We start from the raw sequence: 57207 nt of genomic DNA, 5'->3' as shown, positions 1-57207 counted from the left end.
CGGTGAACGGCGGACGCTCCTACTGGCCGACGCGGCCGTCGATCAGCTCGCGGAGCAGGTCGGCGTGGCCGTTGTGCCGGGCGTACTCCTCGATCATGTGCACCAGCAGCTCCCGCAGCGAGACCTCCCCGCCGCCGTGCCGGCCCGTGACCCCCAGGTCGTCGGACTCGGCGACGAAGCGCTCGGCGAACTCCACCTCCGCCCGCCAGGTGCGCCACGCCTCGGCCACCACCTCCGGGTCGCCGACCGCGCCGTCGAAGTCGCCGTCCGGGTCGGCCTCCGAGCAGTAGAGCTTCGGCGCGTCCTGACCGGCCATCGTCCGCCGGAACCAGCCCCGCTCCACCTCGGCCAGGTGGCGGACCAGGCCGAGCAGCGACAACTTCGATGGCGGTATGGCCCGCCGGGCCAGCGCCTCGGCGTCCAGGTCGGCGCACTTGAGTTCCAGGGTGAGCCGCTGGTCGCGCAGGTACTCGACGAGGATCGTCCGCTCGTCGTAGTGGTTGCCGTCGGAGCGGGGGTCGTCGTCCGGGTGGACGAACATGTTCGACCAGGCGAAGTTCTGCGTGGGGCGGTCGGCGGCGGGGGCAGCGAGGTCAGCAGGGGATTCAGCCATACGAGTGAAACTGACCGACACCGAACCGGAGTCGCAACAGGTTTCCGCCGGCGACGGAACTCACCCTTCGCCGCCTTCTGCACCTAGCGAAGGATCAGCTGCGGGGTCTCCCGCTCGCCGGAGTTCCTCTTCGAACATGACGAAGGTCTTCCTGCGGATTCCCGTGACCAACGCCGCCTCGTGAGGCGTGAGCGGCCGACGCTCCGCGTCCGCCTGCTCCTCAATCGCACTCACCGTCTCGTACAGGGCGAAGATCGGGCCGCTGCCGCGTAGATACCGTCCTCGGTCATGCTCGGTGAATCCGATGAACTCGTCGCGCGACAACTCCTCAATCTCATCACCGCCGACAAAGAGAACTTTGCGGACCAAATCGTCCGCCCGTTCCCAACCTCCGGTCTTCCTTGATAGTCGCCAACCCTGGATCTGGCCCGCCTCATCCGATATGAGCTTGAGGGGGGTCTCGTAGTAACTGAAAAAGGCCGGAAGTCCCCCCGGCGGCCGGGTATTCACCGCTCCATCGCCTCTCGCTCATGGCGTTCCAGAGCAGTTCGGAACGCTTCCTGCTCCCGGACGACAAGCCCGTCCCGTATCGCCAACTCCACAGTCGTCAAAGGACGGTCCTGCAACTCCGCCATCGCGTCGAGGTCTCGGCGTACCTCATAAAGCGCGTGTTCCCACTCCGCAACCTCGTCCAAGGCTAGAAGCTGAAGACGGAGTTCCGCCACATGCCCATTCGACATCCGCAAACTTAGCAGCACGTCCCGGTACCCGCTCAGCTGAGGCTCAAGGAAGCGATCCTTCTTGGCAAGAACCTCGATGCCGGGTTCCTGACCGATCCGCTGCAGTCCCCGATACAGGTCGTCAAGACTTCTGAACTGGATCCTGGCCGCAGCAAGGTCTTTCAGTGACGACACATCGTTCTGGTATTCCACCACCTTGTCAAGGACGCGCCGACGATCTTTGGGCTTATCCCGCCAGCTCGCCACCCCGCCCTCTCCAGCCATTCGCAGCGCCAGTTCGTTCAGTTCCGGCTGAGCCACTGACGCTTCCATGTACAGGCTGTTCAGGTAGTTCAGACGATAGGTCTCGTCGTCCTGCTGAGAGGGATCGAATCCGGGTTGGTAAATCTGACGCTTCCTCGGGTTGACCGAATCACCGAGCGCCCTCTGCGCAGCGCTGATTCCCCCTTGGGGGGGCTTCACCTCACCGGGCGCGACCGCCTCGGCACCGGAGTCCACGAGGTCATCAAGGACGGAGCCGAGGACGACGATCGCCTGTTGGTGAACGGCCAGGTGATGCAGTGTCACCGGACGCGCCGTCAGCGAGTTCGCCAGTTCCGGCGTAGCGAGGATCATCCGTGCCAGGTCAGGCCGTTCCGCCAACTGCCGGACGAGGGTCTCGGCGAGCATCGGCTCGTCCTTCGGTGGCGTCCGCCACGTGTCGTCCAGCATTCGCTGCACGCGTGGCTCCGCGAACAGCCGCGCCACGTCCCGCGCCGCCGGCTCGTCGAGGTTCGGTACGAGTCGCCGGAGGTTCGGCGCATCGAGCCCGGCGGCCACCTCGACCGGGGTCACACCGGCGGCGAACACCCGCTCCAGGTCCGGCTCGTCGGCCAGGACGGCGCTCACGGGTTTGCCGTTCACCACCCGTTCCGCCTGTGCGCGTTCCCGTCCGGCCCGCAGCTCTTCCGGCGGGGCGTCGCCTCGATCGAGTGCCGGTCCCGGCTGTTCGGGCCGGGCTGATGGCAGCCCATCAGACGGGGCGGCCGACCCGGGGTCGTCGAGCAGGTGCATGCGGTTGAGGTACGGCTCGCCGTACCCCTGGTCGGTCTCGGCGGGCGGGTGGTCCGGCAGGTCCGGACGCTCGCTGAACCGGCCGCGCCGCAGCCCGCCGAGCGGCATCGGTCGGGCGTCCGGGCCCAGCACCAGCACCTCGGTGTCGACAGCGTTGTACGGGTGCGGGGTGCCCTGGTGCCGGTACAGCGGCGCGTCCGACACGGCTCCGGTCTGCGGGTCGAGGTAGAGCACCGTGCCGTGCTGGTTGAGGGCGACCCAGATGTGGGAGCCGCCCTGCTCCCAGCTGTTGACGACGAAGGCGAAGCTGCCGTGGCCGCCGATGCGGAGCTGGTAATGGAGGTTGTCGTAGCCGGTGTCGACGGCCCTCCGCCGCTCGGCACCCTGAACGTCCTCCGTCGGCTGGCAGAGGCGCTGGAAACGCCCCCCGGTCACGTCCTCGATCCGCCCCATGCCGCCCAATTCACCGTCGATGGGGCGCGTGACGTCACCGGCCAGGTAGGCGTCGAAGGTGCGGGGCGCGGCCACCCGGGGCCGGCCGTGCATCCAGGTTTCGAACAGCGAGAGTGTGCAGTCGATGCAGTTGATGGCGCGGGTCGGGTCGGCTCGCGGCCCGCCGTCGTTCACCAAGCCGAACCAGCCGCCGTGTCGGGGATCGGCGGTCCGCTTGACGCTCCCGTCGGGCTCGCGGGGGACCTGCCGCTCGATGTCGGTCTGGTGCAGCGCCAGCGGCGGACGCAGACCGCCGGGCTGGCCGTAGTTCCGCGACCGGTCGATCGGCGGCGGGTGGTCGTCCCTCGTCAGCGCCGAGCGGTCCGTGGTCTCCACGGCACCGAGTGCCAGGTCGCCGACATCGTCGTTGATCCCGCGGAAGTCCGTGTCGGTGACGGCGACGACGACCGGGGCGACCGTCCCGGCGAGGACCGCTTCGGCCAGATCCCGCTGCTGGTGACACCAGCGCTCCCGTTCCCGGCTCTCCTGGAAAAAGCGCTCGGAGGTGGCACGGTGCCCGGCCTGCGCCAGCCGACGGCCCTCGCTGACGAGCCACCGGGCTTCGTCATAGCTGCGGTCCGCGGCCTGACGTAGCCGGGCCGCGCTGTCCCGGCGGCGATTCTCCTCGTGGTTCGTCCGCTGGAACTGGAAGTGCCCCCGGTAGCGGCGTCGTTCGAAAGCATCCCGATCCGCGGCCCACCTGGCGGCGTACCACTCGGCGGTACGTGGACGCGGGGCTTGTTCTGCGGCTCCTGGCGGATGCGCCACCCCGTCATGCGCCCGGGTCGCAGGTCCGTCCTCTGGGGCCTGGGGCGGCGACGGCGGGACAAGGATGGGCGCGGTCTGCGCTGCCTGACCGCTCCTAGCCGTGACCTCACCGACCGCCGTCTGCGTGGTGGCAGCGACCGGGTAGCTCTGCGCCGGGATGCCGCCAAGAGGGGAGGCGACCCCGGGATTGTTCGGCGTGGTCCCTCCGACCACCGACGGAGCGGTTGTCGTGGCACTCGGATGCTGCGCGGTCACCCCGGCGCCCGCTGCCTGTTCGGCGACGTTGCCGGGTCCCGCCGACAGCGGCACCGCGGGCGCCGGCGGTGCTTCGGGCATGACCGAGGAGAGCGTCAGATCGAGTGGGGCAGCCGACGCGTCGACACGTGACGTCGGGGACAGCGCGGGCCCGGTGGCCTCGGTCCCCGGCGTGAGCTGGGGACCGTTCCGCGCTTCCGCGAGCGTCGCCTCGGCTGCCGGCGCGACCACGGGAGTGGCGGAAACGGTCTCCGCAGGCGCAGCCGGCAGCCCGGAGGAAGCCGCGCCCTGCTCGGGAAGCCGCACTCCGGGCTCGAACGAACCCGGCCCGGGTGTCGCGCGCGTTTCGGGTGCCGACGTGAGTTCCGCGGCCGGCGGGGCGACGTCGACGGGTGGGCCGGGTCGGGTTGCCGCCGCCTCCGGCGTCGCCAGCGGGTGCCGGGGCACATCCAGGTTTGCCGCCGGGCCTGCCGTGGCGCTTGAGGTCTGTGCCGCAGTCCCGCTGTCCATCGCGGTCAGCGACATGCCGGCCAGGGCGCTCATCTGGCCGTCGAGCCGGGCCTGCAGCGCGGCGTCGGCCTGGGCGGTGGCGGAGCCACGGGCACCGGACACGGCCGCCCGGGCCGCATCCTCCACGGAAGTAAGTCCCTGGCCGGTGGCGAGGCTCGCGGCCTGCTCGGCCATCACCTCGCCGGTCATCTCGCGGCCCAGGTGCTCCCCGATGCGGGCGCCCCGCCCGGTGGCGTGGCGGCCGAGGCCGGCCAGGGGCGCCACCGTTCCGCCGGCCAGGCCGCCGACCGCCGTCGTGCCCAGCTCCGTCATGTCCAGCCCGTGCCGTCGGCCGGTCGAGTTCTGGTACGCCTGCGTGGCGAGGTTGATGCCGCTCTCCTCGGCCGCCTCGGACACCCCACCCAGCGCCGCACGCCGAGCGAGGCCCCGCACGCCGCCCTTGGTGACCTCCTTCGCCGCCCGCTCGCCGGCTTCCTTGAGCCCCTGCTTGAGGGACTTGCGGGCCAGTTGCGCCATCAGCCGCTTGAAGATCTGCTGCACGATCAGCCGGGTGGCGGTGATCGCCGCCCCGGCGGCGGGCGAGGCCGCGCCGGCGGTGAGCACGGTGGCGACCGCCAGCGACAGCAGCTCGATCACCAGGATGCCCAGCTCGATCCAGACCTCGAGCTTGGCGCCCTCGATGTCGCAGCCGCACTCCTCCACCAGCCGGCCCAGCTCGGTGCTGACGGCGAGCAGCACGGGCAGCGGTGCCTCGTCGCCCTCGGCGACCCGGCGCCAGGCGGTGTCGAAGGCGGCGGCGACCGCCCCGACGCCGCCGTACCCGCCGCGCACCTCAGCGGCGGCCGCGACGGCGTCGGCGTGCGGCCCGGCCAGCGCCGCGGCCACCGCGTACCACTGGTCGGCCAGCTCCCAGACCGCCCGCTCGTTCCCCTCCGGCCACTCGACGCCGATCACCCAGTCGAGAGCCTCGTAGACCCAGCCCGGCAGGTCCCAGGGCGAGTAGTCGAGCGGGTGCGGGATGGGGCTCGGCAACAGACTCATCCGGGTCTCCTCCGCGGATCAGCGCTGCTGGTGCCGGTCGCTGGCGCGGTCGAGCCGGCCGGCGCTCGACGCGTCCGTGCGGAGGTTGGCGTCGACGGACCGGACCACGTCGGCGCCGAGGCCCTCCAGGTGCCGCCCCACGCCCTCCCACACGCGCAGCACCAGCTCTTCGAAGCCCCGGTACTTCTGCTCGAAGGCCGCGCCGATGTCGTCCCTGCCCCACGGCCGGGATGCGCTCGCCGCCGCGACGGCCCCGCCGACCTCGCGGCGCCGTGCGCCGACGGCCTCGCCGGCGAGCGAGAGGTCCGTGCCGCCGCGCCGGGCACGCTGCGGGTCGAGCCAGAGCTGCCCGTCCATCACTCGCCCCGGCGCAGGGCCGAGTCCGCCCGGCCCAGCAACGACCCGAAGTCACCCGTACGCAGGAAGTCGACCGCTCCGGAGCTGGCGGGCAGGTAGCCGGCCACCAGTTCCTGGGTGGCGGAGGCGGCGGTCGTGCCGGCCCGGTGGATCGTGGTGGTGATCTTCCGGCTCAACGCCTTCGCGTCCCGGTCGTTGTATACGGAGGGGTGCAGCTCCACCGAGATCAGGTCGCCCCGGGCCCCGACGGTGGCGGTCACCTGCCCGTCGTCGGAGCGCTCCGTCACCCGCAGCCCGGCGAGCCGGGCCTGCAGCTCGTCCAAACCGGACCGAAGTCGCCGGTAGTCCCCGTACACCTCGTCGAACCGCGCCCGCAGCGCGCGATTGGCGTCCCGGTCCACGCTCTCGCCCAACGCCACCCTCCCCGGTCACCGTCGGTAGGGCGAACCATACCGGCCGCCACGATTCCGTGGGGTCCGGTAGTTTCGAGCCCGTGATCGATCGCCAGCAGGCCGAGCAACTCGCCGCCGTGTGGGCCCGCCGCGAGTCGCAGCGCCTGGGACACGAGTGCCGCCCGACAGTCGACGAGTTCGACCTCGGTTACGTGATCACGTCCACTGTGTCCATCGACGCGAGGACGGTGCCGGGCGAGCTGCCGACCACCGTGGTGGACAAGCAGACCGGCGAGGTGACCACCTGGCCGCGCGTGCCGGTGGAGATCGTCGAGCAGATGTACCGCACCAGCCGGGCGGAGGGCCCGGGCGCGCCGCGCACGGTCGATCCGGCGAGCCAACTGCTCCGCGAGATCCGCCGGCTACCCACCCCCGGCGCGGCGGCGCACCTGACCGTGGAGGGCCGGCTGTTCCGCGCGCAGGGGGCCAAGGGCGATGTCGAGCTGCGCCACCACCCGCTGGTCCGGGCCTACCTGGACGAGCTGCCCGCCGGCCACCTGGCGCGCGGCGGCGACCGGCACGCCGAGCTGATCGTCGTCTCGGACGCCCTGCACGACTACGACCACCGCCGCGCCGCCGAGGGCATCGCCCCACTGGGCATGGCCGACGCGGAGACGCTGCTGGGCGGCGCCCGCTTCGAGGTCTTCCGGGTGCGCGAGCCGGGCGACCCGTACGGCGGCAGGGCCGAGCGCGCCTGCGACTCGTGTCTCAACTTCCTGGTGCACTTCAACGTGTTGCCCTGGTCCGAGCTGGCCTTCACCGCCGAATGGCATCCGGAGCCACAGCGCCCGCATCATCCGGACCGCTTTCCATCCGCGGTCGCGGACGCGCTGATGGAGGCCGGCTGGGAGGACAGCGAGTTCAATCCGGCCCTGGCCGCCGGGGCTATCCGCGAGACGTGCGAGGTCACCGGCCAGCGACACCGCCACGAGCCGTTCCCGGCGGCGGAGCGGGCGCTGACCTCCTTCCCCGCCGTCGTGAGCAGTCGCCGGGGCCCCGGCGAGGCGGTGTGGATCAGTCGGTTCACGACCAATCCACTCCGGAGCGCGCACTCGGCCGACACGCTGGCCGATTTCGCCGCTGTCCTCGGGGTGCGACTCTTCCCCATGGGGTCCGAGCACGGTGACAGCATCCTCGCTGTCGACGAGCGGGGTCGGGTGTTCGCGTTGGACCAGGCCGGCGAGTGGTTCCTCGGCGCGGATGTCGACGCCGCGCTGACCACCCTGCTGCTCGGCCGCGCCCCGGCCCGCGTCCGCGACGACGGCACCTGGGACGACGGCACCTGGTGAGCTACAACGCCATTCCGGTCAGCACCATGACGCGCGGGTCGGTGTAGTCCTCCATCGCGCTGCGCAGTCCCTCGCGCCCGACGCCGCTGCCCTTGACCCCGCCGTACGGCATCTGGTCGGCCCGGTACGACGGCACGTCGCCGACGATGACCCCGCCGACCTCCAGGGCGCGATGCGCGGCGAAGGCGACATCCAGGCGATGGGTGAAGACGCCCGCCTGCAACCCGTACGCCGAGTCGTTGACGGCGGCGAACGCGGCCTGGTCGTGCTCGACGGGGGCGACCACCAGCACCGGCCCGAAGACCTCCTCGGCGCAGACCTTGGCGTCCGCCGGCACCCCGGTGAGCACGGTCGGCGGGTAGGTGGCGCCCTCGCGCCGGCCGCCCACCTCGATGGTGGCGCCGGCTGTGGCCGCCTCGTCCACCCACGCCTCGACGCGGCGGGCGGCCTCCTCGGACACCAGCGGGCCCACGTCGGTCAGTTCGTCGGACGGGTCGCCGGTGCGCAGCTCCTGCACGGCCGCGACCAGCCGGGGCAGGAACGCGTCGTAGAGCCATTCGTGCACGTAGACCCGCTGCACGGCGATGCACGACTGCCCGGCCTGGTAGTTGGAGAACGTCGCTATGCGGTGCGCGGCGAAGGTCAGGTCCTCGTCGGTGTTCCAGTCCTCGCAGATCACGGCGGCGGCGTTGCCGCCCAGCTCCAGGGTGACGTGCTTGTCGGGCACGGACCGGCGGATCGCCGCGCCGACCGGCCCGGAGCCGGTGAACGACACCACCGGCAGCCGGGGGTCGGCGACCAGCTCGGCGGCGCGTTCGTTGGGCAGCGGCAGCACCGAGAACATGCCCTCCGGCAGGTCGGTCTCGGCGAGCAGCTCGCCCAGCAGCAGCGCGGACAGCGGGGTGGCGGGGGCGGGCTTGACGACGATCGGGGCACCGACCGCGATGGCCGGGGCGACCTTGTGCGCGACGAGGTTGAGCGGAAAGTTGAACGGCGCGATGCCGAGCACCGGCCCCTTCGGCACCCGCCGGACCAGGGCGATCCGCCCGGTGGCGGCGGGGTCGGTGTCGAGGCGTTGCAGCTCGCCGGAGAACCGTCGGGCCTCTTCGGCCGCCCAGCGGAAGGTGGAGACGGCCCGGCCCACCTCGGCCCGCGCCCACTTGAGCGGCTTGCCGTTCTCGGCGGTGATGAGCCGCGCGATCTCGTCGGCCCGCTCGGCGAGCCGCCGGGACACGTGGTCCAGGGCCGCCGCGCGGGCGTGCGCGGGCAGGGCCGCGGCCGTCGCGGCCACCCCGGCGGCTGCCGCGACGGCCGCTTCGACCTGGGCGGCGGTGGCGAGGGTGGTACGACCGACGGCGCGCCCGTCGTAAGGGTGGTGGACGGTCAGCTCGCCCTCGCCGTCGGCGGGGCGGGAGGCGACATAGAAGGCTGCGGACTCCACGTGGAGCAGCGTAGACGACCAACCCTTCCACGGAAACAGTCGCGTCAACCCTTGTCTGCCGCGAATTCAGTGGCCAAGATGGCAGTCAGATTGCGATAACCGCCGCAGACCGCCCCCTCTGGGAGTGAGCCCGTCATGAGTGACCAGCAGCAGCTGCGCAACTTCGTCAACGGCGACTACGTCGAGCCGACCGACGGCGGCTACGCCGACCTGGTCGACCCGTGCACCGGAGAGGTCTTCGCACAGGCCCCGGTGTCCGGGCCCGGGGACGTGAACAGGGCGATGCGGGCCGCCTCCGACGCCTTCGAGACCTGGCGGGACACGACCCCGGCCGAGCGGCAGAGGGCGCTGCTCCGGCTCGCCGACGCGGTCGAGGCCCGCGCCGCCGAGCTGGTCGACGCCGAGGTACGCAACACCGGCAAGCCGCGTCAGCTCACCGCCGAGGAGGAGCTGCCGCCGGCGGTCGACCAGTTCCGCTTCTTCGCCGGGGCGGCCCGGATGCTGGAGGGGCGCTCGGCCGGCGAGTACATGGCGGGGCACACGTCGTACGTGCGGCGCGAGCCGATCGGCGTCTGCGCGCAGGTCACCCCGTGGAACTACCCGCTGATGATGGCGGTCTGGAAGATCGCCCCGGCCCTGGCCGCCGGCAACACGGTGGTGCTCAAGCCGTCGGACACCACGCCGGTGTCGACGCTGCTGCTGGCCGAGATCGCGTCGGAGTTCTTCCCGCCGGGGGTGTTCAACGTGGTCTGCGGCGACCGGGACACCGGTCGTACGCTCGTGTCGCACCCGACCCCGCAGCTCGTGTCGATCACCGGCTCGACCCGCGCGGGCATGGAGGTCGCCTCCGCCGCGGCCCCCGACCTCAAGCGGACCCACCTGGAGCTGGGCGGCAAGGCCCCGGTGGTGGTCTTCGACGACGCGGACGTGGCGGCGGCGGCCGAGGCGATCGCGGTCGGCGGCTACTTCAACGCCGGGCAGGACTGCACGGCGGCGACGCGGGTGCTCGCCGGCCCCGGCGTCCACGACGACTTCGTGGCGGCGCTGGCCGAGCAGGCCCGCAACACGAAGACCGGCGCGCCGGACGACGCGGACGTGCTCTACGGCCCGCTCAACAACGCCAACCAGCTCTCCCGGGTCAGCGGCTTCGTCGACCGGCTCCCCGACCACGCCGACCTCCGGACCGGCGGCTCGCGCCTCGGCGAGCGCGGCTACTTCTACGCGCCGACCGTCGTCAGCGGGCTGCGCCAGTCCGACGAGATCATCCAGGACGAGGTGTTCGGGCCGGTCATCACGGTGCAGCGGTTCTCCGACGAGGACGAGGCGGTGCGCTGGGCCAACGGCGTCGACTACGGCCTGTCGGCCTCGGTCTGGACGAAGGACCACGGCCGGGCGATGCGGATGACCCGCCGGCTCGACTTCGGCTGCGTCTGGGTGAACACGCACATCCCGTTCGTCTCGGAGATGCCGCACGGCGGCTTCAAGCACTCCGGCCACGGCAAGGACCTCTCGGTCTACAGCCTGGAGGACTACACCCGGATCAAGCACGTCATGCACAACATCGAGGGCTGAGCGCGATGGCCTCCTCGGACGAGTTGCACAAGCGGCGCGGCGCGGCCGTGGCCCGCGGTGTCGGCAGCACCGTCGCGTCCTACGTGGACCACGCGTCGGGCGGCACCATCGTCGACGTCGACGGCCGGGAGTGGATCGACTTCGCGGCCGGCATCGCCGTCACCAACGTCGGCAACTCCGCGCCGCGCGTGGTCGAGGCGGTGCGGGCGCAGGTCGAGCGCTTCACGCACACCTGCTTCATGGTCGCCCCCTACGAGTCGTACGTGGCGGTCTGCGAGCAGCTCAACGCGCTCACCCCGGGCACGTTCGACAAGCGGTCCGCGCTGTTTAACTCGGGCGCCGAGGCGGTGGAGAACGCCGTGAAGATCGCCCGGCACGCCACCGGGCGGCCGGCGGTGGTGGTGTTCGACCACGCGTACCACGGCCGGACCAACCTGACCATGGCGCTGACCGCGAAGAACATGCCGTACAAGCACCGGTTCGGGCCGTTCGCCGGGGAGGTCTACCGGGTGCCGATGTCGTACCCGCTGCGCGACGGCGGGCTGGCCGGGTCGACCGCCGCGGCCCGCGCGATCGAGACGGTCGAGAAGCAGGTCGGCGCGGAGAACGTCGCCGCGCTGCTGATCGAGCCGATCCAGGGCGAGGGCGGGTTCGTCGTACCGGCGCCGGGGTTCCTGCCGGCGCTGCGGGAGTGGGCGACGGCGGCCGGGGTGGTGTTCGTGGCCGACGAGATCCAGACCGGGTTCTGCCGCACCGGCGACTGGTTCGCCTGCCAGCACGAGGGCGTGGAGCCGGACCTGGTCACCCTGGCCAAGGGCATCGCCGGCGGCCTGCCGCTGGCCGCGGTCACCGGCCGGGCCGACCTGATGGACGCGGTGCACGTCGGCGGGCTCGGCGGCACGTACGGCGGGAATCCGATCGCCTGCGCGGCGGCGCTCGCGGCGATCGCGACCATGCACGAGCTGGACCTGGCGGGAGCGGCCCGCCGGATCGGCGCGGCGATGACGGCGCGCCTGCGCGCCGTGGCGGACCGTGATCCCCGCGTCGCCGAGGTACGTGGCCGGGGCGCGATGCTCGCCGTGGAGATCGTCCGGCCCGGCACCCTGACGCCCGACCCGGTCGCCACGGCGGCGGTCTCGGCGGCCTGTCACGCCGCCGGCCTGCTCACCCTGACCTGCGGCACGTACGGCAACGTGCTGCGCTTCCTGCCACCGCTGGTGATCTCCGACACCGAGCTGCGTCGAGGGCTGGACATCCTGGACGAGGCTTTCGGCGCGTAGCGGCGCGGGCGCGGGGCGGCACCGCACCCACCCCTATCTTTGTTTCCCCCGAGTAACCAAACATCGATCGATCTACACATCGCGCCGCGGACGTTCTACGCTCTTGCTCAATTTGATCAATTGCGATCGATGGCGGGACCCGCCGTCGTGGAGCGAGAGGAACACCCGAGGGATGACACCTCCCCACCTTGCCGCGCGCCGCTGGCGTCTCGGCGTGCTGACCACCGCCGTCGCCACCGCCGTGGCGTTCGGCGCACCCGCGACGGCAGCCCCCGCCGAGGGGCAGATCCTCCTGGCAGGCGGCCCCACCGCCGTCGACGGGTCGTACATCGTCGTCTTCAAGGACGCGACCGTGGGGCGGGCCGACGTCACGAAGCGGGCGCGCGACCTCGCCGGCCGGCACGGCGGCGCGGTCAACCGGACGTACCAGAACGCGCTGCGCGGGTTCGAGGCCCGGATGTCCGAGGCCGAGGCCAAGCGGCTCGCCGCCGACCCGTCGATCAGCTACGTCCAGCAGAACCACACCGTACGGATCAGCGGTACGCAGAGCCCCACGCCGTCCTGGGGCCTGGACCGGCTCGACCAGCGCGCGCTGCCGCTGAACAACTCGTTCACCTACCCGAACACCGGCTCGGGCGTGAAGGCGTACATCATCGACACCGGCATCCGGTTCGGCCACGGCGACTTCGGCGGCCGGGCCGTCACCGGGTTCGACTCGATCGACGGCGGCAGCGCCGACGACTGCAACGGGCACGGGACCCACGTGGCCGGCACGGTCGGCGGCAGCGCCCACGGCGTGGCCAAGGGCGTCACCCTCGTCGGCGTCCGGGTGCTCGACTGCCAGGGCAGCGGCACCGACGCCGGCGTCATCCAGGGCGTCGACTGGGTGACCGGCGACCACGCCGCCGGCCAGCTCGCGGTGGCCAACATGAGCCTCGGCGGCGGCTTCAGCCAGGCCCTCAACGACGCGGTGGCCCGCTCCATCGCCGACGGCGTCAGCTACGGCCTCGCGGCCGGGAACGACTACGGGGCCGACGCCTGTGACAGCTCGCCGGCCAGCACCCCCGCCGGGATCACCGTCGGCTCGACCACCAACACCGACGCCCGCTCGTCGTTCTCCAACATCGGCACCTGCCTGGACATCTTCGCCCCCGGCAGCTCGATCACCTCGGCCTGGCACACCAGCAACACCGCCACGAACACCATCAGCGGCACCTCGATGGCGACCCCGCACGTGGTCGGCGCCGCCGCGCTCGTGCTCGCCGCCAACCCGTCGTTCACGCCGCAGCAGGTGCGCGACAAGCTCGTCGCCGACGCCACCAGCAACGTGGTGACCAGCCCCGGCACCGGCTCGCCCAACAAGCTGCTCAACCTCGGCGACGGCGGCACCACGCCCCCGCCGACCACCGGCTGCACCCAGACCAACGGCACCGACGTGACGATCCGGGACAACGCCACGGTGGAGAGCACCATCACCATCGCGGGCTGCACGGGCAACGCCAGCGCCACCAGCACGGTCGCGGTGAACCTGGTGCACACCTACATCGGGGACCTCGTCGTCAGCCTCGTCGCCCCGGACGGCAGCGCCTACACCCTGCACAACCGCAGCGGCGGTTCCACCGACAACATCAACCAGACCTACCCGGTCAACCTGTCGTCGGAGGTCGCCAACGGCACCTGGAAGCTGCGCGTCCAGGACGCCGGCGCCGGCGACACCGGCTACCTGAACAGCTGGACGCTCAACCTGGGCGGCTCCGGCACGCAGGAGTGCACCGGCACCAACGGCACCAACGTGACCGTCGGTGACAACGCGACGGTCACCAGCACCGTCGCGATCAGCGGCTGCACCGGCACCGCCTCGTCCAGCAGCAAGGTCGCGGTGCAGATCGTGCACACCTACATCGGGGACCTGGTCGTCAGCCTCGTCGCCCCCGACGGCAGCGCCTACACCCTGCACAACCGCAGCGGCGGCTCCGCCGACAACATCAACCAGACCTACCCGGTCAACCTCTCCGCGGAGACCCGTAACGGCAACTGGACCCTGCGCGTCCAGGACGCCGCGTCCGGCGACACCGGCTACATCGACACCTGGACCCTGACCCTGTAGGTCTCCGGAACGGACGGCCCCGACGGGCCGCCACCGTCGCAGGGCCCCTCGCCGTCGCGGCGAGGGGCCGTGCACCGGACGACCACCTGGGCCCACAACCAGGCCGCCGCCATCCGCTGACCCTCCCGCCCCAGGTCGACCCACAGCACCAGGGCCCCGCCCGCCTCGCCTACCCGGGTCGGATCGGGAGACGGGCGGTCAGGCGATCTGCCGCAGGTCGTTGCCGTAGTCGAAGATGATGCGGAGCCGAGCGCCCAGGGCTGCGGCGTAGCGGCTCAACGTGGCGACCTCGTTGACATCGAGGTCACCGTTCTCGATCTGACTGACCCGTCCCGGGGTGACGCCCATCAGTTCGGCCACCTGGCGCTGGGTCAGCCCCAGCCGCTTACGCTCCTCGGCCAGGTGGAACGCGCTCACCCACGCTTCGGTACGCGCCCGCTCCCTCTCGTGCTCCGTCTCGTCGTCACGAAGCTCGTCACGGACGTCTTCCCAGTCGTAGAACTCGGTCACGACTCCCCCCTTCGCCTGCTCTCATGGTCGAGCCAAGCCTTGTAAGCGTCCTCCGCCAGTGGAATGTTGTCGTGGTACCAGCGCGTCCAGTTGTGCGCCTTGTTACCTGCCACGAGCAGGACGGCCTGGGACCAGGGATCGAAGACGAACAGCACCCGAACCGCGACGTCCCGCCCTGACCTGGGACGCAACTCTTTGAGATTACTGATGGCGCTACCCCGCAGCGTGTCGACCAGCGGACGCCCCAGCCCGGGCCCGACCTCCGCGAGCATGTCGACGGCCACGCTCACGCTCCGGTACGTGTCCGGATCGGTATGCCGCAGCTCCCGGAGCCACTGCCGGACCTCGCCGGTGACCCGCACGGACCAACGTCCCCCGGTCGCACCGCTCATCACGCAACTATAGCTCGAACTAAACAGCGTCCCTGGCGCCCGAGCGAGGTGATCCCCGATCAGCGGGAGTCGAGGAGGGGCTGGGTCGGGGTCCAGGGCGGGTGGCCGGCGGCGGCGCGGCGGCGGCGGGCGATCGCCGACAGCGCCTCGAGCACCACGCGGTTGCCCAGGTAGGCGGTGATGTCGGCGTGGTCGTACGGCGGGGCGACCTCGACCACGTCGACGCCGACGACCGGCAGCTCGTAGCAGCAGCGCCGCACCGCGTCGAGCAGTTGCCGGGAGGTCAGCCCGCCGGGCTCCGGGGTGCCCGTGCCGGGTGCCATGCCCGGGTCGACCACGTCCACGTCGACGGAGAGGAAGACCCCCTCGCACTCGTCGGTGGCGATGGTGAACGCCTCGGTCAGGCAGTCGTCCAGGCCCCGGGCGACCAGCTCGGTCATCTCGTACGACCGCATCCGCTGCTCGGCCATCCACGCCAGGACCGAGGGGCCGGGCCAGTAGCCGCGCAGGCCGATCTGGAGGAACCGGTCGCCGCGTACGGCGCCGGACTCGATGAGCCGGCGCATCGGCTGGCCGTGCCCGTGCAGGCTGCCGAACTCGATGTCCCCGGTGTCGGCGTGCGCGTCGAAGTGCACCAGCGACACCCGGCCCGGCCCGTGGTGGCGGGCGACGCCGGTCGCGTCGGGCAGCGCGATGGAGTGGTCGCCGCCGAGCACGACGGGGATCACGCCGGCCGAGGCGACCGCGTGCACGGCGGACTCCAGGGCGGCCAGGGACCGCTCGATGTCGCCGGAGAACATCTCGACGTCGCCGGCGTCGTACACCCGCAGGTCGCGCAGCGCGTCGACGCGCAGCGCGAGGGACGGGCGGGAGCCGTCGTGCGGCAGGTAGCAGGCCTGCCGGATGGCGGACGGGCCGAACCGGGTGCCCGGCCGGTGCGAGGTGCCGCCGTCGAAGGGCGCGCCGACGATCACGACGTCGGCGTCGGCGAAGGACGACGGGTCGTCGAGGGCGCAGCGGTCGACGCCGAGGAAGGTGACGTCGGGGCCGAACATCGGGCCGTAGCGGGTCATCGCTCCTGCATTCCCCAGGGTGAGCCGTAGCCGGTGAGCAGATCGAGGAAGGGGCGCGGGGGCAGCGCCTCCGGGCCGATCACCCCCGACCCGGACCACGCGCCGGTGGCGAGCAGTTCCAGGGCGACGACGGGGTTCACGGCGGTCTGCCAGACGACGGCCTGGTGGCCGCACTCCGCCATGGACCACTCGTTGTCGACCACGTGGTAGAGGTAGACCTCGCGCGGCCCGCCGTCGCGCGCCGTGCCCCGCACCCAGGTGCCGGCGCAGGTCTTGCCGCGCATCCGGTCGCCCAGGGTCGCCGGGTCGGGCAGGCACGCCGCCACGACGTCGCGGGGCGCGACCGTCACGCCGCTCACCCGCACCGGGGACGCCGCGTCGAGGCCGAGCTTGTGCAGGGTCCTGAGGACCTCGATGAACTCGTTGCCGAGGCCGTACTTGAAGGTGACCCGCTTCGCCGCGACCCAGCGCGGGATCAGCAGCACCTCCTCGTGCTCGACGTTGACGCACTCGACCGGGCCGATGCCCTCGGGGAAGTCGAACACCTCCGGCTCGGAGAACGGCGGGGTGGTGTACCAGCCGCGGCCGGCCTCCCAGATCACCGGCGGGTTGAGGCACTCCTCGATGGTGGTCCAGATGGAGAACGACGGCGCGAAGTCGTAGCCGTCGACGGTGAGGTTGCCGCCGTCGCGTACCCCGATCTCGTCGATCTCGGCGAACAGCTCGTCGGCGGCGTAGCGGGCGAAGACGTCCGACAGGCCCGGCTCGACGCCGATGCCGCACAGCGCCAGCCGGCCGGCGGCCGACCATCGCTCGGCGGCGGCGAACTGGTCGTCGCCGAGCTTGACCCCGGTCTCGGCGTACGGCCGGTCGGGATGCGGCCGGGACAGCGACATGGCCATGTCGAGGTAGTCCGCGCCGGCCGCGAACGCCCCGTCGAAGATCGGCATGACGAAGCGCGGGTCGACCGCGTTGAGCACGTGGGTGATCCGGTGCTCGCGGCACAGCGCGGCGACCGCGTCCGCCGAGGAGGCGTCGACGGTGGCGGGGACGAACCGGTCGCCGTGGCCGGCCACGGCCCGCGCCGCGCGGGCGGGGTCGCGGTCGGCGACGATCATGGTCTCGAAGAAGGAGCGGCGGGCAGCGATGGCGACGGCGGCGGAGCCGACCCCACCGGCGCCGACGAGCAGGATCCGCATCAGGAATCAAACCCCAAACCAAGACGATCGAGCGTACGGAGCCAGAGGTTGCGCCGTCCCGCTCGCGCGTCGGCCCGGGCCAGGGACCAGCGGGTGAGGTGGATGCCGGTGGCCCGCAACGGCTCCGGCGGGAACGGCAGCGGCTTGCTGCGCACCAGGTCGAGCCGGGTCAGCGGGGTCTGCCCGCCGCCCAGCAGGTCGAGCACCACGCGGGCGCCGAACCGGGTGGCGCCGACGCCGAGGCCGGTGTAGCCGGCCGCGTACGCCAACCGGCCGTCGTACGCGGTGCCGAAGAACGGGCAGAACCGGGTGCAGGTGTCGATGACGCCGCCCCAGCGGTGACTGAAGCGCACGTCGGCGAGCTGCGGGAACGTGGCGAAGAAGTGCTGGGCGAGGGCGGTGAAGGTGGCCGGCCGTTGGGCCAGTTCGGGGGCCATCCGGTTGCCGTAGTGGTAGACGGCGTCGTAGCCGCCGAAGAGGATCCGCCCGTCGCCGGTGATCCGGTAGTAGTGGAACTGGTTGCCGGTGTCGGCGAGCCCCTGCCGGTTGCGCCAGCCGATCGATTCGCGTTGCGCGGCGGTCAACGGCTCGGTCGTGAGCGCGTAGTCGTAGACCGGCACCAGCCAGGCCCGCAGCCGGCGCAGCAGCGGCGGGAACGCGTTGGTGGCGAGGACGACCCGCCGCGCGCGCACCGAGCCGGGGGCGCCGTGGCCGCCCGGTCCCGGGTCGTCGGCCCCGGGCGCGTCGGACGGTCCACCGCGGGTGGTGGCGCGCAGCGCGGCCCCGTCGCGGCGCAGCCCGGTGACCCGGGTGTGCTCGTGGATCCGCACGCCGAGGTCGAGGCAGGCGCGGCGCAGGCCCCAGGCCAGCTTCGCCGGGTCGAGCATCGCCACCCGGTCGCGGTCCCACAGCCCGCCGAGGTACGTCGGCGAGTCCACCTCGGCGCGTACCTCGTCGCGGTCGAGCAGCCGCACGTCGTGGCCGAACCGGCGGGCCAGGTCGACGTCGGCGGCCAGCCCGTCGAGCTGGTGGGGCTCGACCGCCACGGACAGCTCGCCGGTGCGCTCGAACTCGCAGTCGATGCCGTACGCGGCCACGGTGTCGGCGATGGCGTCCAGGTTGTCCCGGCCGAGCCGGTCCAGCACGTCGATCTCGTCGGGGAAGCGTTCGACGCCGTTGCCCAGGCCGTGGGTCAGCGAGGCGGCGCAGAACCCGCCGTTGCGCCCGGACGCCGCCCAGCCGCAGGTGCCCGCCTCCACCAGCAGCACGTCCCGGCCGGGGTCGTCCTGCTTGGCGAGCAGCGCCGCCCAGAGGCCGCTGTAGCCGCCGCCGACGACCAGCAGGTCGGTGTCGGTGCCGCCGTGCAGCGGCGGCAGCGGGTCGGGGCGTTCCGGGCGGTCCAGCCAGTACGGCACGGGCGCCGCGTCGGCGAGCGCCCGGCCGGTGGGCGGGGGCGTCATGGCAGCCGCTTCGCCCGCCGGCCGCGCAGGGTGCTGGCGAGCACCAGCAGCAGCGCGACCACGAACATCGCCGTGCCGATGACGTTGACCTGCGGCGGGATGCCCCGCTGGGCGGCGCCCCAGACGTACATCGGGAACGTGACGGTGGTGCCGGCGTTGAAGTTCGTGACGATGAAGTCGTCGAACGACAGCGAGAACGCCAGCAGCGCGGCGGCCACGATGCCGGGCAGCACCAGCGGCAGGGTGATCCGCCGGAAGGTCTGCCACTCGCTGGCGTAGAGGTCCATCGCGGCCTCCTCCAGTCGGGAGTCCATCCCGGCCAGCCGCGCCTTGACGGTGACCACCACGAACGACACGCAGAACATGACGTGCGCGATGACGATGGTCCAGAAGCCCTGCGGCATCCCGGCGGAGACGAAGAGGGCGAGCAGCGAGGTGCCCATCACCAGCTCCGGGGTGGCCATCGGCAGGAAGATCAGCACGTTGATCCCGGACCGGCCGCGGAACCGGTGCCGCACCAGCGCGAACGCCATCAGGGTGCCGAGCACCGTGGCGACCACGGTGGCGATGAAGCCGATCTGGACGCTGCGCACCACCGCGTCGCACATGTCGGAGGTGGCGCACGGGTTGCGCCAGTTGTCGAGGGTGAACTCGTGGAAGTCGTACGACAGGCGGCTGGACGGGCGGTTGAAGGACAGGGCGGCGACCACGGCGATCGGCAGGAAGAGGTAGCCGAGCACCAGCAGCGCCACGCCCATCACCCAGCGCTCGGCCAGCCAGCGGAGGACCCGGGCGGTCACAGCACCTCCTCCGTGCCGGCCCGGCGCAGGTAGACGAAGACGACCGCGAGGATCGCCGCCATCAGCAGGAAGGACAGCGCCGCGCCCTGCGGGTAGTCCAGCCGGACCAGGAACGCCGAGTCGATGACGTTGCCGATCATGTACTCGTTGGGGGTGCCGAGCAGCTCGGCGTTGATGTAGTCGCCGCTGGCCGGGATGAAGAACAGCAGCGTGCCGGCGACCAGGCCCGGCATGGACAGCGGCAGCGTGACCCGGCGGAACACCCGCAGCGGGCTGGCGTAGAGGTCGCTCGCCGCCTCCAGCAGCCGGTGGTCCAGCCGCTCCAGGCTCGCGTACAGCGGCAGCACCAGGAAGGGCAGGAAGTTGTACGTGAGGCCGAGCACCACCGCGACCGGGGTGGCCAGCAGCCGCCCGTCGGGGGCGAGCAGGTGCACGTCGCGCAGCAGCCCGACGACCCAGCCGTTGTCGGACAGGATCGTCTTCCAGGCCAGCGTGCGCACCAGGAAGCTGGTGAACATCGGCGCGACCACGCAGACCAGCAGCAGGTTCTTCCACCGGCCGGCCTTCTGCGCGATCGCGTACGCCAGCGGGTAGCCCATCAGCAGCGCCAGCACCAGCGCGATGCCGGCGTACACGAAGGACCGGGTGAACTGCGGCCAGTACGCCGCGAGCGCGTCCGGGTAGTTGCCGACCGCCCAGGTCAGCGCGTACCCGGTGGCGAGCGAGCCGGCGGGATCGTAGAGGCTGGCGGCGGCGAGCTGGAACAGCGGCACCGCGAAGAAGAGGAACAGCCACGCCGCGCCGGGCAGCAGGAGGAGGTACGGCAGGAACCGGTGCCGACCGGACCGGCGGGTCGGCGGGGGCCCCGTCGACCGCCCCGAACCGGGCATGTGCGCGAGGGCTGTCACGAGGACGCACCCACCGGCTCGTCCAGGACCGGCGTGGTCCGGTCGTGCTCGCCGGGCGCCCGGGGCAGCAGGAAGGCGTGCCGCGGGTCCCAGTGCGCCACCGCCTCGCTGCCCACCGCCAGCGGGCCGGTCACGCCGCTGTTGGCCACGAAGACCGACAACTCACTGCCCCAGCCGGTGCGCAGCAGGTACTGGGTGCTGACCCCGACGTAGGAGGCGTCGGTGACCACCCCGGTGACGTGCTGGTGCCCGGCGGGGACCTGGTCGACGGAGTCGACCAGGTGCAGCTTCTCCGGGCGTACGCCCAGGTGGACCGGCCCCCGGTCGACCCGGGCCCGGCCGGCGGGCACCGAGAAGCGGTTGCCGTGCGCCGAGACCGCCACCTCGCCGCCGCCCGGGCCGGCGGCCTCGCCGGCGAGCAGGTTGGACTGGCCGAGGAAGTTCGCCACGAACGCGGTGGCCGGGAACTCGTAGATGTCGGCGGGTGAGCCGAGCTGCTCGATCCTCCCGGCGTTCATCACCGCGACCGTGTCGGCCATCGTCATGGCCTCCTCCTGGTCGTGGGTGACGTGCACGAACGTGATGCCGACCTCGGTCTGGATCCGCTTCAGCTCGATCTGCATCTGCCGGCGCAACTTCAGGTCGAGCGCGCCCAGCGGCTCGTCGAGCAGCAGCACCTGCGGGCGGTTGACCAGGGCGCGGGCCAGGGCGACCCGCTGCTGCTGCCCGCCGGAGAGCTGGGCGGGACGACGGTGGCCGTAGTCGTCGAGCTGCACCAGCGCGAGCATGCCCATGACCTGGTCGTCGACCGAGCGGATGCCGCGCCGGCGCAGCCCGAAGGCCACGTTCTCGAAGACGTTCAGGTGCGGGAAGAGCGCGTAGCTCTGGAAGACGGTGTTCACCGGCCGCTTGTACGGGCGCAGCCGGGCGATGTCCCGGTCGCCGAGCAGCACCTGCCCGCTGGTCGGCTCCTCCAGCCCGGCGATCATCCGCAGGGTGGTGGTCTTGCCGCAGCCGGACGCCCCGAGCAGGGCGAAGAACGAGCCCTGCGGGATGGTCAGGCTGAGGTCGTCCACGGCGGTGAAGATGCCGAACCGCTTGGTGAGGCTGGCCAGCCGCAGGTCGCCGGCCGGTGTCTCGCGCCCCACAGTCGCCCCGCCCATGCCGCCCATGCCGCTCACGCCCCGATGACCTGCTGGAACTTGCTCTCGTACTCGCGTTCCTGCTTCTCGTCCAGCGCCATGAAGACCTTGGACTTCGACAGCATGGTGTCGTCGGGGAAGATCAGCGGGTTGGCGGCCAGCTCGGGGTCGATCTTCTCCATCTCGGCCTTGGCGCCCTGGACCGGGCAGATGTAGTTCACGAACGCGGCGAGCTTCGCGGCGACCGCCGGGTCGTAGTAGTAGTTGATGATCTGCTCGGCGTTGCCCTTGTGGGTGGCCTTGTTCGGCACGAGGACGTTGTCCGACCAGAGCATCACGCCCGACTCGGGCACCACGAACTTGACCTTGTCGTCCTCGAAGCCGAGCTGGATGACGTCGCCGGACCAGCCGATGCACGCGGCGATGTCGCCCTTGGCGAGGTCCGGAGCGTAGTCGTTGCCGGTGAACCGGCGGATCTGGCCGGAGTCGACGGCCTTCTTGAGCTTGTTGAGCGCGTCGTCGAACTGCGGGCCGGTGAAGTTCGCCGGGTCGTGGCCGTTCGACTGGAGCAGCAGGCCCATGGTGTCGCGCATCTCGGACAGCGCCGTCACCTTGCCCTTGAGGTCGGGGCGGGTGAGCAGCTCGTCGACCGTCCGGATCTCCTTGGTCACCTTGCCGTTGTAGGCCAGCCCGGCCAGCCCGGACTGCCACGGGATGGCGAGCTGGTTCTCAGCGTCGAAGGACCGGTTGCGCAGCGACGGCAGCAGGTTGGCCTCGACGTTGGGCAGCTTCGACTTGTCGAGCTTCTGGATCCAGCCGAGGCGGATCATCCGCGCCGCCATCCAGTCGGTGAGGACCATGACGTCCCGGCCGGTGCCCTGGCAGCCCGCGAGCTGGTTCTGCACCTTGCCGAAGAACTCGTTGTTGTCGTTGACGTCCTCGGTGTAGGCGACCTGGATGCCGCTCTGGGCGACGAACGCGTCGAGGGTCGGCCGCTTGGACTCGTCCTTCTCGTCCACGTCCATGTACTGCGGCCAGTTGGAGAAGGCCAGTTTCTTCTCGGTGGCGGACAGGTCCTCGCTGACGCAGCCGGCCTCCGTCTGGGTGGCGGCCTTGGTGCCGCAGCCGGCCAGCGAGCCACCGGCGGCGAGCAGTGCGGCCGAGCCGAGGGTGCCGGTCAGGAGTCCACGCCGGGTGAGGGGCCGAAAGGGAGTACGCATGTGACGACTCCTAGGGGTCGTCGTCGGCGGCGGGACGGGGGTGGCGCGCCGACGGGAGGGTCAGGTGCGGTGGACGACTGATCCTGACATGAGGTGACCTTCCTTACAAGGGATTCCGTTGCCGGAATAGCTCTGCACGACGAAATACGCCAGACTGCCCGGGGGACTAGGCTCAGCCCGGGCACGGACATGGGGAGCGGTCGATGACGAACCGGCAGCACGACAACGGCAACGGCGGACGCAGGGTCACCGTCCGCGAGGGTGCCAGCCACGCACTGCTCGACGACGTGGCGAAGCAGATCATCGAGCAGCTCCAGGAGGACGGCCGCCGACCGTACGCGACCATCGGCAAGGCGGTCGGGCTGTCGGAGGCGGCGGTGCGCCAGCGGGTGCAGCGGCTGCTCGACGCCGGGGTGATGCAGATCGTCGCGGTGACCGACCCGCTCCAGCTCGGCTTCCCCCGCCAGGCCATGATCGGCCTGCGTACGAACGGCGACCTGGAGGCCGTGGCCGACCGCCTCGCCGAGCTGGACGAGGTCGACTACGTGGTGATCACGGCGGGCTCGTTCGACCTGCTGACCGAGGTGGTCTGCCGCAACGACGACCACCTGCTGGAGATCCTCCAGCGGCTGCGGGCGGTCGAGGGCGTGCTCGCCACCGAGGCGTTCGTCTATCTCAAGCTGCGCAAGCAGACGTACACCTGGGGCACCGCCTGATCAAGCCGCTCGCCGCCGACCAGCTTCAGGCGCCGGTCGGCCTCAGCCGACACCCCCGCCGCGTCCGACCGACGCGACGAACGCCCGCCAGACGTCGGGCGCGAAGCTGAGGGTGCCGCCGGCACGGTCCTTGCTGTCCCGCACCAGCACCCGGCCCGGAAGGTTGTCGGCCACCTCGACACAGTCGCCGCCGTTGTTGGTGCTGCGGGTGGCGGTGCGCCAGCGGGCGTCGGCCATCTCAGCCCTGCCGCAGCCGACCGACAAAGGTGCGCCACGCCCCGGGCGAGAAGGCGAGGACGCCACCCGCACGGTCCTTGCTGTCCCGCACCAGCACCCGGCCAGGCAGGTTGTCGGCCACCTCGACACAGTTGCCGCCGTTGTTGCTGCTGCGGGTGGCGGTGCGCCAGCGGGCTTCCGTCAGGTCCATGTCTGCGCCACCTCTCGGATCAGTGCGATCGACCGGCGGCAGGGAAGCGCCTCACCGGTGACGCTCTCCCACCTCCGACCCAGGCTAGCAACATCGATGCCGTCGGTCACCATCTGACCACGGAGCTGATTGTCCAGATAGGCCACTTCGACCCCGTCCCGGAGTCGGGCCAGCACGAACGGCCCGGCCAATCCCGTGTGCCACGGTCCCTCGGCCGGGATCACCCGGATCTGCACGTGCTCCCGCTGCGCCATCGCAGCGAGATGGGCCAGTTGCTCGGCCATCACCGCCCGGCCCGCGACCGGCCGGCGAAGCACCACCTCGTCGATCACGACGACGAGCTGCGGAGGTTCCTCACGACAGAGGATTTCTTGGCGCTCCAGCCGGCCGGTCACGATCTGGTCCACCTCGGCCGCCGACAGCAGGCCGCCGGTCCCCAGCACCGCGCGGGCGCACCCCTCGCTCTGCAACAGACCCGGCACCAGCAGTGGCTCATAGGATCGGATCGAGGTCACGTCCTGTTCCAGCTCGGCCCAGGGGCGGAACCAGGGCAGGTCGCGGCGGCGGAACGGCTCGGGCCACAGCTCGGCGGCGTCGCGGTCGAGCACCTCGGCCACCGCCAGCCGGGTCCTGGGGTGCGGGATCCGGCCCGACGTGAGCCACCGGCCCGCCGTCTTCGGGTCGACGCGCACCTTCTCCGCCAGCGACTCGACGGTCTCCCCCTTGGCGGCCATCGCCACCCGCAGCGCCTCGTTGGCCATCGGACCCTCCCTCCGCGCGGGTTCACGCTCCGGCGCACGATAGCCACGCTCGGTGCCGGCGTCCGCCGCCTACCGGCGTGTCGCGGTGGGATGTGTTTCGCGCACCTCAGGTGCGCCGCGAGCGCAACCGAAGTGCCCCGAAGGTGTCCCGAACGCGACGCCTCGACGCGGTCTCACCGCATCCCCCTCGACGCGGTCTCACCGCGACCCGCCCCGACGCGGTCTCACCGACGGGGCAGCTCGACAGCACCCGTCCGACGCGATCCCACCGACCGTTCACGTCACGACCTCGCGATGCGGATTCCGTCGTTCACGCTTTGGCTACTCGCTGATTCCGTTGCCATATCGGCCACACACCACCGATCTCACTTGCTTTTGGCCGCCGGGCTGTGGGATAACCGTGGGCAGAGCGGCCGGTGTCACCCCTGACCGGCCCGAGACCCGATGGGGCTGACATGGCCGACGCCACCGACCACCTCTGGATGCACTTCACCCGGATGGCGAGCTACTCCGCCGGCGAGGTGCCGACCATCGTGCGCGGCGAGGGCGCGTACGTCTGGGATGCCCAGGGCCGCCGCTACCTGGACGGCCTCGCGGGGCTCTTCGTCGTCAACGCCGGCCACGGGCGCACCGAGCTGGCCGAGGCCGCCGCCAAGCAGGCGGGCGAGCTGGCCTACTTCCCACTCTGGTCGTACGCCCACCCGAAGGCCGTCGAGCTGGCCGAGCGGATCGCCACGCTCACCCCCGGAGACCTGAACCGGGTCTTCTTCACCACCGGCGGCTCCGAGGCGGTCGAGGCGGCGTGGAAGCTCGCCCGCGCCTACTTCAAGCGCACCGGCAGACCGAACAAGCACAAGGTGGTCAGCCGCTACATCGCCTACCACGGCACCTCGATGGGCGCACTGTCGATCACCGGCCTGCCCGGCATCAAGAGCGACTTCGAGCCGCTGGTCCCCGGCGGCATCAAGGTGCCGAACACCAACTTCTACCGCGCCCCCGAGCACGGCGACTCCCCCGAGGCGTTCGGCCGCTGGGCCGCCGAGGAGATCGGCCGGGCCATCGAGCGGGAGGGGCCGGACACGGTCGCCGCCGTGTTCCTGGAGCCGGTGCAGAACTCCGGCGGCTGCTTCCCGCCGCCGCCCGGCTACTTCGAGCGGGTCCGGGAGATCTGCGACGCGTACGACGTGCTGCTCGTCTCCGACGAGGTGATCTGCTCCTGGGGCCGGCTCGGCGAATACTTCGGCGCCGTCCGGTACGGCTACCAGCCCGACATCATCACCACCGCCAAGGGCATCACGTCCGGCTACGCCCCCCTCGGCGCGATGATCGCCAGTGACCGGCTGATGGAGCCGTTCCTGACCGAGACCGGCATGTTCGCCCACGGCGTGACCTTCGGCGGCCACCCCGTCTCCTGCGCGGTGGCCCTGGCCAACCTGGAGGTCTTCGCCCGCGAGGACCTGGTCGGGCACGTCCGGGCCAACGAGGCGGCCTTCCGCGCCACCCTGGAGAAGCTGTACGACCTGCCGATCGTCGGCGACGTACGCGGCGACGGCTACTTCTACGGCATCGAGCTGGTCAAGGACAAGACCACCCGGGCGACCTTCGACGAGGCCGAGTCCGAGCGGCTGCTGCGCGGCTTCCTCTCCACCGCGCTGTTCTCCGCCGGGCTCTACTGTCGCGCCGACGACCGGGGCGACCCCGTCGTACAGCTCGCGCCGCCGCTGATCGCCGAGCAGCAGCAGTTCGACGAGATCGAGCAGATCCTGCGCGCCGTGCTCACCGAGGCGTGGGCGCGCCTGTAACCCTCGTCCACCCGGCCGGGCCGGCCGCGCGCCCCGCGGCGTGTGGTCGACCCGGCCGTTTCCGCACCCGGAGCGGCCGATGCGCTACCAGGACCTGTCGTACTGGCTGTCCACCGTGGACGAGCCGCTGACCCCGCGCCCGCCGCTGACCGGCGACGCCGACGCGGACGTGGTGATCGTCGGGGCCGGCTACACCGGGCTCTGGACGGCGTACTACCTCGCCGTCGCCGACCCGGCGCTGCGGATCACCGTGCTGGAGGCACAGGTCGCCGGCTACGGCGCGTCCGGCCGCAACGGGGGCTGGTGCTCGGCACTGTTCCCCACCTCGCTGCCCGCGCTGGCCCGCCGGCACGGGCGGGACGCCGCGATCGCCATGCAGCGCGCCCTGCACGCCACCGTCGCCGAGGTCGGCCGGGTCGTCGCGGCCGAGGGCATCGACTGCGACTGGGCGTACGGCGGGACGGTGATGCTCGCCCGCACCGCCCCCCAGCTCGACCGGGCGCGCGCAGCCGTCGCGGAGGCACGGGCGTACGGGCTCGGGCCGGAGGACCTGGCGCTGCTCGACGCCGACGAGGCCACCGCCCGCTGCGCCGCCGAGGGGGTACGCGGCGGCACGTACACCCCGCACTGCGCGGCGGTGCACCCGGCCCGGCTGGTGCGGGGCCTGGCCCTGGCGGTGGAGCGCCGAGGGGTGACGATCCACGAGGGCACGCGGGTGACCCGGATCCGGCCCGGTGCGGCGGTGACCCCGGCCGGCACGGTGCGCGCGCCGGTGGTGGTACGGGCCACCGAGGGCTACACGCCCGGCCTGCCGGGGCAGCGCCGCACCGTCGCGCCGGTCTACTCGCTGATGGTCGCGACCGCGCCGCTGCCCGCCGCGACCTGGGCGCGGATCGGCCTCGCCGAGCGGGAGACCTTCTCCGACCACCGGCACGTCATCGTCTACGGCCAGCGCACCGCCGACGGCCGACTCGCCTTCGGCGGCCGGGGCGCGCCCTACCACTTCGGTTCCCGGGTCTCCCCCGCCCACGACCGGGAGCCGGCAGTCTTCGCGGCACTGCGCCGTACGCTCGGCGAACTGTTCCCGGTGCTCGGCCCGGACGTGCCGGTGACCCACACCTGGGGCGGCCCGCTCGGGGTGGCCCGGGACTGGGCGGCCTCGGTCGGTCTCGACCGGGCCGACGGGCTGGCCTGGGCCGGCGGCTACGTCGGCGACGGCGTGGGCACCAGCAACCTCGCCGGCCGGACCCTGGCCGACCTGATCCGGGGCGAGCGGACGGACCTGACCGCCCTGCCCTGGGTGAACCACCGCTCCCCGAAATGGGAGCCGGAGCCACTGCGCTGGCTGGCCGTGAACGCGGGCCTGCGGCTGATGTTCTCCGCCGACGCGGCGGAGAACCGCACGAACCGCCCCTCCCGCCGCGCCACCCTCTTCACCCGCCTCCTAACCCACTAACCCACCACCCCACTCGCCCCCCCACCCACCCACGAGCCCGTTGATCATGAGGTTGTTGCCGCGACACGCCGAAGCGCATGCCAACAACTTCATGATCAACGCGCGGAGGCGGGGGCGCGCGGGGGCGGGGGCGCGCGGAGGCGGGGTGGGTGGGGTTAGTGGGTGGGGGGGATGACGCGGAGGTGGCCTCGGCGGCCCGTCTGGGGGGCCGTGTTGAGGCTGTCGTCGTCCTCTGGTGGGCGGGGGGCCACCGGACGGGCGGCCTCGCGGACGGCCTCGGCGAGCGCGACCAGGTCGTCGGTGGTGGGCGGCGGGGGCTCGAACTCGCCCTCGTGCCGGACCACGTCCCAACCGCGGGGCGCGGTCAGGCTGCGGGCGTGCGGCTCGCAGAGGTCGTAGGTGTGCGGCTCGGCGAAGGCGGCCAGCGGCCCCACCACGGCTGTCGACTCGTTGTAGACATAGGTCAGCGTGGCGACCGCTTGCCGGGGGCAGCCGTTACGGGAGCAGCGCCGTGGTGACCTCACGGCGGCAGGGTATCTCCATTACCGGGTCCGGCGCACCGCTTCGCGTTGCGACACGCCCGTCACGGTGATCACAATTCGGCCCGGCGCGACCCGCGCCGCGCCACACCCGCCGCGCTGCCGCAGGCCAGGTCGGTGCGGGAGCTAACCTGTCCCTCATGACGAGCCCGGAACACCGCCGCCCCGGCCCCGGCCGGCGCGCCCACCGTGACCGGCACGGGCGCGGCCTGCGCGGGCGGCTGGTGCCGGCGACGGTGCCGCTGGCGCGGACGAAGGCTGAGATCTTCGACGACCTCGTGCTGGACACCGTCGAGACCCTGGAACGGCGGTTCGCCAAGGAGTTGGCCGGGGTCGAGTTCGCGGTGGAGGACGTCCCGCCGGACCTGAACGTCTACGACTCCGACGTGCTGGAGGACGGCGAGGTGCCGCTCGCCCGGCTGCTGCCCGGCCGGCCCGGCCGGCAGGAGGTGCCCCCACGGATCGTGCTCTACCGCCGGCCGCTGGAGTTCCGCGCCATGGACCGCGAGGATCTCGCTGATCTCGTGCACGACGTGATCATCGAGCAGGTGGCCAACCTGCTCGGGGTCGACCCGGACGAGTTGGCCTGAGCCGCCCCGCGGGATGCCGCCGCGAACGGCGACCGGTTCGACTGCGCCTGAGCCGCCCCGCCGGATGCCGCCACGAACGGCGACCGGTTCGACTGCGCCTGAGCCGGGCGGCCCCCACCGCCCCGGCCCGGCAACGCTCAGGCGGCCCGCCGCTTGAGCTTGCGCCGCTCCCGCTCCGAGAGCCCACCCCAGATCCCGAACCGCTCGTCGTGTCCGAGAGCGTATTCGAGGCATTCCGTCTTGACCTCGCAGCGCGAGCAGATCCGCTTCGCCTCGCGGGTCGAGCCGCCCTTCTCGGGGAAGAACGCCTCCGGATCGGTCTGCGAGCAGAGCGCCCGCTCCTGCCACTCCGGCGCGTTTCCGAGCAGGTCGGCCACCTCAAGCTGGCCGTCCATCAAAAGCCTCCTTGTCGCGCACCGGCGTCATCGCCGCTGCAACCCCCCACGCGAAAGGCGCGCGTGTCCGTCCGGTCCCGATTTGTTGCGTACCGTGCGAACAACCCCATTCAAATTACACGCGTGTAATGCGTGCGCCGTCAAGCCGAACTTGATAATGGAGTCGCCCTCCCGACAACACTCCGGACGACCACCCGGCCGCCCGGCCTCGCAACCTGCCCTATCGATTCAGACCCCGGCCGAGTAACGCCCTCTCCGGCGAGTTGCCCGAGTTTTCTCCCGTGGCGCTTCCCCGCCGGCCCGACCGGACAGGCCGATGGAGACCCCCGAGAGACCACCCACCACATCGTTGATCTTGGTGGGGGACAAGGTTAACCCGAGTTCGCGTCGACCGCCCGCCGAGCCGGAAACGACCGACCGCATCCCGTCCACAATGTGGACGAGGCGCTGCTGCGGGCGGCGCCGGCCGGCTCAGTCGGAGGCCGGAGGCACGCTGGTCGGCCATGTGAAATCGGCGATCACGCCGACAGTGCCGCCGACCCGGCCGGCCGGCGGCCGATCGTCCCACCAGACGGTATGGACGCCGGCGGGCAGCTCCGGGTGGACGGTGGAACGCCCCGCCCGGACCCTTCGGGTGCGTACGCGGCTCGTCGTCCCGACCGACCTCGATCTCCCGGCCGTGCAAGCTCCGTCCCGGGTAGATGATCAGGGTGCCGATGCCGCCGCCGGGACCGAGGACCACGCCGGCGGGTTGGTGAACCCGTACCCAGCTACGGGAAGTCGGGGAGGAACGGTGCCGTCACGTCGGCGGCGCTCAGCCCCGGCGACAGAGAAAGCCGTTCGGATTCGTGATCCCGGTGGTGAATTCGAACCGGTAGGTGACGTCGCCCGCCCGTCGCCGTCGTTGTCGATATGGATCTCGTATCGCACGTCGTCGCCGAACCCGAAGAAGCCACCGTGCGAAATGGATCGAGGCTCGGCCGGGCACCCGGCCGGCAACAGGGAAAGACCCTACGGCCGGGGGCGGCCGTACGCGGTCGTGCGTTTGCGGGCCGGGCGTCCGGCAGCCGCCGCGATGGCGATCAACTGCTCCTCGGTACGCGCCGAACCGTTGCCGGAACCGGCCATCCGGGAGATCGTCTCCTCCATCAGCGTGCCGCCGAGGTCGTTGCAGCCGCCCCGCAGCATTGCCGCCGTGCCCTCGTCGCCGAGCTTCACCCAGGAGCACTGGATGTTGTCGATCCGGCCGTGCAACAGCAGCCGGGCCATCGCGTGCACCACCCGGTTCTCCCGCCAGGTCGGCCCGGGACGGGCGATGCCGGCCAGGTAGATCGGGGCGTTGGTGTGTACGAACGGCAGCGCCACGAACTCGGTGAAGCCGCCGGTGCGGTCCTGCAACCCGGCCAGCACCCGGAAGTGCGCGAGCCACTGCGCGGGGTGGTCGACGTGGCCGTACATCATCGTGGAGCTGGACCGGATGCCCAGCTCGTGGGCCGTGCCGACCACCTCGACCCAGGCGGCGGCCGGCAGCTTGCCCTTCGTGAGCACCCAGCGCACGTCGTCGTCGAGGATCTCGGCGGCGGTGCCCGGGATGGTGTCCAGCCCGGCGTCACGCAGCCCGGTCAGCCACTCCCGCACGGACACGCCGGCCTTCGCGGCGGCGGTGACGATCTCCATCGGGGAGAACGCGTGCACGTGCATCCCCGGCACCCGCGCCTTGATCGCCCGGACCAGGTCGGCGTAGACGGTCACCGGCAGCTTCGGGTCGATGCCGCCCTGGAGGCAGACCTCGCTGGCGCCGGCCGCCCACGCCTCCTCGGCCCGGTCGGCGACCTGCTCCACCGAGAGCCGGTACGCGTCGGCGTCCCGCTCCCGCTGCGCGAAGGCGCAGAACCGGCAGCCCACGTAGCAGACGTTGCTGAAGTTGATGTTGCGGTTGACCACGTACGTCACGTCGTCGCCGACCGCCGCCCGGCGGGCGTCGTCGGCGAGCCGGCACAGCTCGTCGAGCGCCGGCCCGTCGGCGGCGAACAGCGCCAGCGCGGCGTCGGCGTGCCGCGGGTCGAGCAGCGCCGCCGGGTCGTCGGCGGCCAGCCGCAGCCCGGCCCGCAGGTCGCGGTCGGTCCCGCCCCCGCCCCCGGCGGTGACCTTGCCGGCCACCTCCGACCAGTCGCCGTAGACGTGGTCGAAGTCGCCGCGCCGGTCGCCGGTGCGCCCGGTGGTGTCGATGGTGGCGTGCAGGTCGGTCCGGCCGCCGTACGTCTCGTCGGGCTCCTGCCAGGGGCGGCCCACCGGCCGCGCCTCCTCCACGGCCAGCCCCGTCGCCGGGTCGGCCAGCGCGCCGACGTGCGGCAGCAGGCGCGGGTCGAGCCACGGGTCGCCGGCCCGCACGTACTCGGGGTAGATCGTCAGCCGCTCGCGCAGGGTGAACCCGGACTTCTCCGTCTGCCGGGCCAGCTCGTCCAGATGGGGCCAGGGGCGCTCGGGGTTGACGTGGTCCGGGGTCAGCGGGGAGACCCCGCCCCAGTCGTCGATGCCGGCCCGCAGCAGCAGGTCGTACTCGCCCTCGATGAGGTTCGGCGGGGCCTGGATGCGGGCCTTCGGCCCGAGCAGCACCCGGGCCACCGCCACCGTGGCGGCCAGGTCGTGCAGCTCCGCGTCGGGCATCCCGCGCATCGCCGTGTCCGGCTTGGCGCGGAAGTTCTGCACGATCACCTCCTGGAGGTGGCCGTACTCCCGGTGGGCACGCCGGATGGCGAAGATCGCGTCGACCCGCTCGGCGGGGGTCTCGCCGATGCCGATCAGGATGCCGGTGGTGAACGGCACCCCGACCCGGCCCGCGTCGTCGAGCACCCGGAGCCGGACCGCCGGCTCCTTGTCCGGCGAGCCGAAGTGCGGGCCGCCCGGCTCCGACCAGAGCCGCGTCGCCGTGGTCTCCAGCATCATCCCCATGCTGGGCGCGACGGGCTTCAGCCGCTGCAACTCCGACCAGGACAGCACGCCCGGGTTCAGGTGCGGCAGCAGCCCGGTCTCCTCCAGCACCGCCACCGCGCACGCGCGCAGGTAGTCCAGGGTGGAGTCGTAGCCGCGCTCGTCCAGCCACTGCCGGGCCGCCGGCCAGCGCTCCTCCGGCCGGTCGCCGAGCGTGAACAGGGCCTCCTTGCAGCCCTGGGCCGCGCCCGCCCGCGCGATGGCGAGAACCTCGTCGCGGTCGAGGAACGCCGCCGGCAACCGGTGCGGCACGGTGGCGAACGTGCAGTAGTGGCAGCGGTCCCGGCACAGCCGGGTAAGGGGGATGAAGACCTTCTTCGAGTACGTCACCACGCCCGGCCGCCCGGCCTCGCGCAGCCCGGCGTCGCGGACGGCGCCGGCGACGTCGAGCAGCTCGTCCAGCGCGTCGCCCCGGGCGCTCAGCAGCGCGGTGGCCTCGTCGACGTCGAGCGCCCGCCCGGTCGCCGCCCGACGCAGCGCCCGCCGCACGCTCGCGTCACTCGGGCCGGGCTCGGTGCGATCAACCATCCGCCCAGCCTAAGCGCTCGCCGGCCGCACCCCGCCCGCCCGGCCCACACCGTGAACAAGGGCACGCACCCTCGCCCCACCGCCGAACCGACCGACCAGCGGGACGCCGGACACGACCGCCCGGCCGGGTGTCGGGCACCGGACGCCGGGTGCCGAGTGCCGGACGCCGGGGGCCGGGGGCTGGGGGCTGGGGGCTGGGCGTCGGGGGCCGGGGGCCGGGCACCGGGTGCCGAGTGCCGGGCACCGGGGGCCGGGGGCCGGGCACCGGCGGCCGGGCGTCGGGCGTCGGGCGTCGGGCGTCGGGCGTCGGGAAACGCGAGCGCCCCGCACGTGGTCGTGCGGGGCGCTCGGGTGGTGCCGTCCGGTCAGCGCGGGGCGTCGGGGGTGTCGCCCGGGTTGATGCGCTGGGTGAGGTCCGGCCCCCCGTCCGTGGGGCGCGGAATCGACTGGGTGGGCTCGACGGACTGGCGCGGGATCGCCTGGGTCGGTTCGGCCGAGGGCGGCGGCCCGAACGGCGGGGCGGTCGGCGACGGCCCGAACGGGGGCGCCGACTGCGGCGCGGTGGCGGCCGGCGGGCCCGGCTGCGGCGCCGGGTTGAACGGCGGGGTCGCCTGGGGGCCGCCGAACGGCGCCGGCTGCTGGCCGTACGGGGCGCCGTACGGGCCGGGGGCCGGCCAGGCGCCCGGCTGACCGGGGATCGGCTGGCCAGGCTGACCGGGGACCGGCTGGCCCGGGGCCGGGTAGCCGCCCTGCTGCTGCGGCCAACCGGGCTGCGGCTGGCCGTACACGCCGGGCTGGGCCTTCGGCTTCGGGACGTAGTACAGGGTGCGCCAGATCTTGAAGACGACGAACGCGGCGAGCGCGAGGAGCCCCAGCCAGGCCACCCGGGAGAGCAGGCCGAGGAAGGCGTCGAGGACCTCGCCCTCGGAGAGCAGGTCGAGCGTCCAGACCAGGAAGGTCAGCACGCCGAACAGCGCGCTGACCGCGTACTCGCCGAGGGCGACCTGGGTGATCAGTTTCGCCTTCGGCGCCGGAGGGCGCACGTGCGTGGCGAGCAGCACGGCCAGCAGCGGCAGGGCCACCGTCTCGATGCCGACGAAGGCGGGGAAGGCGTTGCCCGCCCGGCCCGCGAAGGGTACGTACTCGGCCGGCGTCAGCAACCGGATCAGACCGACGAAGAGGAACACGGCGTTCGCACCGAGGAGCACGAACGCGGCGAGTTCCCGCAGCGGCTTGGTCAGTTGGCTGGCCTGCGTCGCGTCGGTGGACGCGGGCTCGGCGGGGCTGGTCACGGGATCCCCCTTGGGGCGAAAGCGGACAGTTGCCGACGTGAGCCTAGTCTCCCGGGCCAGCGGCGGATCCGAGGCGGCTCGTGCGCGAGGATGTTCGGCATGCGCATCGTGGTTCTGACGGGCGGCATCGGGGGCGCCCGCTTCCTGCTCGGCGTCCGGGCGTACGCCCGCGAGGTCGGCGCCGAGGTGACCGCCGTGGTCAACGTCGGCGACGACCTGTTCCTGCACGGGCTCAAGGTCTGCCCCGACCTGGACAGCGTCATGTACACGCTGGGTGGCGGCGCCGACCCCGAGCGGGGCTGGGGCCGCATCGACGAGAGCTGGACGGTCAAGCAGGAACTGGCCGCGTACGGCGCCGAGCCGACCTGGTTCGGGCTCGGCGACCGGGACGTCGCCACCCACTTGGTGCGCACGACCATGCTCAACGCCGGCTACCCGCTCCACGCGGTCACCGAGGCGCTCGCCACCCGCTGGCAGCCGGGCGTACGCCTGCTGCCGGCGACCGACGACCGCCTGGAGACGCACGTGGTGGTGAGCGGGCCGGCGGTCGCGGGCGAGTCCGGCGCGGACGGGCCCGACGGCGGCCAACGGGCGATCCACTTCCAGGAGTGGTGGGTGCGCCACCGCGGGAACGTCCCCACCCACCGGTTCGTCTTCGTCGGCGCGGAGACGGCGAAGCCGGCGCCCGGCGTCGTGGCGGCGATCGCCGGGGCCGACGTGGTGCTGATCGCGCCGAGCAACCCCGTGGTGAGCATCGCCCCGATCCTGGCCGTGCCCGGGCTGCGCGAGGCGGTCGCCGACGGCCCCGCCCCGGTCGTCGGCGTCTCGCCGATCATCGGCGGCGCGCCGGTGCGCGGCATGGCGGACCGCTGCCTGGAGGTGCTCGGGGTCGAGTGCAGCGCGGCCGGGGTGGGCCGGCTCTACGGCGGCCGGGCGGCCGGCGGGCTGCTCGACGGCTGGCTGGTCGCCGAGGAGGACGCCGGCGTCGTGGTGCCGGAGGTGACGGCGCGCGCGGTGCCGCTGCTGATGACCGACGAGACGGCGACGGCGGCCATGGTCCGCGCCGCACTGGAGCTGACATGAGGCTGGAGATCCTGCCGGTGCCGGGCATCGGTCACGTGTCCGAGGGCGACGACCTGGCCGCCCTGATCGCGAACGCCGCGCCGTGGCTGCGCGACGGCGACGTGCTGGTGGTGACCAGCAAGATCGTCTCGAAGTCGGAGGGGCGGCTGGTGGACGTTCCGGCGGACGGGCCGGAGCGGCTCGCCGCGCGGGACGAGGTGCTGGCCGCCGAGACGGCGCGGGTGGTGGCGACCCGGGGCGCGACCCGGATCGTGCAGACCCACCACGGCTTCGTGATGGCCTCGGCCGGGATCGACGCCTCGAACGTCGACAAGACCCGGCTGGTGCTGCTCCCGGCGGACCCGGACGCCTCGGCCCGGGCGCTGCGCGCCGCCCTGCGCGACCGCTACCACGTCGACGTCGCGGTGATCATCACCGACACGATGGGCCGGCCCTGGCGCAACGGGCTCACCGACGTGGCGCTCGGCGTCGCCGGCATGGACGCGATCCGCGACCACCGGGGCGAGGTCGACCCGTACGGCAACGAACTCCAGCTCACCCAGATGGCGGTCGTGGACGAGCTGGCCGGCGCGGGCGAGCTGATCAAGGGCAAGTGCGACCAGGTCCCGGTCGCCGTGGTGCGCGGCTACCTCACCGCGCCCCGGCCGGACGACGGCGCCGGTGCGGCGACGCTGGTCCGGGACGCCACGATGGACCTGTTCTCGCTGGGCACCGCCGAGGCGAGGGCGGCCGGGCTGGCCGCCGCCGCCACCCTGCCGGACGCCCCCAACCCGACCCCGCCCGACCGGGAGGCGGTGCGGCGGGCGATCGCCGCGGTCGCCGGCGTGGTCGCGCCCGGCACGGAGTTCACCCTGGTCACCGACGAGGCCGTACGCGCCGGGATGGTCACCGCCGTGCCCGGCTGGCCGGCGGAGGCGACGGCGCTGGTGCTCGGCTCCCCGGCCGCCCCGGCCGGCCCGACCGAGCTGGTCCGCTTCGGCGCCGACCTGCACCGCCTGCGCGCCGCCCTGGCGGCGGAGGGCGTCGCCTCGCTCCCGCTCCCCCCGCCCGCCGGCGCCCCCGCCGCCGCCTGCCTGGCCCTCTGACGGGCCTCCCGCCCCCGGTTCCCCGCCCCGCCTGTGCGGCGCGGGTCGTCGGCGGCCTCGTGATGAGCCGGGCGTTCGGCAAGGTGGACGACGCGGGGCGCGGAAGTGGGCTCGGCGCTCAGGAGTTGAGCATCGCCCGCCCCAGCGGGGTGAGGGTGTGCAGGACGCTGTTGCGGTCGCGGTGGCTGACCAGCAGGCCGGCATTGCGCAGCACGGTGGTGTGCTGGCTGGCGGCGGCCGGTGAGATGTTCAGCCGGCGGGCCACCTCCCCGGTGGTGCAGCCGTCGTCGCTGACCGCCAGCACGGCGGCCCGGGTGCGGCCGAGCAGCGCGGCCAGCGCCTCCCGTCCGGTGTCCGGCGTGCCCGGGCCGGCGCCCTCGGCGGGCGCCGGCAGCAGCCCGCCCAGCCGGTCCACCGGGTAGACCAGGACCGGGGGCAGCGCCGGGTCGAGCAGGGCAACCGGGGTGGGCGCGCAGAAGAACGAGGGCACCAGCAGCAGACCGCGCCCGTCCAGGTGCAGCTCGCGGCTGTGCGGGTAGCCGCGGACCTGGAGCACCCCGGACTCCCAGTGCATGGCGGGCCGCAGGCTGGCCAGCAGCCCCTCCACCCCGCCGTCGAGCAGCGCCCGGGCCCGCCGGGACCGGTCGGCCTCCACGGCCGCCTGGATCCGGGCCCAGTACGGGTCGATCGCCAGGTCGCGGTACTGCGCCATCGCGCCCGTCAGGTCGCGCAGCATGTCCGGCTCGCCCCGGGCCACCGCGGCGGCACCGGCCGGCAGGGTGTGGCCGGTGGCGAGCAGCGACAGGTCGCGTTGCAGCAGCGACACGGGAGTGCTCCGGACCGCCTCCATGCCGGCCTCGAACCCGGACACGCTCTGGTAGGGGGTGAGGAAGTCGGGGAAGTAGCCGCGGGGCGGATTGAGCGACAGGAGGAGCCTCAGGCCGGGGGACCCGATGCCCTGGCGCAGTGCCCGGGTCACGCTGCGTCGCCAGCCCGCCAGCAGTGGGTCCCGGCCGCGACCCGGCAGCAGGTGCAGACTGAGGATCAGTTCCCACACCGGGTCCGCCGCCGGAGCCACCCGGGTCCGGAGGATGTCCTCGGCGGAGAAATAGATCTTCAGCATGGAGTGCTCCCGTGTCGCCCGGCCGAGGGGATGCCGGGTGACCGTTGCAGCCTACCCGGGCGGCACTTATCTCCGTCTTTAAGCCTGAGCTGAAAAACCTCGACGTCCATGGTGGCGGTTGGGCATGCTTCCACTGCCCGCACACGGGGACGAGCGCGTCGGCGACGCGTTCGCGGACCGGGGCGCCCTGGGGGACGGGGAGGACCGGGGGCCGGGCGGCACCACGAGGGTCTGCGGGCCTGCTCCGCAGAGGTGCTGCCCGGCCGCCGGCCCGCCGTGGCTCCCCGCGTCGGCCGGCGCCCGCCCGTTCACCCCACCCAGAGCGCCACGCGGTGGTCCTCGTCGGTGACGTAGAAACTGCGCCCGTCCAGCTCGGCCAGCCCCTCCACGTGGTGGAACGGCGCCAGGTCGGCCACCAGCTCACCGGGGACCAGATGCCCGTCGCCGGGCGGCGGGAACCGGACGTGCCGGGAGGTGACGTCCCCGCCGGTCGGGTGGTCGTCGAGCAGCACCGAGCCCTTGCCGAGCGCGTCGATGGACCCGACGACCGCCGCGTAGCCGCCGTCGTCGGTGGGGGCGATCGCCCGGAAGCCGGCGAGCGCGCCGGGCGGGGTCACCCCGGTCAACACGTACGCGCCCGCCGCCTCCGGCCAGGTCGGCACGGGGTCGAACATGCCCGGCACACCGGTCAGCTCGACCAGGATCGGGTCGCCGTCAGCCGTGACCGGGAAGCGGAGTCCGATCAGGACGCTGCCGGCCGGCGTGAAGGCGGCAGCCTCGACGTTCAGCGGCAGGTCGTCGGGGACGAGACGGCTGACCCAGCCCTTCGACCGGGCGGTGCCGCGCGCGACGGTCTCCCCGATGAACCGGGCCCGCACCCGCGCGCCCGGCGGCAGCGGGGTGAACGGCGCCTTGAGCAGCGCGTCGTTGACCGCCCGGTGCAGCCGGAACCGGTTGCGCACCACCTGCACCGGCAGCGCGCCACCCGCCGCGTCGTCCTCCCGGAACCGGGCCACGAAGGCGCGTCGCGGGCGCAGCGGGCCGCCCTTCGAGCCGAAGTGCGAGCCGAAGACGTAGACCCAGCCGTCGTGGTGGGCCAGGGCCTCGCCGTCCTCCGTCCGGCCGTTCTCGGCCCCGGCGTCGGCGGTCACGTGCCGGGCGACCCACTCGCCGTCGTCGCGCTCCAGCAGCAGGGCCAGGCAGCGCTCCACCGGCCCCTCGTCGAGCACCGTCCAGAAGCCGCGCCGGGCGCCGTGTGCGCGCAGCAACGCCACGGAGCGCACCGGCAGCAGGTCGCTGGCCTCGTTGCCGGCCACGACGAATTCCAGCAGTCGCAGGGTCACCCGGCCAGGGTACGAAGCGCCGGCTCGTACAGTGTCGGCATGCCCGAATCCCCCGCCGCCGCCACCGACCCCCGGACGTCGCCGCCGACGGACGCCGAGGTGTACGCGACGCTGCACGCCGACGCCGTCGCCACGCTGGAGCGCTGGGAGCCGACCGGCCCGGCCGCCGCCGAGGCCCGGGACCGCACCGTGCGGCTACTGGCCGCCGGGCCGGTGGCGATGAGCCGGGCGCACCGGGCCGGTCACGTCACGGCGAGCGCGCTGGTGCTCGACGCCACCGGCTCGCGGGTGCTGCTCTGCCTGCACGGCAAGTTCCGGAAGTGGGTGCAGCTCGGCGGGCACTGCGAGCCGGCCGACCGGACCCTCGCCGGCGCCGCCCTGCGCGAGGCCGGCGAGGAGTCCGGGATCGCGGGCCTGCGGATCGACCCGGTCCCGATCGACGTGGACATCCACCCGGTGAACTGCCAGGGCGGCTCCCTGCACTACGACGTCCGGTTCGCCGTCCTCGCCCCGCCCGCCGCGACGGAACGGGTCAGCGACGAGTCCGAGGCGCTGGCCTGGTTCCCGCCGGACCACCTGCCGGAGCCGCTGGCCGGGGGGACGGCGAAGCTGGTCGCCCCGGCCAGGGCGACGCTCAGACGAGCCCCTCTTCGCCCCGCTCCTTGAGCTCGTCGACGATCTTCTTGACGTCCTGCGCCCGGTCGCGCGGGCAGACCAGCAGCGCGTCCGGGGTGTCGACGACGATCAGGTCGTGCACTCCGACGGTGGCCACCAGCCGCCCGGAGTGCGGCACCACCACCAGCCCGGAGCTGTCCCGCAGCAGCACCCCCGGCTTGGCGTCGCCGCCGAGCACCACGTTGCCGTCCGGGTCGGCCGGCAGCACCTCGCCCAGCGTGTGGAAGTCGCCGACGTCGTTCCAGCCGAAGTCGCCCGGCACCGTGGCCACCCGCCCGGCGGTCGCCGCGCCCTCCATCACCGCGTAGTCGACGGAGATCTTCGGCAGGGTCGGCCAGACCGTGCCGAGCACGTCGTCCTGCCCCTCGGTGCCCCACGCCTCGGCGATCGCGACGATCCCGGCGTGCAGGGCGGGCTGCTGGCGGGCCAGCTCGGCGAGGAACACGTCGACCCGCCAGACGAACATGCTGGCGTTCCAGAGGTGCCGCCCGGAGCGCAGGTACGCCTCCGCCACCTCGGCGCTCGGCTTCTCCTTGAACTCGGCGACCGGGCGCAGCGGGCCGCCGTCGACCGGGTCGCCGGTCTGGAGGTAGCCGTAGCCGGTCTCGGCCCGCGTCGGGGTGATGCCCACCGTCATCAGCAGGCCCTGCTCGGCGCCGCGTACCGCCTCCCGGACGACCTCCCGCCACCGCTCCGGGTCGCCGATCAGGTGGTCGGCCGCGAAGGAGCCCATCACCGCCTCCGGGTCGCGCCGCGCGATGACGGCGGCGGCCAGGGCGATCGCCGCGCAGGAGTCCCGGGGCGACGGCTCGACCAGGATGTTCTCCTCCGGCAGCCCGGCCAGCTGGCGCGCCACCGCCGCGACGTGCGCGGTCCCGGTGACCACCAGGGTGCGTTCGGCGGTGGTCAGCGGGCCCAGCCGCTCGACCGTGGCCTGGAGCAGCGAGGCGGCGGAACCGGTCAGCGGGTGGAGGAACTTGGGGTGGCCGGCGCGGGACAGCGGCCACAACCTCGTGCCGCTGCCACCCGCCGGGATGACGGCGTAGAGCATCAGCACATCATGCCCGAACCGGGCCCGCCCGGACGCCGGGTTGCCACCCCGCCGCTCCGGGATCAGGCGCGCGCCCGGCTCCAGGCGGCAATGTGCACCTCGGCGCTGGACTCCCAGGTGAACTCCTTGGCCCGGTCGAAACCGGCCTTGGCCAGGGACAACCGCCGCTGCTCGTCGTCGAGCAGCGCGGCCAGGTCGGCGGCGATCTGGTCGGGGGCCTCGCTGGTGTACGCCACCGCGTCGCCGCCCACCTCCGGCAGCGACAGCCGGGGCGTGGTGAGCACCGGCGCGGCGCACGCCATCGCCTCCAGGATCGGCAGGCCGAAACCCTCCCCGTAGGACGGGTAGGCGGCCACCAGCGCCCCGCCGAGGAAGCCGGGCAGGTCCGCGTAGCGGAGGTAGCCCGGGCGCAGCAGCCGCAGGTGCGACGGCACCTCCGCCACCGCGCGGTCGATGTCGTCGTCGTGCCCCTGGCCGCCGGCGACCACCAGGGCCGGCGGGTCCTCCCGGTCGGCCACCGCCCGGGCCCAGCCGCGGATCAGGTTGGGCACGTTCTTGCGCGGCTCCTTGGCCCCGAGGAAGGCGACGTAGCTGCTGCCGCCGAGCCCCAGCCGGGCGCGGACCCGGGCCTTCTCCTCCTCGCTGGGCGCGTGGAAGGCGGCGTGGTCGACCCCGTGGTAGGCGACGTCGATCCGGGTCGGGTCGGCGTCGAGCAGCCGGATCAGCTCGTCGCGGGTGGCCTTGCTCGGCACGATCACCCGGTCGGCGCGGCGCAGAGAGGTCTTGATGGCGCTGCGGAAGAACGTGCGCCGGGACTTGTCGTAGTGCTCCGGCTCGGTGAAGAACGTCGCGTCGTGCACGGTCACCGTGACCGGGCAGCCGGCGCGCAGCGGGCAGGTGTAGAAGGGCGAGTGCAGCACCTGCGCGCCCACCTGCTGGGCGAGCAGCGGCAGGCCGGTCTGCTCCCAGGCGAGCCGGGCGGGGCGGTGCGCGACGGCGGCCGGGGCGGGGATGATCTCCGCGCCGGGCAGCATCCGGGTGTAGCGCTCAAGGTCGGTGCGGAGGCTGACCACGGCCAGCTCCACCCCCGACCCGCACACCTTGCCGAGGGCGCCGAGCAGGCCGTCGACGTATCGACCGACACCGCCACGGTCGGCGGGGACACTCGTGGCGTCGATGAGCACACGGGGCGGGCGACCGGCGGTCACGGGGCGACTCCTTGCACTGCGATCTGTGGGAAACAACACTCCGGGCAAGCCTACGCCGGAGCCCGGGTCGGACGCTGACTGCGACCCGACGGTACGCCGACTTGTCGTTGTCTTCGAGTACGGCCGACGGGGGCGTATCGTTCGCGCCGATGGCCGACAACATTGCCCGGGTATTCGCCGACGCGATCGCGCCCGACCCGACCCGACCGCTGCTGACCTGGTACGACGACGCCACCGGCGAGCGGACCGAACTCTCCGGCGCGACGCTGGCGAACTGGGTGGCCAAGACGGCCAACCTGCTCGTGGACGAGGTGGCCGTGGGCCCCGGCGACACGGCCGGGGTGCTGCTCCCGCCGCACTGGCAGACCGCGGCGGTGCTGCTCGGATGCTGGTCGGCCGGGCTACGGGTGGCCGACACGCCGGGCGACGTGGAGGTGCTCTTCGCCGCCGTCACGCGGCTCGCCGAGGCGGACGCCTGGTCGGCCGGCGAGCGGTACGTCCTCGCCCTCGACCCGTTCGCCCTGCCGATGCGGCAGGTGCCGCCCGGCTTCGCCGACTACGTCTCGGAGGTGCGCGCGCACGGGGACCACTTCACCCCGTACGCCGCCGGCGGCGAGGAGCTGGTGGAGCACGCGCGGCGGCGCGCGGGCGAGCTGGGCATCGCCCGCGACGACCGCGTCCTGGTCGACACGGGGGCGCACCCCGACCCGGTCGACTGGCTGCTCGCCCCGCTGGCGGCCGGCGCCAGCTCGGTCCTCTGCGCCAACCTCGACCGGTCCCGCGTAGAGTCCCGCGCCGCGACGGAAAAGGTCACCCAGACCCTGACCTGACCCCCGCCCCCGCGCCCGCGCCCCCACCGCGCCGATCTTGCAGTTGCTGCCCTCGATATGGGCGATTCACCCCATGGGTCGGGGCAGAAAGTGCAAGATCGGCGCGCGAAGGAGGGCGGGGTGGGTCAGGCGGGGGTGGTCTCCGGGTGGGTGGTGGCGCGGCGCTGGGCGAGGGTGGCGAACGCCGACAGGGACTCCGGGTTGGCCAGGGCGCCCTTGGCCGCCGCCGAGTCGACCGGGGTGCCGGTGAGGATCTTCTTCACCGGGACCTCCAGCTTCTTCGCCGAGAGGGTGCGCGGCACGGCGCGGACCTGGTGGATCTCGTCCGGGACGTGCCGCGGCGACAGGGCGGTACGCAGCTCCCGGCAGATCTTCTTCCGGAGCGCGTCGTCCAGCTCCAGGCCCTCGGCGAGCACCACGAACAGCAGCAGCTCGCCGGCGCCGCCCTCGTCGTCCTCCAGGTGCACCACCACCGAGTCGACGACCTCGTCCAGCCCCTCGACGACCGAGTAGAACTCGGCGGTGCCCAGCCGCACGCCGCCCCGGTTGAGGGTGGCGTCGGAGCGGCCCGTGATCACGCAGCCGCCCCGGTCGTTGATCGTGATCCAGTCGCCGTGCCGCCAGACGCCCGGGTACAGGTCGAAGTACGCCTCCCGGTAGCGGGCGCCGTCCGGGTCGTTCCAGAAGCCCACCGGCATGCTCGGCATCGGCTCGGTGATCACCAGCTCGCCCAGCTCGCCGATCACCGGGGTGCCGTCGGCCGAGCGGGCCTCCACCTTGGCGCCCAGCGCCCGACAGGTGATCTCCCCGGCGTGCACCGCCAGCAGCGGCACCCCGCCCACGAAGCCGGTGCAGACGTCCGTGCCGCCGGAGAGCGACTGGAGCTGGAGGTCGTCGCCGACCGTCTCGTACACCCAGGTGAAGCCCTCGGCGGGCAGCGGCGCGCCGGTCGAGCCGACCCCGCGCAGCGCGGTCAGGTCGGCGATCTCCCTCGGCACCAGCCCCGCCTTGCGACAGGCCAGCAGGAACGGCGCGGACGTGCCGAAGTACGTGGTGCCGGTCTCCTCCGCCAGCCGCCACAGCGCGCCCAGGTCGGGGTGGCCCGGGTTGCCGTCGAACAGCACGATCGCCGCGCCCACCGCCGGCCCGGAGACCAGGAAGTTCCACATCATCCAGCCGGTGGTGGTGAACCAGAAGAACCGGTCCGCCGGGCCCAGGTCGTGGTGCAGGGCCAGCATCTTCAGGTGCTCCAGCAGGATGCCGCCGTGGCCGTGCACGATCGGCTTGGGCAGCCCTGTCGTGCCGGAGGAGTAGAGCACGTAGAGCGGGTGGTCGAAGGCGACCGGGGTGAAGGTCAGCGGCTCGTCGGTCTCGGCGGCCAGGTCGGACCAGGCGAGCGCGCCCTCGGGCGGCGGGCCGGCCGGGTCGAGGTAGGCGATGCCGACGGTGTGCGCCAGCGACGGCAGGGCGGCCCGGATCGCGGCCACCTCGCCGCGCCGGTCCACCGGCTTCTCGCCGTACCGGTAGCCGTCCACGGCGACGAGGACCTTCGGCTCGATCTGCTGCCAGCGGTCGGTGACACTGCGGGTGCCGAACTCGGGCGCGCAGGAGGAGAAGATCGCGCCCAGGCTGCTGGTGGCCAGCAGCAGCACGTACGTCTCGGGGATGTTCGGCGCGTACGCGGCCACCCGGTCGCCGGCGGTGACGCCGAGCCGGCGCAGCCCGGCCGCCACCCGGCGGACCTGCTCGCGCAGCCCGGCGGCGGTGAGGGTGACCGGCGCCCGGGTCTGGCCGTGCGCGATCACCACCGGGTCGTCGTCGGCCCGGCCGGGCATCCGCAGCACGTTCTCGGCGTAGTTGAGGGTGGCGCCGGGGAACCAGCGGGCGCCGGGCATCCCCCGGTCGGTCAGCGTGGCGGTCGGCGGGGTGTGGGCGACCACCTCGAAGTGGTCCCAGACCGACTGCCAGAACGCCTCCAGGTCGGTGACCGACCAGCGCCACAGCTCGTCGTAGTCGGCGAAGTCCACGCCCCGGTGCTCACGCAGCCAGCGCAGGTAGTTCCCGATCCGGGACCGCTCGCGTACGTCCGCCGGCGGCGTCCACAGCACGTCACCCACTGCTCCACCCTCCCCTGGCCCCGCACGACACTGTGAAATGGGCCGTGGCGCCATCTTGCCCTACCTCGAAGCGCCATTCTCCGCACCCGGCCCCCGTCGGCGCACGTGCCGAACCCACATGCCCCACCACCACCCTGTGTGGGCCGGGTGTAAGGAAGGGCACCTTCCTAACGTCTGCGGTAGAGGAAGGGACCCTTCCTTACACCTCAGCCTTCGTGATGGGTCAGCCGGCGCGGTGGGCCTGGATGGCGCGGCGGCGGGCGAGGCGGTGGGCCCGGCGGATCTCCGCCTCCCGGAACCGCCGCTCGTCCTCCGTGGTCTCCGGCAGCACCGGCCGGACCGCCCGTGGCGCGCCGCCGACGTCGACGCCCACGAAGACGAGGTACGCGGTGGCCACCCCGACCGGCTCGTCCTCGGCCGAGTCCCACCGCTCGGCCACCACCCGGACGCCCACCTCCATCGAGGTCTGCCCGGTCCAGTTCACCTGGGCGTGCGCGTGCACCAGGTCGCCGACCCGGACCGCCTCGGCGAAGACGATCTCGTCGATGGCCGCGGTGACCGCCGTGCCGCCGCTGTGCCGGGCGGCCGCCGCCCCCGCCACGTCGTCGATGAACTTCATCAGCACCCCGCCGTGCACGGTGCCGTAGAGGTTGACGTCGACAGCGGTCATGATCCGGCTCAGGGTGACCCGGGAGTACGAGGTCGGCTTGCCGGCCGGCGCGGTGGAGGGGTGCTCGGTCATGTCGGAAACGGTACGGTGCGCGGATGCGACATCTCTGGAGCTTCCTCGCCGGGTTGGTGGTGGCACCCGTCACGTGGGTGCTGGTCACGCTCGGGCAGGACGGGTCGGCGGGCACCGTCGACCGTTGGGTCGAGATCGGCACGTCCAACTCGGCCAATCTCATCGAGCCTGCCGTCTACCTCGCCGTCGGCGGGATCCTGCTCGGCCTGCTCGGCACGCTGCGCATCTCACCGCTCGGCCCGCTGGTGGCCGGGCTGCTGCTCGCCGCCCCGTACGTGGGGATGTTCGCCGCGCCGTTCGAGGTGCGGGACCGCATTCCGGACGGCTGGAAGGTCTTCGGTGACCCCCTGCCGCTGCACGTGCCGGTGGAGAACGGCACCCTCTTCCTGATCGGGCTGCTGCTGATCATGGCGACGTTCAGCGGGCAGCGCTGGCGCCGGTGGCCGCGCCCGGCCGCCGAGGTGGCGCCGGAGCCCGCGACCGGCCCGGAACGGGACGACTTCACCCTGACCGACTGGCCCCCGGCCGGCTCGACCGACCGGGACACCGCCCCGCTGACCCTGGGCTACCCGGACGACTCGACGCCGACCGAGCCGCTGCCCCGCCGCACCGGCGGCGAGTCGCCGTGGTCGGCGCCGCCGCGCACCGGCAACCAGCCGGAGGACACGACCGAGATCCGGTGACAGATCGGGCGGGCAGGGAGACCGGCCCGCCCGACGACCGGTCAGCCCTTGAGGAGCTGGCGGGCCATCACGATGCGCTGCACCTGGTTGGTGCCCTCGTAGATCTGGGTGATCTTGGCGTCGCGCATCATCCGCTCGACCGGGTAGTCCCGGGTGTAGCCGTAGCCGCCGAGCAGCTGCACCGCGTCGGTGGTGATCTCCATCGCCGCGTCCGAGGCGAAGCACTTGGCCGCCGCGCCGAAGTAGGTCAGGTCGGCGTCGCCGCGCTCCGACTTGCCGGCGGCGGCGTACGTCAACTGCCGGGCCGCCTCCAGCTTCATGCCCATGTCGGCGAGCATGAACTGGACGCCCTGGAACTCGGCGACCGCCTTGCCGAACTGCTTGCGCTCCTGCACGTACCCCTTGGCGTAGTCGAGCGCGCCCTGGGCGATGCCGAGGGCCTGCGCGGCGATGGTGACCCGGGTGTGGTCCAGGGTCCTCATCGCGGTGGCGAAGCCGGTGCCCTCGGCGCCGATCATGCGGTCCGCCGGGATCCGGACGTTGTCCAGGTAGACCTCGCGGGTCGGCGAGCCCTTGATGCCGAGCTTCTTCTCCGGGGCGCCGAAGCTGACCCCGGCGTCGGACTTCTCCACCACGAACGCGGAGATGCCCCGGGACCGGGCCGTCGGGTCGGTCACCGCGAAGACCGTGTAGAACTCCGAGACCCCGGCGTTGGTGATCCAGCGCTTGACGCCGTTGAGCACCCAGTGATCGCCGTCACGTACGGCGCGGGTGGTCATCGAGGCCGCGTCGCTGCCCGCCTCCGGCTCGGAGAGGCAGTACGAGAACATCGCGTCGCCCGACGCGACGCGGCTCAGGTAGCGGCGCTTGAGCTCCTCCGAGCCCGCCAGCAGCAGCGGCATGGTGCCCAGCTTGTTGACCGCGGGGATCAGCGAGGAGGACGCGCAGGCCCGCGCCACCTCCTCGATCACGATGGCCGTGGCCAGGGCGTCCGCGCCCGCGCCGCCGTACTCGACGGGGATGTGCGGGGCGTGGAAGTCCGCGGCGCGCAGCGCGTCGTAGGACGCCTTCGGAAACTCACCGGTCTCGTCCGCCTCGGCCGCGTGCGGGGCCACCTTGGCCGCACAGACCTCACGGACCGCCTCCCGGATCGCCTCGTGCTCCTCCGGCAACCGGTAGACGTCGAACGACTGCTCTGCGGCCATGTCGGCCCCTCCCCTTCACCGCTATCATGCGCAGTCTGTAGCGTCTCCTGACCGTCGACGGCGCAGACTGAAGGATAGCGACCAACCTCAGGCGATGTTACCGCCGCGTAGGCTATGGCACGACGAGCGTCGACGCCGCCCGGCGATGATGGAAGTGACAGGCATAGAGTCCCTCCGGTGCCCGCCCAGGCGCCGCAGCAGAACGCGACGCGACGACGCGACGCCAGCGCGAGCGGAGAAGACAGGCGTGACGATCCCGTACCCGAACAGCCAGCCGATGCCCGCCATCGCCGCGGTGACGCCCCCCTCGGGCGCGCAGCGGCCGCGGGTGACCTTCCTGGGCACCGGCTACCTCGGTGCGACGTACGCCATCTGCTACGCGGAGCTGGGCTACGAGGTCCTCGGCTTCGACGTCGACGCCGACAAGATCGCCATGCTGAACGCCGGCGAGGTGCCGATCCACGAGCCGGGCCTGGACGAGCTGCTCAAGCGCAACCTGGCGGCCGGGCGGCTGCGGTTCAGCACGGACATCGCCGAGGTCGCCGAGTTCGGCGACGTGCACTTCATCTGCGTCGGCACGCCGCAGATCGCCGACGGCATGGGCGCCGACCTGTCGTACGTCGAGGCGTCGGTGACCAGCCTGGCCCAGCACCTGACCCGCAAGGCGCTGATCGTCGGCAAGTCCACCGTGCCGGTCGGCACCGCCGAGTGGGTCGAGCAACTGGTGAGCAAGCACACCCCCGCCGACCTCGGCGTCGAGGTGGCGTGGAGCCCCGAGTTCCTCCAGGAGGGCTTCGCCGTCGACGACGTGCTGCGGCCCAACCGGATCGTGGTCGGCGTCAAGAGCGAGTGGGCCAACGGCATGCTCTACGCCGCCCACAAGGGCGTCTTCGACCTGGCCGCCACGGAGGACCGCGAGGTGCCCCTGGTGGTCACCGACTTCGCGACCGCCGAGCTGGTCAAGGTCGCCGCGAACGCCTTCCTCGCCACCAAGATCTCCTTCATCAACGCGATGGCCGAGGTCTGCGAGGCCGCCGGCGGCGACGTCACCCACCTCGCCCGGGCCATCGGCTTCGACCCCCGCATCGGCAACCGCTTCCTCCAGGCCGGGCTCGGCTTCGGCGGCGCCTGCCTGCCCAAGGACATCCGGGCCTTCCAGGCCCGCGCCCAGGAGCTCGGCGCCGGGGAGGCGCTGCGCTTCCTGCACGAGGTCGACCTGATCAACATGCGCCGCCGGAACCGGGTCGTCCAGCTCGCCGCCGAGCTGCTCGGCCGCCGGTCCGGGCCGGCCGGGCCGGACCTGTCCGGCACTCGGATCGCCGTGCTCGGCGCGACCTTCAAGCCCAACACCGACGACGTACGCGACGCCCCGGCGCTCGCCGTCGCGTCGCTGCTGCGCAAGGCCGGCGCCGACGTGCACGTCTACGACCCGCAGGGCATGGAGCGGGCCCGCGCGGTGGCCCCCGAGCTGGTCTACGAGCCCGGCATCAACGAGGCCGTGACCGGCGCCGACCTCGTCTGCGTGCTCACCGAGTGGGCCGACTTCCGCAACGCCGACCCCGTCGCCCTCGGCGAGCTGGCCGCCGGCCGCCGGGTGGTCGACGGGCGCAACTGCCTGGACTCGGCACTGTGGACGCAGGCCGGCTGGGAGTACCGCGGCATGGGCCGCCCCTGACCATCGACCGCTGAACCGGCCGGCCGTGGAGCACGCTCCGCGACCGGCCGTTTGCCGTCCGCGTGGACGATCTTTGCCCCGGACCCGCCGACAACTGTCGAAATCCGCGCCCGCATTCGGCATGCTGCCAAGGTGGGAGTCCACAGTGCGGGTGGAGGGGTGTCGTGGCGAGCTTTCAGTGCTCCTCGTGCGGCCGGGAGATCAAACCGGCCGTCAGCTGCCCGCACTGCGGCGCGCACCAGCCACAGTGGGTCGAGCACCTGGCGGAGATCGAGCGGTCCATCGCGGAGATGAAGGCCCGCGAGGCCGCCATCGCCAGCGAGCAGCGGCAGATCGCCGCCAAGATGCAGGCCGCGCTCTTCCAGCGGGACATCCTCGCGCACGCCGGTGAGGAACGTCTCAAGCAGGCCACCCGCCCCCGCCGGGTGCTGCGCCGCCGGCCCGGCCGCCGCCCGCCCACCGCCGCCACCGGCGCACCGCCCCGGGTGCCCCGGCAGGGCACCCCGGCCGGCCCGGAGGACCCGCCCCCGCCGCCGAGCGCCACCTGGCTCGACGCCGACGACCCGGAGCACCCGCCGGAGGCGTCCTCCCGCGAGGTGCAGAACATCCCCCTCGGGCTCGGCGCGCTGCTGCTCGGCGTCGCCGCGGTGGTCTTCGCCGCGGTGGCCACCAGCTCGATGGACGCGCTGGCCCGGCTGGGCATCCTGCTGCTCGCGACCGTGCTGATGCTGCTCGCCCCGCCCGTGCTGGCACGGCGCGGGCTCACCTCGACCGCCGAGACCATCTCCGCCGTCGGCCTGCTGCTGGTGCCGCTCGCCGGCTACGCGCTGTGGGCGGTGGACCGGATCGGCAACGGCGGCGCCTCGGGTGCGGTCTTCGCCGGGGTGATCTTCGCCGTCACCGCCGGCGTCTCCTTCGGCTACGCGGGCTGGACGGGGCTGCGCGCGCCCCGGTTCGCCACCGTGCTGGCCGCCCAGCCGGTGCTGCCGCTGTTCGCGTACGACCGGGTCACCGGCCCCGGCGGCTGGGCGCTGGTGCTGACCGCGGTGGCCGTGCTCGACCTCTGGCTGGCCCGGTCACCGGTCACCGTGGAGCGGCCGGTCCGCCGGGACCTGCCCGAGCCGCCGGCCGCCCCCGCCGCGTCGGCGGCACCGGCCACGCCCCGGCAGCGTCGCGCCGAGGGCCGGCCGGAGGGGGCCCCGGAGGAGGCCGGCGAGGTGCTCGACGGTGGCCCGCCGGAGCAGGCGACGCCGGCCCCGGCCGCCCGGGCGGTGCCGTGGCTGCGCGAGCTGACCTGGACGCTGCACGGGGTGGCGGTCGCCGTCGCCCTCGCGTACGCCGTCTCCGCCCTGCTGCGCGCGACCACCGTGCCGGCCGCGACCGGAGCGGGGCTGGCGCTGTTGCTGGCCGCCGCCGTGGGCCTGGCCGGAACGCTGGTGCTGCGCCGGCCGCCGTTGCCCGACCTCGGCGCCGGGATCTTCACCCTGGCCGTGATCGGCGCGCTGAGCCGGATCGCCTCGGTGGCGCTACCCGGCCGGGCGCTGCTGCTGATCGCGGCGGTCATCACCGTCACCGGGCTCGCCGTGCGGGCGGTGCCGGAGGCCGCCCGGCGCGGCCCGCAGCTCGCCTCGGCGGTGGCGCTCACGGTCAGCGGGGTGGTCGTCGCCGGCGGGGCCCTGCGCGCCGGGGTCGCCCCCGTCCGAGCCGCGCTGCCGGCCTGGGCGGCCGACCTCGACCGCCACCCGGCCGAGCTGGCCGCCGCGGTCGGCCCGGCCGCCTGGCAGCTCGCCGCGAGCGCCTTCCTGCTGACCGTGGCCGCGGTGCTGGCCCTGCCGCCGGAGATCCGCCGGGAGTTCGCGGTGGTCGGCGCGGCGCTGACCGCGCTCGCCGTACCGGCGTCGTTCGGTCTCGGGTGGGCGGTGGCGCCCTGGCCGATGGTCCTGACCGCGATCGGCATCGGGGTCGTCGGGCTCTCCGCCCGGACCGGACGGGCGGCCGTGGCGCACGCGGTCGCCGCAGCCGGCGTCGGGCTGTTCGGGGCGGGCGCCGCCCTGGCCCGGCCGGCGCTGACGACCGCGGCCCTGCTCGCGCTCTTCGCCGCCGGGGTGCTGGTCGCCGTGGCACCCCGGATGCGGCTCGCCCCGGCCGCGGCCGACACCGTCTCGGCCTGGGCCGCCGGCGGCGCGGCGTTCGCGCTGCCGGGCGCGGTGGCCGCCTTCGTCGCCGCCACCGTGCCGACCGACCCGACGCCCACCCCGGCGAGCCTGCGCGAGGCCACCGTCCCGGTGCTGGCGGCCAGCTTCCTGGCGGTCTGTGTCACCCTCGGCTACGCCGCCATCGTGCAGGTGTCCCAGCGACACGTCCCGGCGCCGCTGGCGGTGGGCACCGCCCTGGGCACGGTCGTGGTCACCGCCGCCGCGTTCGGGGCCCCCGGCGCCACCGCCGCCGACGCCTGGGTCGGCGGGCTGCTGCTCGTCGCCGCCGCGATGGTGGTGTTCGCCGGCCCCATCGACGCGGGCCGACGCTCCGATCTCGCCCTGGACGGCTCCGACCTCGCCGCCGCGGCGGTGACCGCCGCCCTGATCGCCACCCTCGCCCGGATCGCGGCGGTGCTCGCCCCCGGCGGCCAGCTCGCCGTCGCCGCCGGGCTGGTGCTGGTGGTCGCGGTGGCCGCCCGCGCGATGCCCGAGGAGTGGCGGCGCGGGCCCATCCTCGGCCTTACCGTCGGCGGCGTGCTCATCGGCGTGCTGGCCGGCTGGAGCGCGCTGCGCGGCGGGCTGGGGGTGCTCGCCACCCCCGGCCCGATCTGGGCCGGCGACCTGACCGGCTGGCCGGCCACGTCGACCGGCGGGTCGGCGTGGCAGGCGCCGGTCGCGCTGGCCCTGCTCGGCGTCGCCGCCGCGGTCCTGCTGCCGCCGCCCTGGAAGTACGACGTGTCGGGGGCGGCGGCCGTGCTCGCCACGATCGGCGCGCCGGCCGCGTTCGACCTGCCGTGGTGGTCGCCGGTCCTGGTCGGTGCCATGGTCGCCACGGTCTTCGGGATGGCCGCCGTGGCGGCGACCGACCCTCGCGCCGGGCTGTCCCGGGCGGTCGTGGCGGGCGTGGTGGCCCTGCACGCCGCCGGGGCCGGCCTGGTCCGGCCGTGGACCACCGCGCTGGCGCTGGGCAGCATCGCGCTGATCGGCGTGGTGGTGGCGGCGCTGGCCCGGACGCTGGCCGTGCCGCTGGTCGACGACATCGAAACCGAGGGGATGCCGCCGCACCTGACGCAGATCGGGGGCGCCGCCGCCGGCGCCGCCCTGCTCGCGTCCCCGGGCGCGGTCGCGGCGCTGGCGGCCGAGTTCGGCCGCTCGCCGGAGGTGGTGCTCACCGCCGCGCTGGCCGCGTCCAGCCTGGGCCTGGCGGCGGTGGCCGCCGCCCGGCGGCGGGTTCCGCAGTACCTGCCCTGGGCGAGCGCGGCGGTGGCCGGCGGCGCCACCGTGACCGCGCTGGCCGCCGTCCCCGCCGGGCTGCCCGTCGGGGTCTACGCCGCCGCCGCGGCCCTGCTCGGGGTGCTCGCCGAGCTGGTCCGCGGCGCGACCGAACCGCCGGCCGGCTCGGCCCAGCCGGTACGGCGCTGGTCGGTGCTGCTCGACGGGGCGCTGCGGCGGCTGCCGGACGACGGCACGCGGCGCTGGCGGGTCAGCCCGGCCGCCGGCGCGCTCACCGTCGCCGCGCTGCCCACCGTCCTGGCGCTGGTGTCGATCGCGCCGTCCCTGGTCGTCGCCCTGGTGGAGCCGCACCGCAGCCTCGCCCGGATCTGGCAGGGGCCACCGCCGGAGCTGCTCACCCCGCCGCCCGGCGCGGTCGACGCCACCCACGTGCTGACCGCGCTGCTGCTCACCGCGACCGCCGCGCTGGCCGCCACCGGGTTCAGCGGCGGCCGGCGCTCCCGGGCGGTGCCCGTGGTGCTGCCCGGCGCGGCCGTGACCCTGCTGATCACCCCGGTGGCGCTGGGCAACGGCTGGCCGGCGAGCACCCTCGCGGCGCTGGCCGTGTTCACCATCTCGATGCTGGGCCTGGCGCTGACCCCGCCCCCGCCGCTGGTCGAGCCGGCCCGTTCCCTGCGGCTGACCCGGGTGCTGGTCTTCGCCATCGGGCTGGCCGCCGGGGGCGCGGGGCTGGCCGGCAGCCTCGCCACCCGAGAGCTGACGCTCTTCACGCTCGGCGGCGCGGTCGGCGTCGGCACGGTGGCGGCGCTGTTCGGCACCACCCAGCGGGCACGCATCCTCGGCTGGCTCTTCGCCTCGCTGATGGCGCAGCTGTTCGTGCTCACCGTCGGCCTGGTGGCCGGGCTCGCGGCCGTCTGGTCCGCGTTCGGCGTGCTGGCGGTCGGCGCGGCCCTACAGGTGTTCGCCGCGACCCTGCCCCGGCTCCGCCGTCCCGAGGCCCAGCGCGAGGCGGCCACCGTGGAGTGGAGCGGGCACGCCGCCGCCCTGATCGCCCTGGCCCTGGCCTTCGACTCGCCCCGGCACATCGCGGCGCTGCTGGCCGCCTGGGGCGCGGTCCTCGGCGTCGCGGCCACCCGGCCGGGCCGCCGGCCGGTGGAGCGGCGCATCCTGTTCTGGGCGGTGGTGGTCTGCGAGATCACCGCCTGGTGGATCCTGATGCGGGTGGCCGACGTGGCGCTGCCGGAGGCGTACACGCTGCCCTTCGCGGCGCTCGCCCTGCTCGTCGGGGTGCTGGAGCTGCGGCACCGGCCCGACCTGAGCAGCTGGGTCGCGTACGGGCCGGCGCTGGTCACCGCGTTCGTGCCGACCCTGGCGATCGTGCTGGCCACCGACTCCAGCACGCTGCGTCAGGTGCTGCTGCTGCTCGGTGCGGTCGCCGTGCTCATCTTCGGCTCGACGAGCCAGCAGCAGGCGCCGGTGATCGTCGGCGCCGCCGTCACCGCGATCGCGGCGGTGCACGCGCTGTTCAGCCTCGGGCCGTGGCTGGCGCTGATCCCGGTCGGGCTCCTGCTGCTGGTGCTCGGCGCGAGCAACGAGCGCCGCCGCCGCGCCCAGGAACGCCTCCAGACGGCCCTACGCGGCATGCGGTGAGCCGCAGGGCCCGACGGGCGGCGCCGGGGTCGGACGGGACGCCGAGGCCGGGCCGAACGCACCAGAAGCCGGGCGGGCGGCGCCTGGACGGGCCGGCACGCCGAGGTCGGGCTGAACCCCGGGCGCGCGCTCGGGCAGCGGCGCGACGACCCGCCGGCGCTCGGCGTGGAGATGGCGCGGGACATCGTCCGGAGGAGCCGGACCTCGCCGGCTGACAGAGCGCCGCCGACGAGCGGCCCTGCTGCTCGTCGGCGGCGTCCGTGCGGGTCGGGGGCCCACGACGGGACCATCGCCCCTGCCCCGGCCCCCGGATGGTCGCGGTCGGCTACTGGAACCGGGCGACGTAGCGGCGCTGCCAGGGGGTCTCGACGGCCTGGGGCGAGTAGTGCTGCCGGACGTAGGCGACCGCCCGGTCGTTCGGCATCCCGTCGATCACCGCGAGGCAGGCGAGGGCGTGGTCATCTGTCGTCAGGGCCGCCGTGCCCTCGCGGGCCGGTGTGCCCGTCCTCCTTCCGGTTCGGTGTGTGTGTCGGGCAAGGATCATCGGGGTCGGCGGCCCGTCACGCGCGGCGCGCCGTCCCGCCGACCCGGCTACCGGTCGACGGCCGCCACGAGGACCTGCGTGTCGGCGTCACGGTCGGTGTCCGCGACCGCGGTCCGACGACGGCCGGCGAGGAATCGCGGCGCCCACCAGTTGGCCTCGCCGAGCAGTCGCATGAGCGACGGCAGGACGACCGCGCGGATGACGGTGGCGTCGATCAGGATCGCGGCGGCCAGCCCCACGCCGAGTTGCTTGAACTCGACGACCGACAGGGTGGCGAAGATGCAGAACACGGCGACCATGATGATCGCGGCGCTGCTCACCGTGGACGCCGACGAGACGATGCCCCGCTCGATCGCCTCCCGGGTCGGTACGCCCCGCAGGACCGCCTCGCGGATGCGGCTCACGACGAACACGTGGTAGTCCATCGAGAGCCCGAAGAGGATGACGAACAGCATCAGCGGCAGCCAGGACACGATCGCGCCGTTGGAGGTGAACCCGAGCAGGTCTTCCGCCCAGGTGTGCTGGAAGGCCAGCACCAGCAGCCCGTACGAGGCGGCCACGGAGATCGCGTTGAGCAGGATCGAGGTCATCGCCACCACGACCGAGCGGAACGTGACGAGCATGACCAGGAAGGTCATGGCGAGCACGAACGCGACGACCGCCGGCAGCGCGTCGGCCATGCGGTCGCGGAAGTCGGCGTCGTTGGCGGTACGGCCGGCCACCGCCCACTCCGTGCCCGGGACCGTGCCGACCGTCTGCGGCAACAACTCGGCGCGCAGCCGGTGCAGCGACTCGGCCGCCGCGCGGCTGTCGGTGGTGCCCGCGACCCGGACGGTCGCCAGGAAGACGGTGCCGTCGGCGGACCTGCGTACGGTCGGGGTGCGGTGCTGTGCGAACCGGCCGTCCCCCTTGATGAGCGCGGCGAGATCGGTGATCTCGCGCTCCACCGCCGGCCCGCCCGTGCCGCCGGTGCGGATCGCGACGAGGTGGCTGGTGCCGAGGTCGTTGCCGGGGAACGCCTGGGCCAGGCGGTCGTAGGTGTGCAGGATCGGGATCGAGCGGGGCAGGTCGGTGAGGGTGGGCCGCTTGAGGTTCATCCCCAGCGCCGGGACGGCCACGACGACCAGCACTCCGACGGAGATCACGAACGTCGCCAGCGGCGCGCGCAGCGCCGGCCGCAGGACCGCCGCCCAGAAGCGGCTGTGCTCCGCCCGCTGGATCCGCCGGCCGAGGAAGGGCACCCGGGGCCGGTCCACCCAGCGTCCGAGCACGACCAGGATCGCGGGCAGGACGGTGAGGGATCCGATCATGGCCACCCCGACGACCAGGATGGAGCCGGTCGCCATCGAGCTGAACGTGTTGTCGCCGACCAGGAACAGGCTGGCCATGGCGACCATGACGGCCACGCCGGAGACCAGCACGGCGTGCCCCGAGGTGCGGGCCGCGATCTCGACCGCGCTGCGGTGGTCGCGCCCGCGGGCCCGTTCCTCGCGCTCGCGGCGCAGGTAGAACAGCGAGTAGTCGACGCCGACCGCCATGCCGATCAGCAGGATGATGCTGTTGACCATCTCCCCCGCCGGGAAGATGTGCGAGGCGAACTGGGCCAGGCCCATCGCGCCGGCCACGGCCGACAACGCCAGCACGACGGGCACGCCGGCGGCGATCAGGGCGCCGAAGCTGAACAGCAGGATCACCAGCGCCACGGGCACGCTGATCAGTTCCGCCTTGACGAAGTCGGCCGCCAGCGTCTCGGTCAGCGCCTTCGACAGCGAACCCGATCCCACCTGTTCCACCCGGAGGTCGGGATGCCGCTGCTGCGCCTGCGACGTGACGTCCAGCAGCGGCGCGACCCGCGCGTCGGCGTCGTCCGCCGAACCGGCCATCTCCACCTCGACCAGCAGCGCCTGACGGCTGGGGGAGGTGACCGGGTCCGCCACCTTCGCCACGTCGGGCAGGGCGCGCATGCGCGTCGACAGGTCGGTGGCCACGGCCCGCGCCCAGTCGAGATCGAGTTCGCCGGCCCGCGCCGTGATCAGGACGCTCTCCGCCGCCGGGGCCTTGGGGAAGGCCCCGGCCTGCTCGATGCGGTCCGCACGGGCCAGTTCCCCGTGCAGGCTGTCCTGCGTGGTCGCCTCGACCGTGCCGGCGAGGCTGCCGCCGACCACGCTGGCCAGCACGAAGCACAGCCAGGCCGTGATGGCGAGCCAGGGATGGTTGGCGCTCCACCGGCCAATCCGCGTGGTGAAGGGTTCCGGGGCCGACAGGCCGGCGTGCTTCGGCGCACGCGACAAACGGATCATGCCGACGACGCTACGAATCCGGCGTGGCCCGGACCATGAGGTCGACCGCCGACTCCGCGGGGCCGCCCCCAGCCGTCGGGGTGCGGAAAACCGCACCCGGGCTCGGTCCTCGCACCCTGTCGCCGGGACCCCACCCGGGCGACGGAGGCGCGGAGGGCGGGGGCCGTCAGGCGACGGAGGCGCGGAGGGCGGGGGCCGACGCTCCTATGCCGCGTCAAGTGGTTGGGGTGGAGTTTCGAGGCGTCGGTAGATCTCTCGGGCGACGTAGCGTTTGAGGCAGCGTTTGATCTC

The 57207-nt window shown here is 73.4% G+C and carries 45 protein-coding genes; 15 read left to right on the top strand and 30 right to left on the bottom strand.

Annotated features, from left to right (window positions below; translation table 11 throughout):
- Nucleotides 1-19 precede the first annotated feature (19 nt).
- The 5 genes from ACGFZ2_RS20350 to ACGFZ2_RS20330 form a co-directional block, all read right to left on the bottom strand.
- A complete protein-coding gene (locus ACGFZ2_RS20350; protein ID WP_393455715.1) occupies nucleotides 20-613 on the bottom strand; it encodes a DinB family protein in 594 nt (197 codons plus the stop codon).
- A 60-nt stretch (nucleotides 614-673) separates the two neighbouring features.
- The gene (locus ACGFZ2_RS20345) at nucleotides 674-1123 is read right to left on the bottom strand and encodes a hypothetical protein (protein WP_393455712.1); all 450 of its coding nucleotides are present in this window, start codon (nucleotides 1121-1123) and stop codon (nucleotides 674-676) included.
- A complete protein-coding gene (locus ACGFZ2_RS20340; protein WP_393455709.1) occupies nucleotides 1120-5316 on the bottom strand; it encodes a toxin glutamine deamidase domain-containing protein in 4197 nt (1398 codons plus the stop codon). Before ACGFZ2_RS20340 ends, ACGFZ2_RS20345 begins: the two co-directional genes overlap by 4 nt.
- 174 nt (nucleotides 5317-5490) lie before the next feature.
- Nucleotides 5491-5829, bottom strand: a complete 339-nt coding sequence (locus ACGFZ2_RS20335) for a hypothetical protein (RefSeq protein ID WP_393258758.1) — start codon at nucleotides 5827-5829, stop codon at nucleotides 5491-5493.
- The gene (locus tag ACGFZ2_RS20330; protein WP_393258756.1) at nucleotides 5829-6248 is read right to left on the bottom strand and encodes a YbaB/EbfC family nucleoid-associated protein; all 420 of its coding nucleotides are present in this window, start codon (nucleotides 6246-6248) and stop codon (nucleotides 5829-5831) included. Before ACGFZ2_RS20330 ends, ACGFZ2_RS20335 begins: the two co-directional genes overlap by 1 nt.
- Before the next feature lie 74 nt (nucleotides 6249-6322).
- Here ACGFZ2_RS20330 and ACGFZ2_RS20325 point away from each other — a divergent pair, with 74 nt between their 5' ends.
- Entirely contained in the window at nucleotides 6323-7570 is a 1248-nt protein-coding gene (locus ACGFZ2_RS20325) for an SUKH-3 domain-containing protein (RefSeq protein WP_393455706.1), read from the top strand.
- Nucleotide 7571: 1 nt separating this feature from the next.
- Here ACGFZ2_RS20325 and ACGFZ2_RS20320 read toward each other — a convergent pair whose 3' ends face one another.
- A complete protein-coding gene (locus tag ACGFZ2_RS20320) occupies nucleotides 7572-9011 on the bottom strand; it encodes an aldehyde dehydrogenase family protein (RefSeq protein ID WP_393455703.1) in 1440 nt (479 codons plus the stop codon).
- Nucleotides 9012-9146: 135 nt separating this feature from the next.
- Between ACGFZ2_RS20320 and ACGFZ2_RS20315 the strand changes: the two genes are divergently transcribed.
- The 3 genes from ACGFZ2_RS20315 to ACGFZ2_RS20305 all read left to right on the top strand — a co-directional run bounded on the left by ACGFZ2_RS20315 (nucleotide 9147) and on the right by ACGFZ2_RS20305 (nucleotide 13970).
- The gene (locus tag ACGFZ2_RS20315; protein ID WP_393455700.1) at nucleotides 9147-10583 is read left to right on the top strand and encodes a gamma-aminobutyraldehyde dehydrogenase; all 1437 of its coding nucleotides are present in this window, start codon (nucleotides 9147-9149) and stop codon (nucleotides 10581-10583) included.
- A 5-nt stretch (nucleotides 10584-10588) separates the two neighbouring features.
- Nucleotides 10589-11863 (top strand): 4-aminobutyrate--2-oxoglutarate transaminase, encoded by a 1275-nt coding sequence (gene gabT / locus ACGFZ2_RS20310; RefSeq protein ID WP_393455698.1) that lies wholly within the window; start codon nucleotides 10589-10591, stop codon nucleotides 11861-11863.
- A 172-nt stretch (nucleotides 11864-12035) separates the two neighbouring features.
- The gene (locus ACGFZ2_RS20305; protein ID WP_393455695.1) at nucleotides 12036-13970 is read left to right on the top strand and encodes a proprotein convertase P-domain-containing protein; all 1935 of its coding nucleotides are present in this window, start codon (nucleotides 12036-12038) and stop codon (nucleotides 13968-13970) included.
- Between the two features lie 198 nt (nucleotides 13971-14168).
- On the opposite strand, the gene ACGFZ2_RS20300 is transcribed toward ACGFZ2_RS20305, so the two are convergent.
- Genes ACGFZ2_RS20300 through ACGFZ2_RS20260 form a run of 9 tightly spaced genes read right to left on the bottom strand, consistent with a single transcriptional unit; the run spans nucleotide 14169 to nucleotide 22674 of the window.
- Nucleotides 14169-14480: a helix-turn-helix domain-containing protein gene (locus tag ACGFZ2_RS20300; protein WP_393297176.1), complete on the bottom strand. Its 312-nt coding sequence runs from the start codon at nucleotides 14478-14480 to the stop codon at nucleotides 14169-14171.
- A complete protein-coding gene (locus ACGFZ2_RS20295) occupies nucleotides 14477-14872 on the bottom strand; it encodes a type II toxin-antitoxin system RelE/ParE family toxin (protein WP_393455692.1) in 396 nt (131 codons plus the stop codon). The genes ACGFZ2_RS20300 and ACGFZ2_RS20295 overlap by 4 nt, the downstream gene beginning before the upstream one ends.
- Before the next feature lie 59 nt (nucleotides 14873-14931).
- Entirely contained in the window at nucleotides 14932-15945 is a 1014-nt protein-coding gene (speB, locus tag ACGFZ2_RS20290; RefSeq protein ID WP_393455689.1) for an agmatinase, read from the bottom strand.
- Nucleotides 15942-17144, bottom strand: coding sequence for a saccharopine dehydrogenase C-terminal domain-containing protein (locus tag ACGFZ2_RS20285; RefSeq protein ID WP_393455686.1), 1203 nt, complete (start codon nucleotides 17142-17144; stop codon nucleotides 15942-15944). The genes speB and ACGFZ2_RS20285 overlap by 4 nt, the downstream gene beginning before the upstream one ends.
- Nucleotides 17144-18604: an NAD(P)/FAD-dependent oxidoreductase gene (locus ACGFZ2_RS20280; RefSeq protein ID WP_393258737.1), complete on the bottom strand. Its 1461-nt coding sequence runs from the start codon at nucleotides 18602-18604 to the stop codon at nucleotides 17144-17146. Before ACGFZ2_RS20280 ends, ACGFZ2_RS20285 begins: the two co-directional genes overlap by 1 nt.
- Nucleotides 18601-19404, bottom strand: coding sequence for an ABC transporter permease (locus ACGFZ2_RS20275; protein WP_393455683.1), 804 nt, complete (start codon nucleotides 19402-19404; stop codon nucleotides 18601-18603). The genes ACGFZ2_RS20280 and ACGFZ2_RS20275 overlap by 4 nt, the downstream gene beginning before the upstream one ends.
- Nucleotides 19401-20312 carry an ABC transporter permease gene (locus tag ACGFZ2_RS20270; RefSeq protein ID WP_393258733.1) on the bottom strand — a complete coding sequence of 304 codons (912 nt, stop codon included), beginning with the start codon at nucleotides 20310-20312 and terminating at the stop codon, nucleotides 19401-19403. Before ACGFZ2_RS20270 ends, ACGFZ2_RS20275 begins: the two co-directional genes overlap by 4 nt.
- Nucleotides 20309-21484: an ABC transporter ATP-binding protein gene (locus ACGFZ2_RS20265; protein WP_393456173.1), complete on the bottom strand. Its 1176-nt coding sequence runs from the start codon at nucleotides 21482-21484 to the stop codon at nucleotides 20309-20311. Before ACGFZ2_RS20265 ends, ACGFZ2_RS20270 begins: the two co-directional genes overlap by 4 nt.
- A 5-nt stretch (nucleotides 21485-21489) precedes the next feature.
- Nucleotides 21490-22674, bottom strand: coding sequence for an extracellular solute-binding protein (locus tag ACGFZ2_RS20260; RefSeq protein WP_393455680.1), 1185 nt, complete (start codon nucleotides 22672-22674; stop codon nucleotides 21490-21492).
- 203 nt (nucleotides 22675-22877) lie between these two features.
- Between ACGFZ2_RS20260 and ACGFZ2_RS20255 the strand changes: the two genes are divergently transcribed.
- Entirely contained in the window at nucleotides 22878-23390 is a 513-nt protein-coding gene (locus ACGFZ2_RS20255) for an Lrp/AsnC family transcriptional regulator (RefSeq protein WP_393258729.1), read from the top strand.
- A 42-nt stretch (nucleotides 23391-23432) separates the two neighbouring features.
- Here the strand turns inward: ACGFZ2_RS20255 and ACGFZ2_RS20250 are convergent, their stop codons facing one another.
- The 3 genes from ACGFZ2_RS20250 to ACGFZ2_RS20240 are packed head-to-tail and all read right to left on the bottom strand — an operon-like array spanning nucleotide 23433 to nucleotide 24578.
- On the bottom strand, nucleotides 23433-23627 hold the full coding sequence (locus ACGFZ2_RS20250; RefSeq protein WP_393455677.1) for a DUF397 domain-containing protein: 195 nt from the start codon (nucleotides 23625-23627) through the stop codon (nucleotides 23433-23435).
- 1 nt (nucleotide 23628) lies between these two features.
- Nucleotides 23629-23817 carry a DUF397 domain-containing protein gene (locus ACGFZ2_RS20245; RefSeq protein WP_393455674.1) on the bottom strand — a complete coding sequence of 63 codons (189 nt, stop codon included), beginning with the start codon at nucleotides 23815-23817 and terminating at the stop codon, nucleotides 23629-23631.
- Nucleotides 23808-24578, bottom strand: a complete 771-nt coding sequence (locus ACGFZ2_RS20240; RefSeq protein WP_393455671.1) for a Scr1 family TA system antitoxin-like transcriptional regulator — start codon at nucleotides 24576-24578, stop codon at nucleotides 23808-23810. Before ACGFZ2_RS20240 ends, ACGFZ2_RS20245 begins: the two co-directional genes overlap by 10 nt.
- Before the next feature lie 455 nt (nucleotides 24579-25033).
- Here ACGFZ2_RS20240 and ACGFZ2_RS20235 point away from each other — a divergent pair, with 455 nt between their 5' ends.
- Nucleotides 25034-26380, top strand: a complete 1347-nt coding sequence (locus ACGFZ2_RS20235; protein ID WP_393258721.1) for an aspartate aminotransferase family protein — start codon at nucleotides 25034-25036, stop codon at nucleotides 26378-26380.
- Nucleotides 26381-26459: 79 nt separating this feature from the next.
- The gene (locus tag ACGFZ2_RS20230; RefSeq protein ID WP_393455668.1) at nucleotides 26460-27836 is read left to right on the top strand and encodes an NAD(P)/FAD-dependent oxidoreductase; all 1377 of its coding nucleotides are present in this window, start codon (nucleotides 26460-26462) and stop codon (nucleotides 27834-27836) included.
- 155 nt (nucleotides 27837-27991) lie between these two features.
- On the opposite strand, the gene ACGFZ2_RS20225 is transcribed toward ACGFZ2_RS20230, so the two are convergent.
- Nucleotides 27992-28360 carry a DUF3499 domain-containing protein gene (locus tag ACGFZ2_RS20225; protein WP_393258717.1) on the bottom strand — a complete coding sequence of 123 codons (369 nt, stop codon included), beginning with the start codon at nucleotides 28358-28360 and terminating at the stop codon, nucleotides 27992-27994.
- 155 nt (nucleotides 28361-28515) lie between these two features.
- Here ACGFZ2_RS20225 and ACGFZ2_RS20220 point away from each other — a divergent pair, with 155 nt between their 5' ends.
- Nucleotides 28516-28965: a metallopeptidase family protein gene (locus ACGFZ2_RS20220; RefSeq protein WP_089001916.1), complete on the top strand. Its 450-nt coding sequence runs from the start codon at nucleotides 28516-28518 to the stop codon at nucleotides 28963-28965.
- 137 nt (nucleotides 28966-29102) lie between these two features.
- On the opposite strand, the gene ACGFZ2_RS20215 is transcribed toward ACGFZ2_RS20220, so the two are convergent.
- The 3 genes from ACGFZ2_RS20215 to ACGFZ2_RS20205 form a co-directional block, all read right to left on the bottom strand.
- Nucleotides 29103-29360 carry a WhiB family transcriptional regulator gene (locus tag ACGFZ2_RS20215; protein WP_007455784.1) on the bottom strand — a complete coding sequence of 86 codons (258 nt, stop codon included), beginning with the start codon at nucleotides 29358-29360 and terminating at the stop codon, nucleotides 29103-29105.
- Nucleotides 29361-30371: 1011 nt separating this feature from the next.
- Complete coding sequence (locus ACGFZ2_RS20210; RefSeq protein WP_393455665.1) at nucleotides 30372-32879, bottom strand: bifunctional FO biosynthesis protein CofGH; 2508 nt, start codon at nucleotides 32877-32879, stop codon at nucleotides 30372-30374.
- 365 nt (nucleotides 32880-33244) lie between these two features.
- Nucleotides 33245-34171 (bottom strand): hypothetical protein, encoded by a 927-nt coding sequence (locus tag ACGFZ2_RS20205; RefSeq protein ID WP_393455662.1) that lies wholly within the window; start codon nucleotides 34169-34171, stop codon nucleotides 33245-33247.
- 99 nt (nucleotides 34172-34270) lie between these two features.
- Between ACGFZ2_RS20205 and cofD the strand changes: the two genes are divergently transcribed.
- Together cofD and ACGFZ2_RS20195 are read left to right on the top strand one after the other, a co-directional pair.
- The gene (cofD, locus tag ACGFZ2_RS20200) at nucleotides 34271-35254 is read left to right on the top strand and encodes a 2-phospho-L-lactate transferase (RefSeq protein ID WP_393455659.1); all 984 of its coding nucleotides are present in this window, start codon (nucleotides 34271-34273) and stop codon (nucleotides 35252-35254) included.
- Nucleotides 35251-36339: a coenzyme F420-0:L-glutamate ligase gene (locus ACGFZ2_RS20195; protein ID WP_393455656.1), complete on the top strand. Its 1089-nt coding sequence runs from the start codon at nucleotides 35251-35253 to the stop codon at nucleotides 36337-36339. The genes cofD and ACGFZ2_RS20195 overlap by 4 nt, the downstream gene beginning before the upstream one ends.
- Before the next feature lie 118 nt (nucleotides 36340-36457).
- Here ACGFZ2_RS20195 and ACGFZ2_RS20190 read toward each other — a convergent pair whose 3' ends face one another.
- Nucleotides 36458-37462: a transcriptional regulator gene (locus ACGFZ2_RS20190; protein ID WP_393258708.1), complete on the bottom strand. Its 1005-nt coding sequence runs from the start codon at nucleotides 37460-37462 to the stop codon at nucleotides 36458-36460.
- Nucleotides 37463-37770: 308 nt separating this feature from the next.
- Complete coding sequence (locus ACGFZ2_RS20185) at nucleotides 37771-38805, bottom strand: hypothetical protein (protein ID WP_393455653.1); 1035 nt, start codon at nucleotides 38803-38805, stop codon at nucleotides 37771-37773.
- A 39-nt stretch (nucleotides 38806-38844) separates the two neighbouring features.
- Here ACGFZ2_RS20185 and ACGFZ2_RS20180 point away from each other — a divergent pair, with 39 nt between their 5' ends.
- The gene (locus ACGFZ2_RS20180; protein WP_393455651.1) at nucleotides 38845-39471 is read left to right on the top strand and encodes an NUDIX hydrolase; all 627 of its coding nucleotides are present in this window, start codon (nucleotides 38845-38847) and stop codon (nucleotides 39469-39471) included.
- On the opposite strand, the gene ACGFZ2_RS20175 is transcribed toward ACGFZ2_RS20180, so the two are convergent.
- Nucleotides 39440-40531 (bottom strand): sugar phosphate nucleotidyltransferase, encoded by a 1092-nt coding sequence (locus tag ACGFZ2_RS20175; protein ID WP_357692357.1) that lies wholly within the window; start codon nucleotides 40529-40531, stop codon nucleotides 39440-39442. The two genes, ACGFZ2_RS20180 and ACGFZ2_RS20175, sit on opposite strands and share 32 nt — an antisense overlap.
- Nucleotides 40532-40593: 62 nt before the next feature.
- Entirely contained in the window at nucleotides 40594-41739 is a 1146-nt protein-coding gene (locus ACGFZ2_RS20170; RefSeq protein ID WP_357462467.1) for a glycosyltransferase family 1 protein, read from the bottom strand.
- Nucleotides 41740-41888: 149 nt separating this feature from the next.
- Here ACGFZ2_RS20170 and ACGFZ2_RS20165 point away from each other — a divergent pair, with 149 nt between their 5' ends.
- Nucleotides 41889-42569: a TIGR03089 family protein gene (locus ACGFZ2_RS20165; protein WP_393455648.1), complete on the top strand. Its 681-nt coding sequence runs from the start codon at nucleotides 41889-41891 to the stop codon at nucleotides 42567-42569.
- 125 nt (nucleotides 42570-42694) lie between these two features.
- On the opposite strand, the gene ACGFZ2_RS20160 is transcribed toward ACGFZ2_RS20165, so the two are convergent.
- Nucleotides 42695-44686, bottom strand: a complete 1992-nt coding sequence (locus ACGFZ2_RS20160) for an acetoacetate--CoA ligase (RefSeq protein ID WP_393455645.1) — start codon at nucleotides 44684-44686, stop codon at nucleotides 42695-42697.
- A 223-nt stretch (nucleotides 44687-44909) separates the two neighbouring features.
- On the bottom strand, nucleotides 44910-45428 hold the full coding sequence (locus ACGFZ2_RS20155; RefSeq protein WP_393258700.1) for an acyl-CoA thioesterase: 519 nt from the start codon (nucleotides 45426-45428) through the stop codon (nucleotides 44910-44912).
- 23 nt (nucleotides 45429-45451) lie between these two features.
- Between ACGFZ2_RS20155 and ACGFZ2_RS20150 the strand changes: the two genes are divergently transcribed.
- Nucleotides 45452-46111, top strand: coding sequence for a hypothetical protein (locus ACGFZ2_RS20150; RefSeq protein WP_393455642.1), 660 nt, complete (start codon nucleotides 45452-45454; stop codon nucleotides 46109-46111).
- Between the two features lie 41 nt (nucleotides 46112-46152).
- Here ACGFZ2_RS20150 and ACGFZ2_RS20145 read toward each other — a convergent pair whose 3' ends face one another.
- Entirely contained in the window at nucleotides 46153-47316 is a 1164-nt protein-coding gene (locus ACGFZ2_RS20145; protein WP_357692345.1) for an acyl-CoA dehydrogenase family protein, read from the bottom strand.
- A gap of 247 nt (nucleotides 47317-47563) precedes the next feature.
- Between ACGFZ2_RS20145 and ACGFZ2_RS20140 the strand changes: the two genes are divergently transcribed.
- Together ACGFZ2_RS20140 and ACGFZ2_RS20135 are read left to right on the top strand one after the other, a co-directional pair.
- Nucleotides 47564-48991: a UDP-glucose dehydrogenase family protein gene (locus ACGFZ2_RS20140; RefSeq protein WP_393455639.1), complete on the top strand. Its 1428-nt coding sequence runs from the start codon at nucleotides 47564-47566 to the stop codon at nucleotides 48989-48991.
- A gap of 164 nt (nucleotides 48992-49155) precedes the next feature.
- Nucleotides 49156-54072 carry an SCO7613 C-terminal domain-containing membrane protein gene (locus ACGFZ2_RS20135; RefSeq protein WP_393455636.1) on the top strand — a complete coding sequence of 1639 codons (4917 nt, stop codon included), beginning with the start codon at nucleotides 49156-49158 and terminating at the stop codon, nucleotides 54070-54072.
- A gap of 591 nt (nucleotides 54073-54663) precedes the next feature.
- On the opposite strand, the gene ACGFZ2_RS20130 is transcribed toward ACGFZ2_RS20135, so the two are convergent.
- A complete protein-coding gene (locus ACGFZ2_RS20130) occupies nucleotides 54664-56916 on the bottom strand; it encodes an MMPL family transporter (protein ID WP_393455633.1) in 2253 nt (750 codons plus the stop codon).
- Nucleotides 56917-57207 lie beyond the last annotated feature (291 nt).

It is taken from the genome of Micromonospora sp. NPDC048063 (genome assembly GCF_043202855.1).
Lineage (GTDB): Bacteria > Actinomycetota > Actinomycetes > Mycobacteriales > Micromonosporaceae > Micromonospora.
This window is presented reverse-complemented; position numbering and strand designations above follow the sequence as displayed.

Bases quoted from the DNA above. Each gene is read 5' to 3' on its own strand.
- ACGFZ2_RS20350 (WP_393455715.1), bottom strand. From the start codon at position 613: ATGGCTGAATCCCCTGCTGACCTCGCTGCCCCCGCCGCCGACCGCCCC.
- ACGFZ2_RS20335 (WP_393258758.1), bottom strand. From the start codon at position 5,829: ATGGACGGGCAGCTCTGGCTCGACCCGCAGCGTGCCCGGCGCGGCGGC.
- ACGFZ2_RS20315 (WP_393455700.1), top strand. From the start codon at position 9,147: ATGAGTGACCAGCAGCAGCTGCGCAACTTCGTCAACGGCGACTACGTC.
- gabT (WP_393455698.1), top strand. From the start codon at position 10,589: ATGGCCTCCTCGGACGAGTTGCACAAGCGGCGCGGCGCGGCCGTGGCC.
- ACGFZ2_RS20305 (WP_393455695.1), top strand. From the start codon at position 12,036: ATGACACCTCCCCACCTTGCCGCGCGCCGCTGGCGTCTCGGCGTGCTG.
- ACGFZ2_RS20295 (WP_393455692.1), bottom strand. From the start codon at position 14,872: ATGAGCGGTGCGACCGGGGGACGTTGGTCCGTGCGGGTCACCGGCGAG.
- speB (WP_393455689.1), bottom strand. From the start codon at position 15,945: ATGACCCGCTACGGCCCGATGTTCGGCCCCGACGTCACCTTCCTCGGC.
- ACGFZ2_RS20285 (WP_393455686.1), bottom strand. From the start codon at position 17,144: ATGCGGATCCTGCTCGTCGGCGCCGGTGGGGTCGGCTCCGCCGCCGTC.
- ACGFZ2_RS20280 (WP_393258737.1), bottom strand. From the start codon at position 18,604: ATGACGCCCCCGCCCACCGGCCGGGCGCTCGCCGACGCGGCGCCCGTG.
- ACGFZ2_RS20265 (WP_393456173.1), bottom strand. From the start codon at position 21,484: ATGGGCGGCATGGGCGGGGCGACTGTGGGGCGCGAGACACCGGCCGGC.
- ACGFZ2_RS20260 (WP_393455680.1), bottom strand. From the start codon at position 22,674: ATGCGTACTCCCTTTCGGCCCCTCACCCGGCGTGGACTCCTGACCGGC.
- ACGFZ2_RS20255 (WP_393258729.1), top strand. From the start codon at position 22,878: ATGACGAACCGGCAGCACGACAACGGCAACGGCGGACGCAGGGTCACC.
- ACGFZ2_RS20250 (WP_393455677.1), bottom strand. From the start codon at position 23,627: ATGGCCGACGCCCGCTGGCGCACCGCCACCCGCAGCACCAACAACGGC.
- ACGFZ2_RS20245 (WP_393455674.1), bottom strand. From the start codon at position 23,817: ATGGACCTGACGGAAGCCCGCTGGCGCACCGCCACCCGCAGCAGCAAC.
- ACGFZ2_RS20240 (WP_393455671.1), bottom strand. From the start codon at position 24,578: ATGGCCAACGAGGCGCTGCGGGTGGCGATGGCCGCCAAGGGGGAGACC.
- ACGFZ2_RS20235 (WP_393258721.1), top strand. From the start codon at position 25,034: ATGGCCGACGCCACCGACCACCTCTGGATGCACTTCACCCGGATGGCG.
- ACGFZ2_RS20230 (WP_393455668.1), top strand. From the start codon at position 26,460: ATGCGCTACCAGGACCTGTCGTACTGGCTGTCCACCGTGGACGAGCCG.
- ACGFZ2_RS20220 (WP_089001916.1), top strand. From the start codon at position 28,516: ATGACGAGCCCGGAACACCGCCGCCCCGGCCCCGGCCGGCGCGCCCAC.
- ACGFZ2_RS20215 (WP_007455784.1), bottom strand. From the start codon at position 29,360: ATGGACGGCCAGCTTGAGGTGGCCGACCTGCTCGGAAACGCGCCGGAG.
- ACGFZ2_RS20210 (WP_393455665.1), bottom strand. From the start codon at position 32,879: ATGGTTGATCGCACCGAGCCCGGCCCGAGTGACGCGAGCGTGCGGCGG.
- cofD (WP_393455659.1), top strand. From the start codon at position 34,271: ATGCGCATCGTGGTTCTGACGGGCGGCATCGGGGGCGCCCGCTTCCTG.
- ACGFZ2_RS20195 (WP_393455656.1), top strand. From the start codon at position 35,251: ATGAGGCTGGAGATCCTGCCGGTGCCGGGCATCGGTCACGTGTCCGAG.
- ACGFZ2_RS20190 (WP_393258708.1), bottom strand. From the start codon at position 37,462: ATGCTGAAGATCTATTTCTCCGCCGAGGACATCCTCCGGACCCGGGTG.
- ACGFZ2_RS20180 (WP_393455651.1), top strand. From the start codon at position 38,845: ATGCCCGAATCCCCCGCCGCCGCCACCGACCCCCGGACGTCGCCGCCG.
- ACGFZ2_RS20175 (WP_357692357.1), bottom strand. From the start codon at position 40,531: ATGCTCTACGCCGTCATCCCGGCGGGTGGCAGCGGCACGAGGTTGTGG.
- ACGFZ2_RS20165 (WP_393455648.1), top strand. From the start codon at position 41,889: ATGGCCGACAACATTGCCCGGGTATTCGCCGACGCGATCGCGCCCGAC.
- ACGFZ2_RS20155 (WP_393258700.1), bottom strand. From the start codon at position 45,428: ATGACCGAGCACCCCTCCACCGCGCCGGCCGGCAAGCCGACCTCGTAC.
- ACGFZ2_RS20150 (WP_393455642.1), top strand. From the start codon at position 45,452: ATGCGACATCTCTGGAGCTTCCTCGCCGGGTTGGTGGTGGCACCCGTC.
- ACGFZ2_RS20145 (WP_357692345.1), bottom strand. From the start codon at position 47,316: ATGGCCGCAGAGCAGTCGTTCGACGTCTACCGGTTGCCGGAGGAGCAC.
- ACGFZ2_RS20130 (WP_393455633.1), bottom strand. From the start codon at position 56,916: ATGATCCGTTTGTCGCGTGCGCCGAAGCACGCCGGCCTGTCGGCCCCG.